This is a genomic window from Bacillus cereus group sp. BceL220, from assembly GCF_051776965.1.
In the GTDB taxonomy this organism is placed as follows: domain Bacteria; phylum Bacillota; class Bacilli; order Bacillales; family Bacillaceae_G; genus Bacillus_A; species Bacillus_A cereus.
This window is the reverse complement of the sequence record NZ_JBPWBC010000024.1, coordinates 1-48,008: the sequence shown is the minus strand read 5'-3', so window position 1 is coordinate 48,008 and position 48,008 is coordinate 1. Positions and strand designations below refer to the sequence as shown.

Genomic DNA, 48,008 nt, shown 5'->3' with positions numbered 1-48,008 from the left:
AGTGATTGCAGAAGCAGAAGAGCAAGAAGAAGTAGAAGTAATTGCAGAAGCAGAAGAGTCAGAAGAAGTGGAAGTGATTGCAGAAGCGGAAGAGTCAGAAGAAGTAGAAGTGATTGCAGAAGCAGAAGAGCAAGAAGAAGTAGAAGTAATTGCAGAAGCAGAAGAGTCAGAAGAAGTGGAAGTGATTGCAGAAGCGGAAGAGTCAGAAGAAGTAGAAGTAGAAGTAGAAGTAGAAGTAATTACAGAAACAGAAGAGCAAGAAGAAGTGGAAGTGATTGCGGAAACAGAAGAGCAAGAAGAAGTGGAAGTAATTGCGGAAACAGAAGAGCAAGAAGAAGTAGAAGTGATCGCAGAAACAAAAGCGCCTGTAGTAGAGACATTTGTAGCACTTGAGGAAATTCAGCAAGAAGATGAAGTAATTGAACAAAACAGTGAATTCATACATGTAGCTGAGGCTGATGAACAGACAAAGAACGATGTTCAAAGCTTTGCGAATGTTTTAATTGCAGAAACAGAAGAAAATAAACGAGTTGTAGAAGAAGCACCGGTCGTAGAAGAGCAATCAGTTGAAGAAGAAGTGCCGGTCGCAGAAGAACAACCCGTTGTAAAAAAAGAAGAACCAAAACGTGAGAAAAAGCGTCATGTACCATTTAATGTTGTTATGTTGAAACAAGATAGAACACGATTAATGGAAAGACATGCAGCTAGAGCAAATGCAATGCAGCCTTCTGCTAATGTACGAGTAGAGAATAAGCCAGTACAACAAGAGGTAGCAGAACCACAAGTGGAAGAACAACCAATGCAGCAGGTGGTAGTAGAATCACAAGTGGAAGAAAGCCCAGTGCAGCAAGTAGTAGCAGAACCACAAGTGGAAGAACAACCAATGCAGCAAGTAGTAGCAGAACCACAAGTGGAAGAAAGCCCAGTGCAGCAAGTAGTAGCAAAGACACAAGTAGAAGAACAACCAATGCAGCAAGTAGTAGCAGAACCACAAGTGGAAGAGCAATCAATGCAGCAGGTGGTAGTAGAATCACAAGTGGAAGAAAGCCCAGTGCAGCAAGTAGTAGCAGAACCACAAGTGGAAGAACAACCAATGCAGCAAGTAGTAGCAGAACCACAAGTGGAAGAGCAACCAATGCAGCAGGTGGTAGTAGAATCACAAGTGGAAGAAAGCCCAGTGCAGCAAGTAGTAGCAGAACCACAAGTGGAAGAACAACCAATGCAACAAGTAGTGGTAGAGCAAGTACAAAAGTCAATTTCAAGTACAGAACCAAAAGAGAAGGCATATGTTGTAAATCAAAGAGAGAACGATATGCGAAATGTATTGCATACACCACCGACGTATACTGTTCCGCCATTAGCGTTGTTGTCAATTCCACAGCAAACAGCGCTAGATAATACAGAATGGTTAGAAGAGCAGAAAGAATTATTAGATACAACGTTTAATAATTTCCATGTTGGAGCACATGTTATTAATGTATCGCAAGGACCAGCAGTAACTCGTTTTGAAGTGCAACCAGACCCAGGCGTGAAAGTAAATAAAATTACAAATTTAAGTGATGATATTAAGTTAAGTTTAGCTGCGAAAGATATTCGTATTGAAGCGCCGATTCCAGGGAAGAGTGCGATTGGGATTGAAGTTCCAAATAAAGAAAGTAAGCCAGTATTTCTTCGTGAAATTTTAAGAAGTCCTGTATTCACAAAGAGTGAATCACCGCTTACTGTTGCGCTTGGACTTGATATTTCAGGGGATCCAATTGTAACGGATATTCGAAAAATGCCGCACGGACTTATTGCGGGTGCAACGGGTTCAGGTAAAAGTGTGTGTATTAACGCAATTTTAACGAGTATTTTATATAAAGCGAAACCACATGAAGTGAAGTTAATGTTAATTGATCCGAAGATGGTTGAGCTTGCACCATACAATTCTGTTCCGCATCTTGTAGCACCTGTTATTACGGATGTAAAAGCAGCAACAGCTGCATTAAAATGGGCAGTTGAGGAAATGGAACGCCGTTATGAATTGTTTGCACACGCAGGTGCTCGTGATTTAACTCGCTACAATACGATTGTAAGTGAGCGAGAAATTCCAGGAGAGACATTACCTTATATCGTTATTGTCATTGACGAGTTAGCTGATTTAATGATGGTAGCACCGGGTGATGTTGAGGAAGCGATTTGTCGTATTGCGCAAAAAGCACGTGCTTGTGGTATTCATTTATTAGTAGCGACGCAGCGTCCATCTGTAGATGTTATTACAGGTTTAATTAAGTCAAATATTCCAACGCGTATTGCGTTTACTGTATCATCTCAAGTTGATTCACGTACGATTATCGATATTGGGGGCGCGGAGAAATTACTTGGCCGTGGTGATATGTTATTTTTAGGGAACGGTACATCTAAGCCAGTTCGTATACAAGGTGTCTATGTATCGGATGATGAGATTGAAAAAACAGTTGATCATGTGAGAAAGCAAATGAAGCCGAATTACTTATTTAAGCAAGAGGATTTATTAGCGAAAACAGAACAGGCTGAGTCGGAAGATGAATTGTTCTTTGATGCATGTCAATTTGTTGTAGAACAAGGGGGAGCGTCCACATCTTCTGTACAGCGAAAATTCCGCATCGGTTATAATCGCGCGGCACGTCTCATTGAAGAGATGGAATCGCAAGGAATTATTTCTGAAGGTAGAGGAACGAAACCGAGAGATGTCCTTATTTCTGAGGATGAATTTGCCGCTATGCAGGAAACAAATGTATAGTAAACGGTTTTGCTGTATACTAAGAGAAAATGTTGGATAGTAAAGTAGGGAGTAAAGCGACATGAAAGAAATTGAATTAAAATTAAAAGGTGAAATAAATAGACTAACAAATAAAACATTTAAATTTGACGAACGTGTTGGAGAAGGTTGGTTCTCTGCCGTTTACTTTTTAAAGACTAGAGAAATCATCGAAGAATTTCGCCCGAAAAGTGTTGTAACGATGCAATTTTTCCAAAAGGAAAATGCAGTTCTTTGCGGAACGGATGAAGTAATTGCATTGCTACAAACATTCGCTAAAAATCCTGAGGAACTTGAGATTAACTCTTTAAAAGATGGCGATAAAATTAGTCCATTTGAAACAGTGTTAACAATTCATGGTCCTTATGAGAATTTCGGATTTTTAGAAGGTGTTATTGATGGGATTTTAGCTCGTCGTACATCGGTTGCAACAAACGTATATAATGTTGTTCAAGCTGCACGTAGTGTAGATAAAGAAAAACCAGTTATTTTCATGGGAGATCGTGACGATCATTATACACAACAAGCTGGTGACGGTTATGCAGCATACATCGGAGGTATGAGCGCACAAGCGACGCATGCGATGAATGAATGGTGGGGCAGAAGTGGTATGGGAACAATGCCTCACGCATTAATTCAAATGTTTAATGGTGATGTTGTAGAAGCGGCAAAAGCATATCATAAGAAATTCCCAGAAGATGAATTAGTTGTACTAATTGATTACAATAATGATGTTATTACAGATGCACTTCGTGTAGCGCGTGAGTTTGGATCAACATTAAAAGGTGTGCGTGTAGATACGTCTCGCACAATGATTGATCAATACTTTATTCGCCACCCAGAAGTACTTGGAACATTCGATCCACGTGGTGTAAACCCATCGCTCGTATTTGCACTTCGCAAGGCGCTTGATGAAGAAGGATTCCAGCATGTAGACATCGTTGTAACTGGTGGATTTGATGAAAAACGTATTCGTGAATTTGAAGCTCAAAAGGTACCTGTTGACATATACGGGGTAGGAAGTAGCTTGTTAAAAATGAATATTGGCTTTACTGGTGATAATGTAGAATTAAATGGGAAACCAGAAGCAAAAGCTGGTCGTAAATATCGTCCAAACCCACGTTTAGAGCGTGTTCAATTAGAAAAAAGAGAAGATATGTAAAAGAGAGAAAAACTGATAGGTGATTGACCCTATCAGTTTTTCTGTTATCATAGTATAGCGGCTTCTTTTTTGCTATAATGGACTTGTTATGGACATATAAAGAAGTACGTACGAGTTTATCCTGATAAGTGAAGGGAAAGAATAACTTCACTACATCAAAAATGTATGATGATTACCAAAATAAGAAAAGATTCATATACTGTCTTATAGATAGGCCGTTGTATTAGTTCGAAATGTTGGAGGTTCTTTAAGATGACAGTTTACCATTTTGTAGGAATTAAAGGAACAGGAATGAGTTCATTAGCGCAAATTCTTCATGATATGAAGCATACTGTTCAAGGGTCTGATTATGAAAAGCGTTTCTTTACACAAACAGCGTTGGAAAAGCGTAGTATCTCGATCCTTCCTTTTGATAAGAATAATGTAGAAGAAGGACAAGTGATTATTGCAGGAAATGCATTTCCTGATACGCATGAAGAAATCGTAGCAGCAAAAGAATTAAACATCCCAGTCCATCGTTACCATCATTTCTTAGGTGACCTGATGAGCCAATACACAAGTGTTGCTGTAACTGGTGCACACGGAAAAACATCAACAACAGGTTTGTTAGCCCATGTAATGCAAGGTGCACACCCGACATCTTACCTTATTGGAGATGGAACAGGGCATGGGGTAGAAAATAGTAAGTATTTTGTATTTGAAGCTTGTGAGTATCGTCGTCATTTCTTGTCTTACAATCCAGACTATGCAATTATGACGAATATTGATTTTGATCATCCAGATTATTTTGCAGACATCAATGATGTATTCAGTGCATTCCAAGAGATGGCATTGCAAGTGAAAAAAGGCATTATTGCATGTGGAGATGATGAAGAACTTCAAAAAATTCAAGCGAAAGTACCTGTTATTTTCTATGGATTTGGAGAAGATAATGATTTCCAAGCACGTAACATTCAAAAGAGAACAGATGGCACGATATTCGATGTATTCGTTCGTAATACGTACTATGACACGTTCAAAATTACAGGATACGGCAACCATAGCGTATTAAATGCATTAGCAGTAATCGCGCTTTGTCATTATGAAAACGTTGATGTAGAAGCAGTAAAACATCAATTAACAACTTTTGAAGGCGTAAAACGTCGCTTTAATGAAAAGCCGATGGGAGAGCAAGTAATCATCGATGACTACGCACACCATCCGACAGAAATTAATGCAACGATTGAAGCTGCTCGTCAAAAACATCCAGAGCGTGAAGTTGTCGCTGTATTCCAGCCACATACATTCTCACGTACAGAAAAGTTCTTAGATGAGTTCGCAGAAAGCTTAAGCAAAGCTGACCAAGTATACTTATGTGATATTTTCGGATCAGCACGTGAAAACAAAGGTGAATTAACAATCGAAGATCTGCAAAAGCGTATTGACGGTGCAGAATTAATTACAGATACAACAACGGATGTATTAAAGAAACATAAAAACGGCGTTCTAATTTTCATGGGCGCAGGTGACATCCAAAAATTCGAAGCAGCTTACGTAAAAGAAGTTCAAGTTGCAGAGAAATAATAGAAAAGACGCATAGCGGTGGCTGTGCGTCTTTTTTGTTGTGTTCAACTTTTATTTATGTATTGACCTAGAGCTAACTCTAGGTTGTAAGATGAAAATGTAAAAACAAGGGGGAGAGAACATGTATAAAATCGGTGAAGTAGCAGAATTAACAGGGATGGGCATTCACACTTTGCGCTACTATGAGAAATTAGGTTTATTACCACCACCAACGCGATATAGTGGTATTCGTCAATATACAGAAGGCGATGTACGTTTATTAAAATTTTTATATTCATTAAAACAAACTGGGATGTCATTAGAAGAGATGGCTGAGTTTGCAAGTGATGGGTGCATTATAGAGGAAATTAGGCAGAAGAAAGAGGAAGTACCAGCGAAAGTAAAAAAGAGAATTTCCATTTTAACAACGCACTTGGAGCGATTAAAAGAACAGCAGGAACAATTGCAAAAAGTTGTTCAGCTAACGGAGGAGAAGTTAGAAATTTATTACGGTTTTCTAGAAGAAAAGGACTTGGAGGCCGGCAATGAAAAATAAAGTATATACGCAGTTATTAGGTTTTGCGATATTTACTGGTGGGACATTTAATGCGTCGAAATATGCGGTGCAGTATTTCGACGTAATTCATATAGCAGCATGGCGTTTTGGGATTGCTGCATTTGTGATGTTATGTTTGTTAAAAATACGAAAAGATTTTGATTTGAAAGTATGGATGCAGAATAGGACCTATTATCTTTTGCTAGGTATTGTTGGTGTATTCGGCTTTAACTTTTTTTTCTTTTTAGGAATGAAATATACAGAAGCTGTTAATGGTGCACTTATTATGGCGACAAATCCTCTCGTTACGACGCTGTTAGCAAGTGTCATTTTACGAGAGAAAATTGTGAAGCGCCAAGCTATTGGAATGTTACTTGCACTAATTGGCGTTGTTTTTGTACTTACACAAGGTTCGTTTACAATACTACAACATTTATCATTTTCAAAAGGGGATTTTTATATTTTATTAGGGAATATTTGCTGGGCGTTATACGGCGTGCTAGGCAGACGGTTTATTAAAACTGGTAATTCAATACAAACGACGACATATACGATGACTATTGGTGCACTTGCCTTTATTATCATATCTTCTACACAAAAAAGTATAGTACCAGTTTTAGAAATTCCTTTGTTGGCATGGGGAGCAATTCTCTTTATGGCAATTGGAATGAGTGTGCTTGGTTACTTATGGTGGAATAATGGAATTGCTCAAATTGGTGCAGCAAGGACATCATTATTTTTTAATCTAGTGCCTGTTGTTACAATACTTATTTCTTTTATTGAAGGATTCAATATAACATCTGCACAATCTGTAGGAATGATATTAGTTATTACGGGAGTATCGTATTCTTCTGGTTTTATACAAAGAAAATCAAAAGAAAGTGTTAATATTTAACTTTTTACACCTAAAAATGTTAGAATAATAAGAAAACTAAAAAGGGGACTAAAAAGCATGTTCACACTCCGAGTAGATGACGAAATCGAACTACAATTACTAGAAAAACATCATAAAGAGGAATTATATCAATTATTAGATCAAAACCGTAATCATTTACGAAAATGGCTCCCTTGGGTAGATGGGACAAAATCTGCTGATGCTTATGATGAGATTTTTCCGATGTGGTTAAAGAAATTTGCAGAGGGAGACGGTTTTGAAAGTGGTATACGTTACAAAGGAAAGCTCGTTGGGATGGTAGGTATTCATCCAGTGAGCTGGGGGAAGAAAGCCGCGAGTCTTGGGTATTACCTTGCAGAAGATACTGGAGGAAAAGGCGTTATGACGCGTAGCGTGAAGGCTGTGCTTCAATATGCATTTGAGTATTTAAAATTAAATAAAATGGAAATCCGATGCGGTGTTGAAAATGTGAAAAGTCGCGCTATTCCAGAGCGTTTAGGGTTTAAGTTAGATGGTATTTTACGAGATGAAGAATGGTTATATGATCATTTCCATGATGTCGCTGTATATAGTTTATTAGCTTCAGAGTGGAAAGAAATTCGATGAACGAGAAAATTCGTATTGTTCCGTATGAAAGTACGTTTCAAGAGGAAGTAGTAGATCTTATCGTTCATATTCAGCAAAAAGAGTATAATGTTCCCATTACGAAAGAAGAGCAACCTGATTTACTTGAAATAGAAACATTCTATCAAAAGGATCACGGAAACTTTTGGGTAGCAATTTATGATGGTAAAGTAGTTGGAACAGTAGCTTTATTAGATATTGAGAATCATCAAGTAGCGCTAAGAAAAATGTTCGTACAAAAAGAGTTTCGTGGAAAAGAATGGGGCGCATCACATATGTTGCTTCAAACAGCAATTTCATGGGCTGAGGATAAAAAATTGAAAGATATTTACTTAGGAACAACAGTAAAATTTTTAGCGGCACATCGTTTTTATGAAAAGAATGGTTTTCAAAGTGTGAGTATAGATCAGTTGCCGAAAAATTTTCCAGTGTTACAGGTAGATAAGAAATTTTATAGGTACATTGTGTAAAAGGTCATTTAGAAATGGCCTTTTTCTATGAACTAAAATGGAAATAGTGGTATAATTTGGATTAGGGGGTGTAGGTATGAACTTTCCAATTCAAAGAAGTAAGTCAGTAGTCATTTTTGTTTGTCTTACGTTAGCTTTTATGTGTATATATCCAATTGTCATGCTTTTCACTAATAAAGCGCATTGGATATCGGCGTTGATTGGGATGGGTTTATGCTTCATTGTAAATGTACCACTTGTTTGGGAAGTATTTATTAAAAAACATAAAGTAGAAAATGGCGTATTAAAGTACGGTGTTTTAAATGACGATATTGTATTGAAAGAGATAAGAATAATTCGTCAAGTTAGGAAATCGCTTGAAATTACGACGAATGCATATAAAGTACATATAATTGCGATGCCGCAAAATATGAATGAATTTTTGGCGCTTATCGAGAAAGAAAATCCGCATGTGAAAATAGAAATGGTAGGTAAGAAATGAAATATGTAAAACCTTTGTTTTGTTTGGAAATTTTGCTTGTGTTTGCTATTTGCACTAGAGTATATATGAAATGGGATCTGCCCTTATATGAACCAATATTAATAGGTACTATCGCAGTGGCGCTTTTATATTATTTTCATTTTCAGCAAACAAAAAGTAAGAACAGTAGATCGATATAGGGTGAGGATAATAAAAAACGCTCGGATATAATTCCGAGCGTTTTTTATTATTTTAAGTTCTCTGGGTTTAAAGCTTCTAGTTCAGGTACAACGAAGCGTCCGTCTTTACGGATTAGTACGTCGTCGAAGTAAATTTCACCGCCGCCGTATTCAGGGCGTTGGATGCATACTAAGTCCCAATGGATGTTTGAGTTGTTACCATTCCATGCATCGTCGTAAGCTTGTCCAGGAGTGAAGTGGAAGCTGCCATCGATTTTTTCATCGAATAGGATGTCTCCCATTGGATGTAAGATGTATGGGTTTACGCCAATTGCGAATTCACCAACGTAGCGTGCGCCTTCGTCTGTATCGAAGATTTTGTTAATGCGTTCTGAATCGTTTGCAGTTGCTTCAACGATTTGGCCGTTCTCGAACTTAAGTTGTACATTTTCAAATGTATAACCGTTGTAAGGAGATGGTGTGTTGTAAGAAACTGTACCGTTAACAGAGTCACGAACTGGTGCAGAGTATACTTCACCATCTGGAATGTTTAAATGACCTGAGCATTTAATTGCTGGAATGTCTTTAATAGAGAATGTTAAGTCAGTTCCAGGACCAGTTAAACGAACTTTATCTGTTTTATTCATTAATGTAACAAGGCTATCCATCGCCTTATCCATTTTACCGTAGTCTAAGTTACATACTTCAAAGTAGAAGTCTTCGAAAGCTTCTGTACTCATTTTAGCAAGCTGTGCCATAGAAGCATTTGGATAGCGAAGAACAACCCAGCGTGTTTTTGGAACGCGAATGTCTCTATGAACTTTTTTGCCAACTGTTTGGCCATGAACTTTCATACGCTCACTTGGAACGTCAGCTTGTTCATTAATATTATCGCCAGAGCGAAGACCGATATAAGCGTCCATGTCTTTCATTACGCTTGCTTCATATGCAGCGATTTGTTCGAAATGTTCTTCAGTAGCACCCATTAATAAAGAGCGATCTACTTGATGATCTTTTAAAGAGACGAATGGGAAACCACCAGCTGCATATGCTTCTTTTACAAGTGCAGTTACAAGTTCTTTTTGTAAGCCAAAGTTTTCAATTAATACTTTTTCACCTTTTTGTAAGCGGATAGAGTAGTTAATTAAATTGTATGCTAACTTTTCAATACGTGGATCTTTCATATGTAAAGCCTCCCTACTAATTATGTATCCTCTCCTATTGTAACCTACTTAGTGGAATTTGTTGAATGATTTATGTTACAGTTAACGAATAAGTATGAAAATTCTAATGATGAGATAGGGATTAGAATGAAACGGAAAATGATTGTATAATAGGGGAAAGTATGAAAAAGATAAAGGAAGTGATGAAATGCAAGTTCTTTTATATGTAAGTGCGGCTATTATCGCGGTTGCTTTCGCAGTATTAGTAGTGTATGTATGCAGAACGTTGTTATCGGTTCAGAAGACGTTAGAAAACGTTGCAAGCACGTTAGAAGGTTTAGAAAAACAAATGCAAGGAATTAGCGTAGAGACAGAGCAATTATTACATAAAACGAATGCGTTAGCTGATGATATTCAACAGAAGTCACAGTCATTAAATAAAGTGGTAGCGGGTGTAGATGGGATTGGAACGACAATCCAATCTTTAAATACGAAGCTTCGTAATGTATCAGACTCTGTAACGGACGAAATTGAAAATAACGCTGATAAAGTAGCGCAAGTTGTACAGTGGAGCAGTGCGGCGATTGAAGTATACAATCATTACCGTGCGTCGAGACAAGAGAAGAAGGTTGAAAAAGAAGAGCGTAAATTAGAAAGAATTGAGAAAAACGCTGAAAAGAAAGAGAAGCGCTCTAGATTTCGTATGAGAGGTGAATCGTGATGAATATGACAAAGCTTGAAACAATTGAAGAGCTTGAAGTCTTAGTAGAAAAGAATGAGCCGTATGTTCTTTTTAAACATAGTACGACATGCCCGATTAGTCACGGTGCATACACAGAATTTCAAGCGTATTGCAGTGAAGAAAGAGAAGTGCCAGCGTATTACTTATACGTACAAGATGCAAGAGATGTGTCAAATCGTGTTGCAGAACAATACAGTATTAGACATGAATCACCGCAAGTATTATACATAAAAGATGGTATGGTAGTATGGAATACATCTCATTGGAATATTAAAAAAGATGCTTTAGAAGAGAATATAAAGTAAAAAGAAGCAAGCTAAAGGTGCTTGCTTCTTTTTTTTGTTTTTGTTGAAATATATTTAATGGTACACTATTAATAGTTCAAACTAAATAACTAGATTGTTGAAAGTAGGTTTTAAGTAATGAAGAAAATGGCATTATCCTTCGCAGTCGTAAGTTTATTACTGGGAGCTTGTAGTAACAATAGTAATACGATTAGTAAGAAGGATGAAGTTATACAAAAAGATACAAAAGAAAAAAGTATGATTCCGAGAACTGCTGTTTCTAAAGATTATTATAGAACTGTTATTCCTTTAAAAGAACAAAAGGTTATTAATACAGCTAATATAAAAACAAATTCTAAATTAGATTTAGCAGAGTATGAAAATGGTTTAATAAATATTGCAACGCAGCAATTTGATACAGAGAGCCACGTACTGCAATTAAATCAGTATATTCCAGAGAAACTAGTTGATGAACTAGTTGCGAAAGTAGAAGCGCCAGTTTTGACGAATATTATAGAACAAGACTATTTCGGAAAACAGAATTCAAATGAATTAAGTTTATCTGGTGTTATGATTGGCTTAGCTATGTCTTCAAGTGTATCGAATGAAGAAGCTATGTCTAAAGGGTCTGAAGTTGCTAAACAACTTATTGAAGCTATTAACAAAAATGATAAATATAACAAATCTCCAATTACGTTTGCTATCTTTAAGCAAGAAAGTACAAGTTCTTTAAAAAATGGTACGTATATTGCTAGTGCTACTGTTCAAAAGAATGATACGAACCTTGGAAATTGGAGTACAATTGATGAAAAGTCGTATTCATATCCTTCTGATGAATTTACACAAGCACATGGAGAAGATAATACAAAAATAACTAACTTTGCTAAGGAAATAAAAGGTTTTTCTACTGGAGATTTTATTCCAGTCAACGCAAAAGTTTCTTATAAGAAAGATCAAATGGATACATTAAATATGAATATTGTTATTAAATATAACGGTAAAACAGAATTAATGGCTCTTACCCAATTGGCTGCGCAAGGTATGTTGGACAAATTGCCTAAAGATGCGAAAGTACAATTACAGATCAAGTCCGAGAGTAAAATTGAGGCCGTTATTATAAAAGAGAAAAACAGTGATAAACCGTTTGTTTCCTTCTTGTAAAAAAGACAGTATGTAAACTGTCTTTTTTTTTATTTTAAATGAAAATATACAATGTTTTTTGATGATAATTCATTGCTGTATATCGTGTGACAATCGTATATGTATCAACTATAATAAGTTATCTTAAAAAAGTAATATATAGGAATTTGAAAAATGTGGCTTTTTTATGGCATCACAACAATTAGGTCATTTACGTTCTGAAATTGATTAACTTAATTTACAAATATTAGAGTTATTAAACGAAAGAGGTCGTCTCGTACAAGAAGTTGGTACTTTAAAAGAAGTATAAGGTGTGAAACGTTTTGATCCTGTACGTGAAAGAAATATGCTGGATTTAATTGTAGAGAATAATAATGGTCCATTTGAAACTTCGACTTTACAATATATTTTCAAACAAATTTTTCAAGTTGGTTTAGAGTTACAAGAAGAGGATCATCGTAAAGCACTACTTGTGTCTTGTAAGAAAAAATAGAAGATACGATTGTTGAAATTAATGCGTGGTGGTGCTTTCAAGCCACATACTTCACCGTATGATTTTCAAGGTCTTGGATTAGCAGGATTACAAATTTTACGCCAAGTAGCAGATAAATATGATTTGGCTGTTATTAGTGAAATTTTAAATCCAAATGATATTGAGATGTCATTAGATTACGTTGATGTTATTCAAATTGGCACTCACAATATGCAAAACTTTGATTTGCTAAGGGCAGCTGGTGCTGTAAATAAACCAGTATTATTAAAACGTGGTCTATCAGCAACGATTGAAGAATTCATTAATGCGGCAGAATATATTATGGCAAAGGGAAATGGGAACATTATTTTATGTGAACGAGGTATTCGCACGTATGAAAGAGTGACGCGTAAGACGCTTGATATTTCCGCTGTACCGATTTTAAAGAAAGGAACACATTTACCTGTTGTTGTCGATGTAACGCATTCTACAGGGCGACGTGACCTTCTCTTATCAACTGCAAAAGCAGCGATGGCAATTGGTGCAGACGCAATTATGGCTGAAGTACATCCAAATCCCGCTGTAGCTTTATCAGATGAGGCGCAGCAAATGAATATTCCGCAGTTCAATGATTTTATGAATGAATTAAAATCATTTGGAAGTAAATTATAAAAGCTTTTAATGAGCTGTTCCAATAAGGCGTTTTGGGGCATCTGTATAGAGACTGTCATTGTCGATTTTTGTTGGTAAGTTGATATATTTAAAAAATCGCTGATATAATTAGAGTTGTGGTAGATATATTTGGAAAATCGCTGATATATTTCGAGTTACGGTTCATATATTCGAAAAATCGTCGATATAAATTTCATTTACTATCGTACTGCTTAAAATAAGATTTCTACTTAGGAAACATCTATTTTTTTACAAAAAATGCTCTTTTTTCATAAAAAATACGAAAATACGAGAAAAGAAGCGAATTTTTTCGAAACTTTTGCGGGAAAATATTGTATGAGCCTGCGTTTTTATCGTATCATTAGTAAAAGGAAGAACTCGGGACGATTGGTGGCATCTGCAAATAGAGTTGATGTCTTTTTTTCATTCAAGTAACCGATACATAAAAATAGATAACAAAAATAGAAGGAGTGTGCGATGAGATGAACGTAACAATCTATGATGTAGCGCGCGAAGCGAACGTTTCAATGGCTACCGTATCACGCGTTGTGAACGGTAACCCAAATGTAAAGCCTACAACAAGAAAGAAAGTATTAGAAGCAATTGATCGTTTAGGGTACCGCCCAAATGCGGTAGCACGTGGACTAGCAAGTAAGAAGACAACTACAGTAGGTGTTATTATTCCTGATATCTCAAATACGTTTTATGCAGAACTTGCACGTGGAATTGAAGATATCGCAACAATGTACAAATATAACATCATTTTAAGTAACTCTGACCAAAACAAAGAGAAAGAGTTCCATTTATTAAATACGATGCTTGGAAAGCAAGTGGACGGAATTGTTTTCATGGGTGAAGATATTACAGACATTCACATTGAAGAATTTAAAAAATCTCCAGTACCAATTGTATTAGCAGCGTCATTCGATGAGCAAAATGAAACGCCATCAGTAAATATTGATTATACACAAGCAGCTTACGATGCAATGAAGCACTTTATTGAGCAAGGACATAAGCGTATCGGTTTCGTCTCTGGTCCATTCATTGATAAAGCGGGAAGCGCGAAAAAGTTACAAGGTTATAAAAAAGCTTTAGAAGAAGAAGGTATTTCATATGATGAAAATCTTGTAATCGATGGAGATTACACATATGACTCAGGTATCGAAGCATTCGAAAAGCTTTGGAGCAATGATGAAAAGCCAACAGCAATCTTCGTATCGTCTGATGAAATGGCACTAGGTGTAATCCACGCAGCACAAGACGCTGGATTAAACGTACCAACTGACGTAGAAGTACTTGGTTTCGATAATACACGCCTTGCATTAATGGTTCGTCCGCAACTTTCAACAGTTGTACAACCGATGTATGATATCGGTGCAGTAGCAATGCGTCTATTAACAAAGTATATGAACAAAGAAAAGGTAGAAGATCACACTGTTATCTTACCTCACCGTATCCAATTTAGAGATTCAACGAAGTAAGTATAAAAAAGCTCACAGCGATTGCTGTGAGCTTTTATTCATATTCAGGATAATATTTTTCAATTACTGTATCTACAGTTTCATTTTTCTTAACGTGTAAAAATCTTGCGTACAATTCTTTTCCAGTTTCAAATGGCGTATCGTCTAATTCAAACACATGTAACACTTTTCGGAACGTCCATGTGATTTGCTCATCATACATATTATCGTATGTGTGCTCCGATTGTATAGCTATATTTTCACCTAGTTCATGAGCTTCTTCTAAACTGTTTGCTTTAACAAGAATAATACTTTCTTCAAAAAGTGTATCGTGATTCTCTTCATAATGCTCATCAATTTTCGTAGGATCAGGCTCACCAGCATGAACAGACTCAAACAATAATTTTACAGCGTACACATTATGCTGCATGTTTCACTTTATAAATAATACTTGCGACAAGCGAAGCAGGTATTGTAAATACGTTACTTTGATAATGGTAATGCACTTGGGATTCTTCATAAGACATGTTGTCATATAGTTCGTTTTGTGAGACATTCATTTTTTTCTGTTTTTCTTTGAGCATTTTAATGTAGTTGTACTGTATTGGGACGAGAATGATGAAATAAGCTAATACGATTAGTGAAATCCAAATCATTATGAACACTCCCTTACAAAGAATATTTGTATATGGTAATTATATCAATTTATATGAAAAATATCCATATTTTCCCAGCGGTCAATTTCTTTTCCAAAATGCAAAAAGTTCTTCAGCGCTTCGTAAATTATGTTCAAGGCATGTTTGGGCAGTGCGTTTTAAAACTTTGTATTAACTGTTCTAATCTAGAAGGATTATATTGTTTCACATGGCCAGTAATAATGGTTTCATCTTTGTCTAAGTCAATTGTAATTTAATCGAATCGCTCTACTTGTTTAAAATATCCTACAATATCATCTTCCAATTGAAATTCTCCCTAGTTTATAGCTTATTTAGAAGATTTCTCTATAAATTGTATGATTCCTTGTTATATGTCACATAAGTGCAAATTTACCTATTATAGGGCAATGTCATGTATAATAGAAAGAAAAGGCTTGTGAGGGGGGAGAAGAGATGATCGTTCTTTGGATAATTACGCTTTGTATGACTGCTATTTTTGCATATATGACGTTAAAACAAAATGGCTTAAAGCGATTTGTTCCAGGAAGTATTCTTGCAGGAATTGCCCTTATCACGTATGTAATTTCTATTTTTATTGAAAGTGTATCAGTAGATATGAGCACAAGTTTAATGTTTATTGGTATTACACTATTTGCAGGTAGCATTATGGTACTTATGGTTGCTGGTATTATTTTATTTATTCATATGAATTCGGAAACGTTATAGCATATAGAAAAGGCATGTCCCGAGGGACATGCCTTTTTATCCGTTCAATTATGCTCTATCTTTAGAAGAGTTTTGCTGTTTTAGTAAGTCGCGAATTTCGCCAAGAAGTTCTTCTTCTTTTGTTGGTTCTGGAAGTTCTTCCTCTTTTTCTTCTTCTCTTTTAGATGTTAGTTTGTTGAAAACTTTAACAAACATAAAGATAGCAGCTGCAATAATTAAGAAATCAAAAATAGTTTGGATGAAGTTACCATACATAATAGATGATTTACCGAATGTAATTTTTAAATCTGTAAAGTCAACGCCACCTAATACCATACCAAGTAATGGTGTGATGATATCTTTTACTAAAGAACTAACGATTTTACCAAATGCAGCACCGATTACAACCCCGACAGCTAAATCGATTACATTACCTTTGAATGCGAATTTTTTAAACTCGTTCCACATGTGTTAATCCCATCCTTTCCACGATTCATTATGAAATTTATAATTCCTATCAACATATTCTATAGAAATTTACGAGAGAAATAAAGAGGAAATGGGAATGAAAGTAAATTCTGAAAAATGTATCCGTTTTAATTTTTGTTTACATCATCTAGTAAAGATTGTAGCATTTGCTGCGTTTTTAATCCTTCTAATCCATCTACAACAGGCTTTGTATCGCCTTGTACACACTCAATAAAATGATGAACAGCATCTTCAAAACCACGTTGTTTTAACGTCGTATCCCATGATGGGGAACCACTTTGTGAAACTGAGTTTTCCTGTTCAATTTCAAATGTATTCATATTTTTTACGCGAATGATTTTCCCTGGCGTTACAAGTTCAATTTGTTCTAAATTTGTACCGGCATGGCGATGCATTGCAGTAGAAAGTAACAGTCCACTTGGAGTTGTATATGTATGATGTCCGTAAAGAAGTTCATTCTTTTCATTGATTTGCATCATATTGTGGACGGCGTTAAGGTCATCATTAGCTAACCAGCGAGCAGTATCTACAATGTGTAAATAATCATCTAACATAGTGAAGTCGTACGTATATGGCCCGACTTTATTTGTACGATGCTTTTCAATTCGAATCCATGAAATATCATTAGCCTGTTCTTTGGCAGCGACATACATAGGAACGAATCTGCGATTAAATCCGACCATTAATTTTCGGTTATACTTCTCGCTCAACTCGACTAGTTGCTCAGCTTGTTCCACTGTAGCTGCTAGCGGCTTATCAACATAAACGTCGATCCCTTTTTTCAGAAGTTCAGAAACGATTTCATAATGTGATGCAGTTGAACTATGCACGAAGATTGCATCGCATTCCGAAGCTAACATTTCAATAGAATGAAAGTCTTGAATCCGGTATTGCTGGCAAACTTGTTTTCTTTTCTCCTCGTTAGGTGTAAACGCCCCTACAAAATTCCAATCTGTTTCTTTTGTAAGTGTTGGAAGATAGGCCTTTTGCGCAATACTTCCAAGTCCAATCATCCCAATTTTAGGTTTGTTCATTTTTATTCCCACCCTATTAATATTAATGTAACGGCTTAAATGTAGCATAGGGTGGGGGAGGAAGGCAAAAATTAGCTTTTTACTTACGTCCTTCTAACAAAATCTTCTCTATCTCTTCAAAGTGATGAGCGCGAGCATGCTCTAACGGGGTAACACCATCATGGTCTGGAATATTTACATCTGCACCGTGCTCAATAAGAAGGCGAATGACTTGTTGCTGTGTTTCGTTTCCGTTATTTAGTACGATGGCTTCCATTAAAGCTGTCCATCCGAGGTTATTTACATGATTTACATCAATATTTGTTCGAGTGAGGAGTTCTTTTATAACTTCAATATAGCCATGTTCTGAGGCTGGGATAAGAGCTGTTCCACCGTAACGATTTGTAATCGTAGGATCTGCACCAGCATCAATTGTTAGCTTTAAAATGTCTAAGTAACCTTCCGCACCGGCGTATAGAAAGGGATTGTTTTTCATGTCATCTTGGATGTTTACGTCAGCACCAGATTCGATAAGCATTTTTGCGGTTTTTACATCATTTTTGTATGTTGCAATCATAAGCGGAGTGCGTCCTTGATTATCCGTCGCATTTATATTTGAGCCTTGTTTTAGTAAAGATATAATAGTATTCGTTTCATTTTTTTCAGTAGCTGCTAGTAGTGCAGTCTCCATGTTTATCATCTCCTTTTTTACTTCTTGTTCTTGCGAGCATCCTTGTAAAAAAATTACGCAACATATCATACTGAATGTTTTTTTGAACATGGAATTTCAACCTCCTAATTTCAACTGTAAAATAGGAACATTAAATTTTTATAAACTGACGCTAAAATTACTATAAAATCGCTTGAGTATTTGAACATATATTTTTATGCTTATGAATATGAAGGATGGGTAAAGTGAGGATGTAAATGATGTCTATTAAAACAAGGTTTTTATTTTCTTATATTGCTGTAATTCTCGTTTCTATTACACTCATATTAGTCGCGGGATTTTTAATTGTTTTTTCGATAACAGGTGACTTGGAAGCAGTGAAAAATTTCTATAAAAGTTCTTACATTCAAAAGCCGCTTACACCAGAAGAAGAGAATGCCTATCTTGAATTAAAATTAGCGGCAAAGCAACATCAATCTCAATTATTAGATGAATCGTTCGTTTCATCAATTGAAAAAGAAGGCGTGAAAATAATTGTAAGAAAGGGAGAAAACATTTCTTATGCTACAAAGGGTTTTGAAAGTTCGACTTTAACAGAAGCCCTTCCGAAATTTGAAGCAGCAAATATTAATAGTCGTGGTACAACGGAACTAGGTGATACATTTTATCGATATGTAAAATTTGATTTTTATTTTGCAGAGAAAGAAGAAGGGAGTATATTTGTACTAAAAAAGCAAAGTTCATTTGTAGATCTTACACAAAAATTATTTCCAATCTTATTCGTATCGCTTTTACTATTAGCTATTTTACTTATTGGGTTATTAAGTTATCTCGTTTCAAGAAGTGTAATAAAACCAATTTTTGTATTGAAAGGCGCAACAGAGAAAATTAAAGAAGGAAATTTAGATTTTCAAATGCCAGTTACATCGCACGATGAAATAGGTCAATTAAATCAAGGATTTGAGGAAATGAGGAAGAAGTTAAAAGAATCGATTGAAGTACAAACGCAGTATGAAGAAAATCGAAAAGAACTTATTTCAAACATATCGCATGATTTAAAAACACCGATTACATCTATTATCGGATATGTAGAAGGAATAAAAGACGGGGTAGCAAATACGCCAGAAAAAATGGATAAGTATTTAACGACAATTCACACGAAGGCAAAACATATGGACACACTCATTGATGAACTCTTTTTGTTTTCGAAGCTCGATTTGAATCGAGTTCCATTCCAATTTGAGACAGTTGAATTAAATACGTTTATGCAAGAATTAATAGAAGAGATGCAGATGGATTTAAGTGAAGAAGGTATAGAAGTTAACTTACAATTACATTCATCGCCATTATATGTAACGGCTGATTGCGAAAAGATAAATAGAGTTATATCAAATTTAATTCATAATAGTGTGAAGTACATGGATAAAGAAGAGAAGAAAATTACTGTAACAGTATCGAGTGATAACAATAAAGTTATTGTGAAAGTGATGGACAATGGATCAGGTATAGAATCTGATACGCTACCGTATATCTTTGAACGTTTTTATCGTGCAGAACAATCGCGAAATTCTAGCACAGGTGGAAGTGGACTTGGTTTAGCAATAGCGAAGCAAATTGTTGAAGAACATGGCGGGGAAATTTGGGCGGAAAGCGAGCTTGGTAAAGGCACAAGCATTTTCTTCTCATTGGAAAAAGTAGAGGAATGTGGTGAGTAAATTGAAAAGAATTTTACTAATAGAAGATGAAGTAAGTATTGCAGAATTACAGCGAGATTATTTAGAAATTAATGATTTCCAAGTTGATGTAGAGCATTCAGGAGAAACAGGTTTACAAATAGCCCTGCAAGAAGAATATGATTTAATTATTTTAGATATTATGCTCCCGAAAATGAACGGATTCGAAATTTGTAAACAAATACGTGCTGTAAAAGATATTCCGATTCTACTTGTTTCAGCAAAAAAAGAAGATATAGATAAAATTCGCGGACTCGGATTAGGAGCGGATGATTATATAACGAAACCGTTTAGCCCAAGCGAATTAGTCGCAAGAGTAAAAGCTCATATTGCTCGTTATGAAAGATTATCAGGAAATGTAAGTAAGCAACGTGATACGTTATATATTCACGGAATTTCTATCGATCAACGAGCGAGGAAAGTTTTTATAAACAATGAAGAAGTGGCATTTACAACGAAGGAATTTGATTTATTAACATTCTTTGTCACACATCCAAACCAAGTATTAAATAAAGAACAGTTATTTGAACGCATTTGGGGATTAGATTCCGCTGGTGATTTAGCCACTGTTGTCGTCCACATTAGAAAGCTACGTGAAAAAATTGAAAGAGATCCTGCCCACCCACAATATATTGAAACAGTATGGGGAGCTGGTTATCGTTTTAATGTGTAGGGAACCTGCCGAGTAATTGGCAGGTTTTTTTGTATGTTATTCGAATGAAAAGGAAGGAATAGGTAATTTATGTTAAAATGTAAAGAGAAACAAAACAGAGGAGAGCATGAGGGGCGTGCTATATGTTGGGGGATATATTAAAAGATAATAAATCAAACAAGGCTTTAAAGATTGGAACTAATATCGTACTTATCTTATTGATTATTGGTGCAATACAAATGTTTTATGATGAAGATTCTACGAATGATCATTTTGGTTGGTTCTTTTTTGCGATCTTTTGGGTAATTAAAAGCATTTCTAGCTCTAAGGTAAGTTTAAAAGATAGAGATAAAAATTCGGTATTACTTGATGTGGGTTTAGTTGTTATTTCTTGTATTTTTTTAGTTGTTTTTAGTGTGAAATATTTCTTTTGAAAAAAGCTCATAGTCTTATAGAGGCTGTGAGCTTTTTGTTCGAAAATTAGCTTGCGACCTTAACATACTATTTTAGAGTTCCTTGTTGCAATGATTTATAAAATGTTTGAGTAGTAGAAGTAAACTGAGTAGCCTCTTCTAAAAAAGGATAATGGTTGCTGTTTTCAAATGGAATGAAGATAGAATTACGTATCCCATCATGCATCTTGATAGAATACTGAATTGGGCACTGTACATCATATCTTCCGCATATAATAAGTGTCTTTGTTTGGATGGAAGGTAAATACTCTCTTAAATCAAATGAAGGATATTCATTGACGAAAGCATTCATCCGGCTAACGGACATTGTTTTTTTGATTGGTTTACAAAAATAAGAGTTGTAGTTTTCTGGTTTATACAATGATAATTTTGTTCTCTTAGTAGATAGTTCTTTCCGTTCTTCACTTGTAAGGTGAGGGCTTTTTAAGTTTTCGATGAGCTCTTGCATATAATGAAATTGTGAATGTTCGGGATGATAAATGCAAAATGGTGTTTCGGTATAGTTACTTGCTGCAGCTCCTACTACGACTAATGATTGTAAGGAATTTGGATATGTAATCGCATATAAAAGGCCAAGCATACCACCTGTTGAATGACCAGCGAAATGCCATGTTGGAAGTTGTAATGCTTCTCGTATTGCTTCTAAGTCGTGGATTGTTTCAATCATGCTTAATTCGTTTTCTGAATGGGCGGTTACAGAGCGACCAGTATCTCGTAAATTAATGAGAAATACACGATGCGTAGCAGTAAAAACATCCGCAAAGTAATCACCAGTTTCATTAAATTGTGAATAGTGATGTGTAATACAAAGCGATTCGCCATCTCCTTTTGTAAAGAGTTCAAATGTACCACGTTTCGTGTGGATCATTTGTCGTTTCCACATAATATCACGACCTTTTCTCATAAAAGTTGGGCCAGGCTGTTATGAAATGAAAATATATCGGCGCATCTCGAAATATATCAGCGATTATTAAAATATATCGACTTACCGACAGAAACCGACAATAAATAAAAGGAGGCTATTCAAAAACGAGCCTCCTTTTCGTTTAGTACAAAGATTTTGTCATATTATTCCGAATAATTTCAAGGGATTTCGCTACAGTTAATGCATTTTTTTCTTCAATTTCTGGTTTACGGGGGATAGGTTTATACATGTTGTCTGGATCTTCCCATGTGAGGGGAAGTTCTGTTTCTGCTTGTCCTTTCCAAGCTTCAATCCATTCTGGAGGGAGATAACCTGAGATGTTTTGGATGTTGTTCATTTCGAGCCAAATGAGCGCCCATGCTCTTGGTACGACGCGCCAATGGTCATAGCCGCCACCGCCGACAGCGATCCAGCGACCGTCGCAATATTCATTAGCAATTTCACGAGCGAGTTTCGGTATTTCGCGGTAAATATTCATGGTCGCACAAAGGTGTGTAAGTGGGTCGTAGTAATGTGCATCAGCACCATTTTGCGTTAAAATAATATCCGGTTTAAAGTATGCTGCAACTTCTTTTACAACAGTTCGATATGATTCTAAGAACGATTCATCTTCTGTAAAAGCATCGAGTGGAACGTTAAAAGAATAACTATAACCATTACCTTGTCCGCGTTCGTTTACAGCGCCAGTTCCAGGGAATAAATAGCGACCAGTTTCATGTAATGAAATGGTGCATACGTTAGGGTCATCATAAAATGACCACTGTACACCATCACCGTGATGAGCGTCTGTATCAATATATAGGACGCGTAAACCGTATTTCTTCTGAATATACTTCATTGCGATAGAACTGTCGTTATAAATACAAAAGCCAGATGCTTTACCACGGAAGCCATGATGTAAGCCGCCTCCTAAGTTAAGCGCGTGTTTTACTTTTCCGGAAAGAACAGCATCGACAGCTGTTAATGTACCACCAACGAGCAATGCGCTTGCTTCGTGCATATTTGGAAACATCGGTGTATCTTCTGTTCCAAGTCCATATGTCATCGCAATTGATTTTTCTAAATTTCCTTCTCCAGCACGTTTTACCGCATTTATGTACTCCTCTGTATGAACGTAGGCAATCTCTTCATCTGTAGCCATCCGTGGTGAGATGATTTGAGAGGGAGAGATGAAACCGCCCTTTTGTAATAAATCATACGTAAGTGTGACGCGCAGTTGGTTAAAAGGATGATTAGGGCTAAATGAATAGCCCCGAAAGTCATCCGAATAAATAAACGCGCTACTCATGCTTGCATCCCCATGATGTTCGGCCATAATACGCGATAGCCTTCTGCTTCAAGTGCATCAATCACTTTTAGAGGATTCATCGTTTGAATGCGGAAAACAAGTACTTTATCATTCTCGTCTTTTGCTGGATAGACGAGAACGCTCACGATATTTATTTGTAAATCACTAAAAATAGCAACGACTTTTCCAAGAATACCAGGTTCGTTTTTTACTTGAATTTCAATTTGTGAACTCGGTTGATGTGCCCCTGTTAATTTCACTAACGTGTGCAGTACTGTAGATTCTGAGATGATACCAACTAACTTACCAGCCTTTGTAACAGGAAGGCAGCCAATTTTATTTTCAAAAAATAAAGTAGCAATTTCCTCAACGAAATCGAGAGGGTGGCAAGTCATTACAGGATGTTTCATAATAAGTTCAAGCGGTTGCTGTAGCATATCGAGTGAAACTTGTTCATCTAGAATAGACGGACTTGCATCTCTTACATCCCGATCAGAAATAATGCCTACGACGTGATTATTTTGATCGACAATTGGAATGTGCCGAATGCCTTTCGTGCGAATCGTTCGGATTGCTGTTTCGATTGTATCGTTTGGATGTAGTGTAACTACATTTTGATTCATAATTTCTTCTACAATCATTCCAGTTGCCCCCTTTATTAATACATAAAACGATTGTGAAAACGTAGACGATCAAAAGCTTGAATAGAATCCGTATCAACGCGTTTACCGATGCGGACCATTAAACAGTTGGCGGGATGTGAACAAATTTCAGGATCGTCTGTAGCCATCCATTGTAACCCGCCGGCATTCATCATCTTTTCCATTACTTTTCGGTATTCCCACACATTCAATCCTGTTTGTTTCAAATCCCAGTGCCAATAATATTCAGTCGTCAATATAATGTAATCTTCCATATAATCGTCCATCATAGAAACCTCTAGTAAGTTCTTTCCGACAGAACTCCCGCGGAAGGCTGGGACTACTTCTATTGCCCCAAGCTCAATTAAGTTTTCCATTTTTCCTTCTGACCATCGTTCAAGTGGATCAGGATATAAATATGTAACATATCCAACAATCATTTGGTCATGTCTAGCGATAATGAGTCGAGCTTCTGGTAATTTAGAAATTTCGACAATTGCTTTATATTGCTGTTCAGCAGGACGAAATGCAACTAAATCTGGATGAAATTCATACATTTCAAGATTATGTGTAGAGACAGGACCTTCAATAATTAAAGTGCCTTTCGCTGTTTTTAAGTTTCTAGCATTGTATATTTTTTTATGAATCAATGTATTGCTCACCACCTTGAGGGTTTGTGAATCTATTAATATCGTACTTTATAATATATGCGATGTGAATCGAATTTTGTCATTAAAAATTTGTCTAAAAATCAACAAATATACTGAAAATTTTAAATAATATCATTATAATAGATAATAGAATACATAGGAGGGGGATGTAAAGTATGAAAGTAGAAACGCTTCCTGTCATTAAAGGAGAAAATAATTTGCCGAATTATGATGAGGCATACGCGAATTTTAACTGGGAAGAGGTTAATAAAAACTTTACTTGGAATGAAACAGGCCGAGTAAATATGGCGTATGAGGCAATTGATAAGCATGCGAAATCCGATCGAAAGAATAAAGTAGCTCTTTATTATCAAGATGGATCGCGAAAAGAGAAATATACGTTTAAGGAAATGAAGGATTTTTCTAATAAAGCAGGGAATGTCCTGAAAAATTATGGCGATGTAGAAAAAGGCGATCGCGTTTTTATTTTTATGCCACGTTCTCCAGAGTTATATTTCGCACTTTTAGGTGCAGTGAAATTAGGAGCAATTGTTGGACCGTTATTTGAAGCATTTATGGAAGGTGCGGTTCGCGATCGTTTAGAAGATAGTGAAGCGAAGGTGTTAATTACAACGCCTGAGTTATTAGAGCGTGTACCATTAAATGATTTACCTGCTTTAAAAACAGTTTTCCTTGTTGGAGATAATGTAGAAGAAGGCGGTAAAACGGTAGCGTTCAATCCTTTATTTGAACAAGCTTCAAAAGAATTACATATTGAATGGTTAGGCCGTGAAGATGGTTTAATTCTTCACTATACGTCTGGTTCTACTGGTAAGCCAAAGGGTGTGCTTCATGCGCAAAATGCAATGGTTCAGCACTATCAAACGGCGAAATGGGTATTAGATTTAAAAGAAGATGACGTATATTGGTGCACAGCTGACCCGGGCTGGGTAACGGGAACTGCTTACGGTATTTTCGCACCGTGGTTAGTTGGAGCGTCAAATGTTATTTTAGGTGGACGCTTTAGTCCAGAAGCTTGGTATGAAGCACTGCAAGATTACGGTGTGACGGTTTGGTACAGCGCACCAACAGCGTTCCGTATGTTAATGGGAGCTGGACAAGACGCAATTAAAAAATACGACTTATCACAAGTTCGTCACGTATTAAGCGTTGGTGAGCCGTTAAATCCAGAAGTAATTCGCTGGGGTATGAATGCATTTGGACTTCGTATTCATGATACGTGGTGGATGACAGAAACAGGCGGACAAGTTATTTGTAACTACCCTTGTATGGAAATTCGCCCAGGCTCAATGGGTAAACCAATTCCAGGTGTGAAAGCAGCGATTGTTGATAATGAAGGAAATGAAGTTCCTCCATACACAATGGGTAACTTAGCAATTGCGAAAGGTTGGCCATCTATGATGCGTGCAATCTGGAATAACCAGAAAAAGTATGAATCTTATTTCATGCCGGGAGATTGGTACGTATCAGGTGACTCTGCCTATATGGATGAAGATGGATACTTCTGGTTCCAAGGACGTATTGACGATGTAATTATGACGTCAGGTGAGCGCGTTGGTCCGTTTGAAGTAGAAAGTAAATTAATCGAGCATGCTGCTGTTGCAGAAGCAGGTGTAATTGGTATTCCTGATCCAGTGCGTGGTGAAATTATTAAAGCATTTATCGCACTTCGAGCAGGATACGAACCATCTGATGAATTAAAAGAAGAAATTCGTCAATTTGTAAAGAAAGGCCTAGCAGCTCATGCAGCGCCAAGGCAAATTGAATTTAGAGATAAATTACCGAAAACGAGAAGTGGTAAAATTATGCGCCGCGTATTAAAAGCGTGGGAATTAAACTTACCAACAGGTGACTTATCAACGATGGAAGATTAAGAGAGGAAGGTCTGAACGAAAAATGTTCAGACCTTTTTTTATGTTATTATTAACTTATATATATAAGTTAAAGGGGGGAGTATGATGAAAACAGAAAAAGAAAAGATGATACTAGGAGAAATGTACATACCGGCTGATCCAGTTTTAGTACAAGAAAGAGAGCAAGCACGTATATTAACGAGAAAATTAAATGATACGCCAGAAGAGCAATTAAAAGAGCGTAGCGAAATCGTAAAAGAATTATTTGGAACGACAGGAGATAATATTCATCTTGAATCTTCTTTTAGATGTGATTACGGTTATAACATTCACGTTGGCGAAAATTTTTACGCGAACTTTGACTGTACAATTTTAGACGTATGCCCGGTAACAATCGGAGTGAACTGTATGTTAGCTCCAGGTGTTCACATTTATACAGCAACACACCCGCTTGATCCAGTAGAGCGCATAAGCGGATCAGAATACGGAAAACCAGTTACAATTGGCGATAACGTATGGATTGGCGGAAGAGCAATTATTAATCCAGGTGTAACAATTGGAGACAATGCGGTGATCGCATCTGGTGCTGTCGTAACGAGAGATGTATCTAATAATGTAGTAGTTGGCGGGAATCCCGCAAAGATTATAAAAAAATTAAAATAATATTTGAACGAAGTGTCTTCCTCGTCTGTATACATTTGTGAAAGAATAGATGAGGGAGGCTTTTTTATGTCTAATAAATTACTTCTTGCTTTTGCTTTAATTGGAATTATAGTTGTATTTTCTTGTGGTCTTTTCTTACCGATACCAATTGGATATAGAGTATCAATGCTTACAGCTGGAGCTATAATGGGTGTTCTGTTTTCAATAATTATTCCATTTGATAGAAAACATATAGTACGGAAAAATGGATATAAAATTGATTTTACAAAAACAAAAGTGTATTTTCGCTGGAATGTATTTGATACTATTTCTGTCTGCCTTGCGTTGTATGCATGCATATGTGTGCAAGCGTTAAATATTTTAGTTGCAATGGGATTTACGATTCAAAACCCATATGTGCAATTTTTTACAAATCAATCACAATTGTGGATTTTTATTGCGATTGCATATTTAATTTCCCGTATTTCATTAACGTTAAAAGGAATAAAGGAGATCAAAAATCATGGCGCAGATTGGGATTGAGGAGGAGCTCATGCTTGCGTATCAAAGTGGAGATAAACAAGCGGGAGAAAGACTATATATTTTAATCAAACCAGCGCTATACAAATTTTTATATCGATTTAACCGAGATGAACAATTAAGTATCGATCTTGTGCAAGATACGTTTTTGACGCTAGAGCGTAAGAAACATATGTATGAAATTGAAAAAGGTAAAATAAAAACGTATTTATTTCAAATTGGTTATCGTCTTATGATTAATAAATTAAATAGGAGAAAAAGGTGGCGTACGCTTTTGCCATTTTTAGTGCCGATTCCGGAAAAAGAATTTTCTCACGAAGATCGGCTCACAGTAAGAGAAGCAATTTTGAAAGTTCCAGAAGAGCAAAGAGCGGTCCTAATCCTTTCTTATTATCATGATATGCAGCAAAAAGAAATTGCAGAAATATTAAACATTCCGATTGGAACAGTGAAATCGAGACTTCATAATGGAATAAAGAAATTGAAACAATTGCTGGAGGTGGATGAAATTGAGCGAAAATCCCTTTAAGAGTGAATATAAGTTAAAGCAACATTTAGATAGTGATCATGTAGAAATACCAGACTTTCCAAAAACGGTAAGTCGATTCGATCGATTAATCGGGTTTCTTGGTTCCCCGGCGAAAGATCCTGTGGAGGCGACCATTGGAAATGATTTATCGGTTGTGTTTCATGTATCGTTGTTAGTTGGGGTTCCAATGCTTTCTCTTATTACGATACTCTTTATGGCGTTGTAAAGGATTGGAAAGAAGAGAAATTCCACCTCTATTTGACACGCCTATATAAATGATGGTATAAAGAAAAGTATATGAATAATTGAGCGTGGAAAGGGAGAAGTAGTGATCATTTCCCTGTTTTAGAGAGCTGATGGTCGGTGGAAATCAGCACATAGATGATCGCGAATTACGCCCCTAGAGCATCTTTTTTCGATTGAATTGTATTCAAAAGGGAAAAGACGGTGCTAAGCCGTTATGTAAATAAGGTGGTAGGCTTTTTTGCCTGCAACTAGGGTGGTAACGCGATAATCAAAATCGTCCCTTATTTGAAGGGGCGATTTTTTTATGTTTTCAACTTTCACGCCAGTAATGAACTTAAAGGAGAGTATGTAGGATATGGGTATTTTACAAGATCTTGAATTTCGCGGTCTAATTAATCAGCAAACAGATGCTGAGGGCCTTGAGCAATTATTAGAAAAAGAAAGCGTTAAATTATACTGTGGTTTCGATCCGACAGCAGATAGCTTACACATTGGTCATATGTTACCAGTATTAATGTTACGTCGTTTCCAATTAGCTGGTCACCAACCAATCGCACTTGTTGGCGGTGGTACTGGTATGATCGGTGATCCAAGTGGTAAAAAAGCAGAGCGTACATTAAATACGAAAGATACAGTTGCTTACTACACAGAAAGCATTAAAAACCAACTTTCAAACTTCTTAGAGTTCGAAAACGTGGACAACCCAGCAACGATGGCTAACAACTATGACTGGCTTGGTAACTTAGATGTAATTTCATTCTTACGCGATATCGGTAAAAACTTCGGTTTAAACTATATGTTAGCAAAAGATACAGTAGCATCTCGTTTAGAAACTGGTATTTCATTCACTGAGTTCAGTTACATGATTTTACAATCATATGACTTCTTAAACTTATACCAACACCATAATTGCCGTCTGCAAATCGGTGGTAGTGACCAATGGGGTAACATTACAGCTGGTCTTGAATTAATCCGTAAATCAGAGGAAGATGCGAAAGCATTCGGTTTAACAATTCCACTTGTTACAAAATCTGACGGTACGAAGTTTGGTAAAACAGAAGGCGGAGCAATTTGGTTAGACCCAGAGAAAACAACTCCTTACGAGTTCTACCAATTCTGGATTAACACAGATGACCGCGACGTTGTTAAATACTTAAAATACTTCACATTCTTATCTCATGAAGAAATTCTTGAGCTTGAAAAGCAAGTAGCTGAAGCACCAGAAAAACGTGCAGCACAAAAAGCATTAGGTTCTGAAATGACAAAACTTGTTCACGGCGAAGAAGCATTAGAGCAAGCAATCAAAATTTCAGCTGCACTATTCAGCGGTTCTGTAGCAGAACTAACTGCAAGCGAAATTGAACAAGGATTCAAAGACGTACCATCTGTAGAACGTACTGCAGAAGATACAGTATTAATCGACTTACTTGTAGAAAGCAAAATCTCTCCATCAAAACGTCAAGCACGTGAAGATGTAACGAACGGCGCAATCTACGTAAACGGTGAGCGTACACAAGCGTTAGACTACGTTGTAACAGAAAACGACCGCATCGAAGGTAAATTTACAATCATTCGCCGCGGTAAGAAGAAATATTTCTTAATTCGTTACTAATTAGGAACGAATGTAAAACAAATAAAACCCCGAATTGTAAACTGAAAAGTTTATGATTCGGGGTTTTTTATGTATGGATTTAAAACGTCGGATCTTTTCTTTTAAATAGAATATAAAGAATTAATATGAACATATAAAGTAAACTCACTAGCATAACGATAAATGCTGTTGGATAAAATTTTGCTGCATATATAAAGAAATCGATTTGATAAATATCTTCGTAATTTGAAACGGTGCCTTTGAAGTAATTCGTAAACTTAGCGCTATATTTCCATTCATCAGGATCATCTATTAAATTACTTCCCTGATACCAATTAATAAGCGCGGAAGTAATAAACAACATACATGCACTGCCTAACTGAACCATTTGGTTTATCGTCAAAATGAATCAACCTCCTGTTTTATGGTTATTATAGCGTGCATTCATATACTTGTAACCGTTTTGTTGTAATCTCCTTTTCGAGTTCATACGGAAATCACATGTAAGCGGTATGATAAATGTATAACAACTAGAAAGGAGTGGTAAAACGAAATGTCACTAGAAGCGCTAATTATTTTTTCTTTGCTAAATGCGGGTCAGCTTGCAGAGAATTCGAAGGTGGATGTACATAAAGAGCAGAAAGATGCTTATGTATATGTTCAGAAAGAGGAAAATAAATAATTTTATTTTATATATAAACGAAAAAAGCCAATCCACAGGATTGGCTTTTTGTCATTAACGAGAGTAGAACTCTACGATTAATGCTTCGTTGATTTCAGCTGGTAACTCAGCACGCTCAGCGTGACGAGTGTAAGTAGCTTCTAATTTGTCAGCATCGAAAGTTAAGTATTCTGGTACGAAGTTGTTAACTTCGATCGCTTCTTTAACAACAACAAGGCTGTTAGATTTTTCGCGAACGCTGATAGTTTGACCAGGTTTTACACGGTAAGATGGGATATCTACGCGAGCGCCATCAACCATGATGTGACCGTGGTTTACTAATTGGCGAGCTGCACGACGAGTGCGAGCTAAGCCCATACGGTAAACTAAGTTGTCAAGACGAGCTTCAAGAAGGATCATGAAGTTTTCGCCGTGCTTACCAGGCATTTTACCTGCTTGGTCAAATGTGCGACGGAATTGACGCTCAGTCATGCCGTACATGTGACGAAGTTTTTGTTTCTCTTGTAATTGTAAACCGTATTCTGAAAGTTTCTTACGTTGGTTAGGACCGTGAGGACCTGGTGCGTAAGGGCGTTTTTCTAATTCTTTTCCTGTGCCGCTTAGAGAGATTCCAAGACGACGAGACAGTTTCCAAGCTGGACCTGTATAACGAGCCATAGTTGACTCCTCCTTTAAAAATGTTTTTATTTACGTAAAATAAAAACAGACGTAATCGATATTTACGGGCATTTTGTTTTCATGTACCTTCGCTCCAGCAGCAGGGAGTTACGAGATACACCTCCGTAGAGGAACAAAATACAAACGATAAACTCACATTACAAGGCTGCCTTTTTATTTTACACAAACGCTATTATATCTTTTACCCAGAGTTTCGTCAAGCGAGTACGTTTTTGTTTTATGCATATAAATTTTGGGAATTAATATAAGAAGGAATTTAAAACAATATAAAAGAAGAGATAGAAACACAAATAAAACGCTTACATAAAATGTAGTAAAAACGTTCATCAGTTTTTTACTGGTGAATATGCGGTAATAAAAACATAAAGGGGATGTTTTTATGAAAAAGAAGCATATGGAGACAGCGTTAATTCATCACGGTTATACACCTGAGGAACATAAAGGAAGTTTAACACCACCTTTATTTCAAACCTCTACGTTTACATTTGAGACTGCGCAGCAAGGAGAGGCGAGTTTTGCGGGAGTGGATCCATCTTATATTTACTCAAGGCTTGGAAATCCGACTGTGAAATTATTTGAAGAACGTATGGCGGTGTTAGAAGGAGGAGAAGAAGCACTTGCCTTCGGATCTGGTATGGCAGCTATTTCAGCAACTTTAATCGGTTTTTTAAAGGCTGGAGATCATATTATTTGTTCAAATGGATTATATGGGTGTACGTACGGTTTTTTAGAAGTGTTAGAAGAAAAATTTATGATTACGCATTCGTTTTGTGAGATGGAGACAGAGGTTGATATTGAAAATAAAATTCGTCCAAATACAAAGCTTATTTTCGTTGAAACACCGATTAATCCGACAATGAAATTAATCGATTTAAAACAAGTTATTCAGGTTGCGAAGCAAAATGGTTTACTTGTCATTGTTGATAATACGTTTTGTTCACCTTATTTACAAAGACCGCTTGAGCTTGGCTGTGACGCTGTTGTGCATAGTGCGACAAAATATATTGGTGGTCATGGCGACGTTGTGGCGGGTGTAACGATTTGTAAAACGAAAGCGTTAGCTGAAAAAATTCGTCCGATGCGAAAAGATATCGGCGGCATTATGGCGCCGTTTGATGCGTGGTTATTATTACGCGGGTTAAAGACGTTAGCGGTAAGAATGGATCGTCATTGTGATAATGCAGAAAAAATTGTATCGTTCTTAAGAAAACATGATGCGGTAGAAAGTGTTTGGTATCCAGAAGGGGAGTTAGCATCTCGTCAAATGAAGCGCGGGGGCGGTGTTATTTCTTTTTCAGTAAAAGGCGGAAAAGAAGAGACGCAAGCATTTATTAATGACCTCCACTTTATTACAATTGCGGTGAGTTTAGGAGATACAGAAACGTTAATTCAGCATCCAGCAACGATGACGCACGCTGCGATTCCAGCTGAACTAAGAAAAGAAATGGGCATTTTCGATAATTTAATACGCTTATCGGTTGGTTTAGAATCTTGGGAGGATATCGTTTCTGATTTAGAGCAAGCATTAAAGAAAATATCTACTGTTAATCAATAAAAAAAGAGTGAGCTATCGGTTTTGTACAGGACGTACTAAATCGATAACTCGCTCTTTTCTTTTTACATATGTTTTAGGAGTGTTTCCACAAACTTTTCTAAATAGCGCTGATCTACTTCATCAAAACGATTTTTTTCAGGACTATCAATGTCAAGTACACCAATGACAGCTCCTTCTTTCACAATCGGTACAACGATTTCTGAATTAGAAGCACTATCGCAAGCGATGTGACCTGGGAATTGGTGAACGTCCGCTACAAGCTGCGTTGTTTTTGTTTCAGCTGCTACGCCGCAAACGCCTCGTCCAAATGGAATGCGTACGCAAGCAGGCATTCCTTGGAACGGTCCAAGGACAAGCTGATTTCCTTCTGTTACATAAAAGCCAACCCAATTAACGCGATCTAAAAATTGGTTTAATAATGCGGACGCATTTGATAAGTTTGCGACTACGTTTGATTCGCCAGTTAATAACGCATCCAGTTGTTTAATTACTGTCTCATATTGCTGCACGCGAGATCCTGCATAACTTTCTTTAGTAAACATGGAAACAGCTCCTTTTTTATCGAGATGTGTAAAATATTAGCAAAATACGATGTATTTCACATGACTTTGTCGATAGAAAATTAAAGGAATTTGTCTTAAAAGTCAAGAAATTTAAACTATAGCTGTTCATTGAGAGGAAGTGAGCGCATGAAGCAGACGAAACAAAAAGTAATTGATGCGGCAATATCGTTGTTTAATACGAAAGGTTATGATGGAACGTCGGTGCGAGACATTGCAAAGCGAGCGGATGTGAATGTAGCGAATATTTCATATTATTTTGCTGGGAAGCAAGGTTTATTAGAACAGCTTATTACTGATTTTTTAGAAGGGTATATTCATGTGATTGAAATTTCGTTTGAACAGAGAGAATATTTGTCGGCTAAAGATGTGATGGTGCAAATGGTGCGTGGGATGTTACGATATCAATTTGAAAATAGAGAACTAACACGTTTCTTCTACCGAGAGCTTTCACTTGATACGACATTAATTCGTGAAGTGATGACCGTTTATTTTTCTAAAGAAAGATATTATATAGAGCAAATTATTAGACAAGGACAAATGAAACAAGAATTTCAGAAAGTATCATTTACAATGTTTATGACGCAATTAAAAGGTATGATAAATATGCCGTTTTTATATCCACAATATATATCAGAAGTACTGCATTCTTTCCCGTCTGAGACATTTTTCATAGAAATGTACACGAAAGAGATTGAGCAATGGATGGAACAAGCATTATGTAAAGCGAATATGTACCATGAATGGCCAAGAGCTGTTCATATGTGAAGAATCCCCACCTAACGAACTGAGGTGGGGATTTTTATGTTTACTTTTCTTTGCCATAAATTGTTACATAATAGCGCGATAATTGTTAATGCAGCTCCAGCGATTTCAATTTTATCGACTGTATAACCTCGAAACATAGAACCGATCAGGGCAAGGATAGGAACTAAATTCATAAATAATATGCCGTTAATAGATGAAATATAGCGATTGCCCATATTCCAGCAAAATACAGCGATAACTCCTGCGATAATCGACATATAAAGGAGCTCAAAACGAACGCTCACAACTGTACGCAGTGAAGGCATAGTAACTATATTTGTGTACGTTAAGAAAGTAACAATAACGATGAGTGAAATTGAGCCAAATAAACAAGTTAATGTCGTATATCGAAGTGGTGACCAAGATTGAAAACGAGCACCCCCGTTTGTATAAATGACCCAGCAAGTAACACCGCATAGCATTAATATATTTGTCGATAAGTGACTTGCAGCTCCAAATAATAAGTGAATATTTCCTTTTGAAATGACAAGCATAACACCGAGTAATGCAACGAACATACAAAGAAATGTGTAGTTTTGAGGGCGACGATTTTTCGTTATCCATTGCAGTGATAAGGCGATTAGAGGCATAAGGGACTGAATCATAGCTGCATGAATTGCTCCAGAAGGCCCGGCAAGTTGTTGTCCGTAGAAAACGAGAAAACCATATCCTGCGAAACCGACTGTCCCGTAAAAGAACAGAGAAAGTGTTCTTTTTTCTAAGCGGAGTGAAGTCTTCCCTTCAGTAATTAATAGCAAAATAAGAAAAATAATAGCTGCTGATCCATAGCGAATCGTTGTGAAGAAGAACGGATCGATAAATTGCAGGGCATTTGCCATTACAGGAAACATAAATCCCCAGGCAGTTACGGCGAGTAAGCATAGAAAGGATCCGAGTAGCATTTGTTTTTTGTTCAAGAGTATCTTTCCCCTTTACATTTCGTTATAGTAAGTTGATGAAATAAGTATAAAGAGTAATTGTTTATAGGAGGAAATATCGATTTCTTATAACGGTTATAACTTTTTGTTAGAGGTGTGTACGATGGATTTGGAGGCAGTACGATCGTTTATCGAAGTGAAGCATACGCGAAGTTTATCAAAGGCAAGTAAGATTTTACATATATCTCAACCAGCGCTTAGTAAGCAAATTCAAAAGTTAGAAGCGGATTTAGGGGTTACTTTACTTAAGCGTTCTGCGCAAGGAGTGGAGTTAACGGAGGCAGGAGAGTTATTTATAAAAAGAATGCTACCGATTTTGGAACAAATAAATGAAGTGAAAACAGAAATGAGGAGGTATCAAGAGAACCGAAAGTTTTCAATTGGTATACTACCGAGTTTAGCAGAGCATTACATATTAGAGTGTAAAGATGTATTAGGTGATGAGTTCGAAGTAGAGTGGCAAATCGGACATACGGAAGTATTAAGAGATTTATTTAAAGCGCGGGAGATTGACGCGATGTTCATCGATTCAGTAGTAGAAGGTGCTACGTATATAAAAGAAGTGCAACAAGAGAAAATTGTTTGTGCCATTTCAAATAATCATCCGTATAAAGAGAAGAAAGTCATTCAAATAGAAGAGCTGCAAAATGAAAAATTAATTGTATATCCAGAAATATGCGATGTAAGGAAAATGATTATGAACATGTTTCATGAGATAGGTGTAAAACCAACTATAGCTGTGGAAACATCTTACGCAGAACCGATGCTTGCAATGGTAAAAGCTGGCCTTGGCATCACGTTACTTCCAGAAAGGGCAGTAGAGCAGTCTGTAAGGCAGGGAAATGTACATGGAATTTCTGTTGAACCACCACTCATGCGGAAAATTTATTTCGTATCTCATACGAAAGATTGTTTGTTATTACAATCATTTGAGGATAGGTAGTGAGGTAGGCGGAATATTGAGAAAGATTACAATCGCATTGAAAGAAACATGAAATTTTAAAAAAAACTAGGTCAAAAACAAGCCATTACATGGTATGATTAGTACATTGTTAGTTGTTAAATATAGGGGAATTCCCTTTTTATACATAATGCCTTCCATTTTATAAACGGAACGGACAAAAAAAGAGATATAACTAGGAGGCTTTTTTGCATGGATTCTATCCTGACGATCGTTATCATTGTAGTAAGCTCTATTCTAGTGCTGCTCATGATAGAGCTTGTGATAAGAAATCGTTCATATAAAGATATTGAAGCACTGGAGCAGTGGAAACAAGAGATAAAAGATAAACCTGTGGCAGATGAACTAAAACGGGTAAAAGATTTAAACATGACGGGTCAAACAGAAGAACTGTTTGGTAAATGGCGTGAAGAATGGGATGAAATTGTATCAACAACCCTTCCGAAAGCTGACAAAGATTTAGCGCAAGCGCGAAAATTCGCCTCGCAATTCTCCTTCCGAAAAGCAAAGCATGCGATGAACGAATCCATAAGTGGTTTAGATGACGCTGATAATCGTATTACAGGTGTTTTAAATGAATTACAGCAATTGTTAGAAAGCCATGAGAAAAATAGCTCGGAAATTGAAGGGTTACGTGATACATATCGTAGTATGAAAAAGAGTGTTCTTGCTCATAGACATATGTATGGAGCAGCAGAGCAGAAAATCGAAGAGATGCTAGACGCTGAATCTAATAAATTTAAAAGCTTTGAAGAAGCAACAGATAATGGTGACTACTTAAAAGCGAGAGAAATTGTTATTAGTTTAGAAGAAGGTTTAGCAAGTTTAGAAATCATTATTCACCAAATTCCAGATTTATTAGTAGAGTGTCAAGCGACGCTACCAGTTCAACTGGAAGATTTATTACAGGGTCATAATGATATGGTAAGACAAGGTTATGTATTAGAGTATTTGGAAATCCCTAAAGAAGTTCGTGATATGACGACACAACTAAACACATGTTTAATGGATATACAGGAGCTTCATATAACAGAAGCGGCTGAAAAAGTGGAAGACTTAAAAACTCGTTTAGATGGTTTCTATGATCAACTTGAGCAAGAGGTGCATGCGAGACATTATGTGGAGCAAAAAACACTTTCTGTTTATGAAGACTTAGAAGAAATACGTATCGAAACGATTGAAACGAAAACAGAAACACAACTTGTGAAACAAAGCTATCAATTGCAAGATAAGGATATTGAATCTCAAAAAGTAATTGAAAAGCAAATGCACATTTTAACGAAACGTTTTGAAATGCTACAATTACGCGTTGCTGAACAAGATATTGCCTTCTCTATTATTCGTGAGGAACTAGAAGAGGTTTATGAGCAATGTGAAACGTTAAAAGTACTTCATGCAGAATATAAAGAAATGCTGCAAACGATGCGTAAAGAAGAATTTGAAGCGCGTGAGAAGTTACAAGAAATGCGAAATACTATTTTCGAAACGAAACGCTTTATGCAAAAGTCGAATTTGCCAGGTCTTCCAGAGAGTATTATGGAAGATTTAAAAAGAGGGCAAATGGCAATGCAAGCTGTATATGAACAATTAGAAGTGAAGCCGTTAAATATGAACGCTGTAAATAGCAGTTTAGAAGAAGCATACACAACTGTGAACGGTGTAGCTGAAATGACAGAAGAATTAATTGGACAAGCGTATTTAGTTGAAAAATTAATTCAATACGGTAACCGTTACCGCAGTCATGATGAAAGCCTTGCAGAAAGCTTAAATTATGCGGAGAAATTATTCCGTGAATATCAATACGATGCAGCTTTAGAACAAGCCGCTTCTGTACTAGAGCAACTTGAACCTGGTGTTGTTCAAAAAATAGCTGAATATGTAGACAATGAACAAACCCTTTAGGGTTCCCGATACTCTGGAATCTTTTTTGATTTTTAACGAAAGAAAAACATGTAAAATCATAGATTTTAGAAAAATAGCTCTCCATCTAGCTGGTGGAGAGCTATTTTTTTCATATTTTGACAAGCTGCTGTGGGATAAGCACATTTGAACAGACTTCAGCCCTCAAAATCGGACATATAGATAGTCATGTAATTCTTTGGTATCCGCACAGTTCGCTCATGCAGAGCAACAAGGGATTAAAAGAGGAATGGAAGAAGGGAAAATACAACTTATTCGTGGTATGTACAAAAATGAATGCCAATAAAAAATATTGCAAGTGTTACAAAGTTACGTATTGAATAAACGTAAGAAAATTTGTAAACATAAATAAAATAATATAATATCTGTATATGCAAGTGTTATTTGTTAATATCTACCATAATTTTCAGGTGGATATCTCCAACCTAAGCCAATAACCAGTGTTTCCATTTGCGTAGTTATTAACCTTCGTGATGTTTCTGAAACAAGAAGTATTTCATACTACAGGAATCTTATGGAATCAGCAATAACAACAGATACTAAGTGCTGATATAGAAATTCCGAAGTTATGTAACAATGGCATAATAAACAAATTAAAATTTAAAAAGATTCGTTGGTTATTATTACTCCCAGTAAATGAGGGTGAACATTTAACTCAAACTTTGGAGGGCATTGGTATGAATTAAGATTCTGATAAATATGAATAGCATATCGAAATACCCTTGTTGGATACCTGCGCCTTCTCGTGCAGGTATTTTTGTGCTAGTTTCTATCTAGCAAATACATTGTTTTCACTCCTGTCTGATGACCCGCATCCAATAAATACATATTATTAAACTTGAAAAAATCTAAAGTATGAACAATCGATTACTTAGGATACAGGAAATCGACGTTTTTCTTTATCGAAATTGGTTAGTGGGGTTTTGTCGATATCCTTGTACCTCTTATAAGTTATGGTTCTACAAATATTAAGTGTTAAAAGCCTTGATAATAAGGGATAATAAAAATGATTTATTATTCAGAAATATCGTAATTTATTGAATTGTTATTTTTTGTATGTTAACATAATTAAGAGGGATCTGCACGACTTACAATTTAACAGGAATAATTTTTATACACCAAAGGAAATAGGGATATCTATATATATGAACGGTCCCCTTTGATGTATACTTAAATATTTCATTTGGCTACTGTGACTGGAGGGAGAGATATGGAAGGATTAGCTTTACAAATTAAAAATACTCAGATTAATTTTGGAAGTAAAGAGATATTTAATATAAAAGAACTAACAGCTTATCAAAATGATAGAATTGGTATCGTCGGGAAAAATGGCCAGGGAAAAACAACCTTATTAAATGTAATTGCAGGTTTGATTGATCCTGATAATGGCGAAGTTGACCGATTTGTTGATTTCAATTATTTTGAACAAATAGCGGAAGTAAAAGAAGAAATAAATGCTGGCGATCTAAATCCCCAATTACTTAGCCGCTTGAACATACCGAAAAATAGTGTGGCGACACTTAGTGGAGGAGAGCAGTCGAAATTTCGTTTGGTACAGTTGCTTTCTAATTATAAATTGGGGTTACTTTTAGATGAACCAACCACTCACATAGATAAAAAAAGCATCAATATTATGATAGAAGAGTTAAAGTATTACTATGGAACTTTAATATTTGTGAGTCATGATCGTTATTTTATAAACTCTATAGCTACTAAAATATGGGAAGTTGACAATGGAATAATTCGAGAATTCAGTGGAAACTACGATGATTATATTGAACAAAAAGAACATGAGAAATTAGAGTTACAAAGAAAATATCAAAAGGTCACAAAAGAAAAAGAAAGATTAGAGATAGCGGTAGAATCTAAAAGAAATCAGGCAAGAAAAATTTCTAATGTTAGTGAAAAAAACAAACAAAAAAATATTAAACCTAATCGATTAGCTTCTTCAAAACAAAAAGACACTGTTCAAAAGAGTATGTTGAAGACTGTTAAATCAATAGAAAAAAGAATTGATATGTTAGATGAAGTTCATATTAAGAAAGACTCCAAACCAATTTCTTTTCCAATGGTAAAAGGACTTGAAATACACAATCGTTTCCCAATAATGGGCCATAACATTGCTATTACTATCAATGATAATGTTCTTCTTTCTGGATTGAATTTCCAATTCCCTCTTGGAAAGAAGATTGCTATAGTCGGAGACAATGGAACGGGAAAAACAACTTTATTAAATTATATTATTAATAACCAAGAAGGCATAACACTTTCTTCTAAAATTGTATTTAGTACGTATAAGCAAATGGATTATAAACTTTTTGGTAATATAAGTGTATTAGAATACCTTATGAAAATGAGTGAGTATAAAGAAAGTCTTATTCGTGCAATACTTAGTAATTTAGGTTTTGAAGAAACTGAAATCAGAAAACCAATAAGCTCGTTAAGTGGTGGAGAAGCAACCAGAATTTCAATGGCCTGTCTTTTTGCAAAACCGTCTAATGTTCTTATTTTAGACGAACCAACAAATTTTATAGATTTGGCTACAATTGAAGCCTTAGAAAAGTTTTTGAATGGATATAGAGGAACAGTTCTTTTTACTTCTCATGATCACTTTTTTGTAGAAAGAGTCGCTGATCAGATTTGGGAAATGAAAGATAAAACTTTACATCTTATAAAAGAAAAAAAGTAGATAGAAGTTATCAAAAAAGCGTTTCATTAAAGAGATATAAAACTTTAGTGAAACGCTTTTTTCTTAAATTTTATTTCTTATTATTAATTTAAAATAAGATTGTCACTATTGTATTTATTCAGAGCAACCTTTTGTTTCAGAACTCTCCAAACCATATTTCCAACCAGCTCTTCTTCCTCTGATTTAATGCCAAAGAGTCTTATACATGTTATATGTATTAAACTTCGAATAATATTAAAATCGAATAGGTTTTCTTGTTTTAATTTGTTAAAGTAGTTGGATAATTCATATTCCCAAAAAGTAAGTTGATCTTTATTGAATACAATATAGTTAGCAGTTAAATTATAATCTGAAGATGCAGCTAAATCACTATACGTCAAATATTTTTTCCTATTATCTCGATAATTTTTTGCAAAGTCCTTATTAGAGTATCCGTCGTCCATAATTAGGAATTGCTGATAAACTTCTTTAGTATGAATAGATAAGATCTTGAAAATTAGATATATTGCATGGTCAACCTTATCTAGTTTCTCGTTTTCTAAACAGGAGTGTAACAAATCAAGAATAAGGGAGCTATCAGCACAGAAAAAGTCTTCAGCACTAGATATAGTAGATAATCCCCCATATCTTTCGTACTCTGGCTCATACTTTCCAGGACTATAGTCTATGATATCGCCTTTGATGACTCCCTTTGCTAAGTAGTCATCAATCAAGTCATTTTCATACTTAGAACTTGGAGAAAGCCTCACCCTTATGTGATGCCGGTCATCAAAATAACGAATAAAAAAGAATTTACTCACTACTCCATTATCTTTTAATTTATTTATAAATTCGAATAAAAAAGCACCTAAAAAATCGTCATGATGTTCGTGTGGTAAGTATATATTAAAATGATTCCACTTAACTTTTCTTTTTAGATTTAATTCTTCTTTGCTATGATACGGAGATTGAAGGTTTAATTTCTTAGGGTTAATCTTTTGAGATACAAAATTGAAAACAAACTCAGATATATAGTGATTTCCTTCAGAGTCAATTGTGGCTGAGTTTGAAAAATCCATTGATTCTGCTTCAAGGTACATATCCAAATGAGTATCTTTTTTATAAATATCCCATAAAATATCCAAATCATCTTCACAATTAGTATCAATTAATAATCTTAAATCATTAGTTCTAATGAAAAAGGAATCGGGTATCTCATAAATTTTTTTCATATCGTCAAACTTACTGAAAAATTCATCTTTTTGAAGTCCATCTTCCAAATAATTTTTGATCAACCAAGATTGAGGAAATAATTCAAGGCCTTTAAAGTGAACCCTTGGGAAGTAAATGAAGTCTTTTCTTAATTTTTGAATATCAAAAATTAAGGACATTAAATTTGAATAATAATTACTGCTCCAGAATAACAAGTCATTTAAGACATGTGGTGAAAAGTGTTCTATGTTGGATACATTATATTGTTCAAATTTAACAATTTTTTCATTTCCATTCAAACATGAAAAAAATGTTAGTTTATTATCTTGAACTCCTATAAACAAATTTTCTAATGATAGGGATTTATGATTTTCAGCAGTTCCAAATTGAAGATTAAAATTCCCTTCATAACAATCATTCATAATGTTATAGTAATGATGTTCTTTCGGCATATATTTAACGGTAATAATCTCTGTATTAGCTTCTAAATGTTTATTCCTTTCAATATCTTTCACCATTGTAAAATATTCAGGGTTTATATAAGAAAAGCGACCTTCTAAACGACCAAGACCATTGTTACCACCATATGGAGTGAGAGAAAAACTAGTTTTGTCATTTTCTACCCCTAAATGAAAACAAGTTTGAATTGTAGGAGGCATTTCGCCTTCTATCTTCATTTTTTTGAAACACAGTTTGGATATGTCTATCTCTATTGAGTTTAACTTGCTTGCTGTAGAAATAAAGGCTAATAATTGTGTTCTAATTTTGCTCTCCAAATTAGAGGTTTTGCTTTCTAGTGAACGATTATTTTCTCTGACTAATTGATAGTTTTTATAGAATTCGGGAAACTTTACCTTTGCATTTCCATACTTCTCTTTGAAAAAATGTACATCAGCTTGATACCTCTCACTTAATGGCACTCTTATAGCATAAGAGGAAAGAAAATTTATTAAGGGTAAGACTGATTCCTCGATCATTTTCTTATCTAAATCAAGATTAACTACATTTGTTTCGCTATCATAACGAAGATAATGTTTACTAACAATTATCGAAGATAACAATTCTTCCAATTCATTTACAGTATCTAGGTTGAAATCATTTACTGGACAATTTAACCTCTTTATCATATTTTTTGCTTTACTTATTGTATCCTCTGGAAAACTATAGTTTTTCTTTTTAAGGTACCGAATGAGAAGTTCAAAATTCTGAACAAAAGTTAAATTATCAATATCAGTAATTAAATAGCCCCCTTTTACCAACTGCTTCACTACACTTAATAAAATATGATTTGGTAGAGGGATGTTGTTATTTTTCTCCAGTTTTTCTGAAAGTTCTTCAAGGGTTAAGAAGTTTTTCGAATTATCTCGAATGCATTCAATAAGATTATTCACATGAATTTTATTACTACTGAACTTTTTCTTATCATCTGGTGTCCAAGTGTTATATATATAATTAGAGTTTTGATATATAACATTATTATTCCAGCACACCGCTAGTTTATCTAAATTTTCACTTTTCGTATTTGAAATAAACTTATGAATCCATTCTGAATCAATACTTGTATACACTTTGTAATCGTTCTGAATAATCATTTGGTTTTTCGGGTTACTTACTTCAGACATCTCGCATAATTTTACCGAAGAAAACAAACCAAAAGGCGTAGCTCTATATCTAGATCTATTTATGTATTTCCTTTTCGCTATTGTAGCTTTCTGAAGGTTTTCGTTTCTTTGCAGTTGGTCGTATAAACTTCTGGAACCAGTAAAAAGTTTTTTGTCAAGCCAACTATCGTGAATTGATTTGCTAGTTGGCTGATTTACTGTTCTAACTTTTGTGTAAGGTATCATTTTATACATTATATATTCCCCCAAAGAATTAGTTTATAACATTAAATGGATTATAGGTTAACTCTCATAAACGTAATTTCCTTTTTCTACATCACTATGCTCAAGTATGTAATCCAACATACGAGTAAACATAATCTCGTGTTCATCTGCTTCGATATGTCCAACAAACTCAATTGTTTTTATTATTTCTGAAATGTTTTTTCGATTGTTGTTAATATTTATTTCATAGAATCCTTTGAATATTTTAGATAGTGTTTTTTCGAAGAAGTCACTATCATTTAGCTCTATCGTTCCTAGTAAATCAACCCATTTGTTGGTGTAAAAAGAATTTTTTTGTTCAAATGATAAAATTAGGGCATTTACCACAAGTCTAAAGCTCTCATTCCCATAAGGTCTAACTTGACTATATTTCTTGAAGTTTTGAATACAACGCACAAGAAGAGCATCAATTAACTCTAATGAAAATACATACATGCTATTTGTAAATAGAACAAGCTCATAGTGAGTCCAAAACTCAGTATTAACCAAATATTTAAATAATTCACTATTTTCTCCGTTTACATCTTTCCCCACCAATCTACAAATTCTAAAGTTTAGAAGTTCCGTCAAATGTTCTTTTTTTACACCAGTAAAATCTGCCTCTAATTTACTTCTCAAAGAGCGTATTCCTTGAAGGTCTTGTACCCTGTATGCTCGTGATAATTCTTTTAAAAATGAAACTATCTTATCGCTAGCATAGTTGTTATGAATTAGAAAAAACTCATCAGGGGAAATCTGCAACCTATCCATAAATAAAGATAGATTCAGAATACTAGTGTCAGATTGTCCGATAGCAAATCGATGATAAGCTGCTCTAGATACAATACCGTCACAAAGATCCTTTATTTTAATCTTTTTACCTTCTCTTATCTTCTCAATTGTAGGGCCAAACAAGTAATTACCTCCCAAAATGTGTATATTTATATACATTTTACCTTTAAATCAATTCGATTGTCTATCATCAACCTTATAAACAATTTGTTAATTCAAAATAATTCAAAAATTAAATCTGTAAAGAGATAAAAAAAGGGGGATTCAAAATGGGAGGATGGATTGATATTTTATAAGTTATTATAATTTTCAATTTATAGATATGGATAAGTGAGTAGTTATTGTGAATTTTACATAAACAAATGCTTCCGGAGACATAAATATATACATCTCACCACTAAATCAAGATCTATTCGCTATCATCAATCTTGTGAGTGAACTTGTTTTTCGGAAAAAACTAAATATAAATAAGTGAAAGTAAAAAAGGGGGATTCAAAATGGGAGGATGGATTGATGTTTTATATTTTTTACAATATACAATTTATTAATATGGATAAGTGGGTAGTTATTGCGAATTTCATATAAAAATATATAAATAAACACTTCCTTACATGTATATATTTGTATACATCTTGCCGCTAAATCAAGATTTATCCTCTATCATTAATCTTGTAAGCAAACTTGTTTTTCGAGAAAATCTAAACAAAAAGCAAGTGGAAGTAGTAAAAGGAGGATTCAAAACGAATAGATGGATTGATGTTTTAGGTTTTATTGCTACTCTCTTTATTTAAACAAGAATAAAATGGGAGGATTATTATATATATGAAGAATTCTATGATTTTTGGTATTAAGAATAAAAATACCTTTCTGTTGATTTTAATTCTAGTTGTTTCAACGCTTATTGGAACAGTTATTCAATTCGTTAAAGGAGATTTATTTCAAGGAGCACTTGATCATAATTTAAGTAATGTATATAAATATATTTTGGTATTCGGATTATTAATAATGATAGAAGTACTTTTTTACTTTTTTGAATGGGTGTACGAAAATTACTTAATTAGAAATACTTTTGCAAACCAAAAAAGTCTTATTATTAAGAATGTACTTAAAACTAAAGACTTCACAAATATAAAAAAGACAAAAGAAAATAGTTTAAACACGTTAACTAATGTGGTTGACAGCTTAGAGTTTCTATATTACAGAAGTTTTTTTGATGCTATTTACTTATCACTGAGAATAGTATTCGTTACAACATCCTTATTAATTATAAATGTCTATATTGGTTTGGTTGTAATTGCATTCATGTTTTTACCATTATTATTAACTAGAGTATTTAAAGATAAGTTGGCTAATCTGGAGAAAAAATTCCTAAATCAAAAGGGCGATAACCTGAATTTTTTTAAAAACCTACTAGACAATCTAAAGTACGTAAGAGTTTTAAATGCGGATGTTATTTTTCTTAATAAATCAAAAAGAATAATTAATAAAGAAAGGGAGGCTGGGTTAACAACTGAGAATTATAAAGTAACATTAAATGCCCTATATTCGTTACTATCATATGTATCGCATTTCATAATACTGGCTATTTCTACTTTATTAATTATAAAGGGGCATATTACTCCTGGTGTTACTATTACCCTTCTAGGACTGGTAGAGCAATTAAGTATGCCGATTCTATCACTTTCGAGAAGTATTAACAATATAAACAGTACGAAGGAATTGAGAGAGGAAATCAGTTCGATCCTTTGCTCAGAAGTGGATGAAAGAGAAACAATCATTGATTATCAAAATTCAATTTCTACTAAGAAAATATCTTTAAAATTCGATAATACTATTTTCAATTACAAGGATATAGCTTTCCTAAAAAATAAAACACATATCATTACGGGGCAAAGTGGCTTAGGGAAATCTATATTCTTAGAATCAATACTTGGTTTGTTAAAGAATAAAAATGCTGGAGAAATCTGTTATGACCATGACAACCTTAAGATTAATAGTAATCCATTTGAGGACATTATGTATGTTATGACTGACAATAATCTTTTTGATGAATCGCCTATATTTAATATCTTGTTAAGAAATGAATATAGCAAAGAAGAATTCATTTACATGAAGAGGTTTTTATCTGAAGAGAAACTTTTAAGTGAGGATGTAACAAAACTTTCTAGTGGCGAAAAAAGAAGATTGCTTATATTGAGGGGATTAATGTCAAATAGATCAACTTTGATATTTGATGAACCTACATCTAATTTGGATCGCCTTAATAGTCAGATATATTGGGATGAGCTTTTAAATATTAAAGATAAAACTATCATAGTTATTTCTCATAATACGCCTAAAGATATATACGATAGATTTGATATTAAATATGATTTTACAAATTATGTATCTAAGGAGTCTGTCAGTCATGTCTAAAGTGATAACTATAGAAAGAGATACTTTAGAAAAATTCCTTGAAAAATTCGGTATATTCGTTAGTAAAAGTAATTCTAAAATTTATATTATAGACATTTATCCACCATTACCAAAAGAGATACAATCCAATGTCATCGTTAAAGTTAACGGTAAACCACCGGATGTTATTAGTAGTTGGTTAGTCGGTGATAATCTGGTTGAATTCAACAACGGTAGCCAGTGGATACTAACTTTGGAAGACTTAGATTGGAATAAGATAGTTTACAAAAACTTTGCAAGTAATAATTATTTTTTTATACAATGCATCAGTTTTGATATCATTCCAGAAATTGATGAAACTATTTATGAGAAAAATGTAGTTGTAGATTTAAGAATCAATTTTGGTGGAGAACTACATAAAATGATTGATTTCTATAATTGGTTTAATAATATATGCAATAAATATTCTATTAATCATAAATATATACTTGTTTCAAACTCAACTTGCAGCTCTGCAGAGTTATTCACCGATAGATTTAAAAGCGATGAGGATACAACAATTATTGGTAGTAAGACCTACGGGAAGAAGTATATCTATAAACAAATCACCAATCCTAATACAAAAGTTCTTATTCCTATATCGAAAATAGAAACTGAATTTGACATTGATATTAATTTTGATTTCGATTATTACTATCCTATCAAAAGCATATCCAATTTTCGACACTACAAGCCTCCTGAAATATTGATGCTTTAGTTATGAATTGGAACGCCTAAAGGAGGTGAAATACATGAAAAAATGGATCAATCCAAAAATGGACTCTCTATCTATCACGAAGTTTGATAATAAGATTGTGTCAATTGAATCTTCATTATATGCAAGCAGTGGTCACCGTGGAGAGCTTACAAGACCCTAGTTCTTGGTAAGAAATATAACCTGAAAAAAAACCTTAAAGGGAGGTGAAATACATGAAAAAATGGATCAATCCAAAAATGGACTCTCTATCTATCACGAAGTTTGATAATAAGATTGTGTCAATTGAATCTTCATTATATGCA

Annotated in this window: 48 protein-coding genes, 3 pseudogenes and 1 other annotated feature; of the genes and pseudogenes, 35 read left to right on the top strand and 16 right to left on the bottom strand. The window is 35.0% G+C overall.

The window, feature by feature from the left end:
- From ACS2FK_RS28850 to ACS2FK_RS28810, 9 genes are all read left to right on the top strand, one after another.
- On the top strand, window positions 1-2,761 hold a 2,761-nt coding region (locus ACS2FK_RS28850), incomplete at its 5' end, for a DNA translocase FtsK (RefSeq protein WP_438899934.1).
- Between the two features lie 61 nt (window positions 2,762-2,822).
- Window positions 2,823-3,941, top strand: a complete 1,119-nt coding sequence (locus tag ACS2FK_RS28845; protein WP_000658372.1) for a nicotinate phosphoribosyltransferase — start codon at window positions 2,823-2,825, stop codon at window positions 3,939-3,941.
- Window positions 3,942-4,193: 252 nt separating this feature from the next.
- Window positions 4,194-5,504 (top strand): UDP-N-acetylmuramate--L-alanine ligase, encoded by a 1,311-nt coding sequence (gene murC / locus ACS2FK_RS28840; RefSeq protein ID WP_000219469.1) that lies wholly within the window; start codon window positions 4,194-4,196, stop codon window positions 5,502-5,504.
- Between the two features lie 121 nt (window positions 5,505-5,625).
- On the top strand, window positions 5,626-6,039 hold the full coding sequence (locus ACS2FK_RS28835) for a MerR family transcriptional regulator (protein WP_000276605.1): 414 nt from the start codon (window positions 5,626-5,628) through the stop codon (window positions 6,037-6,039).
- The gene (locus tag ACS2FK_RS28830; protein WP_063548792.1) at window positions 6,029-6,934 is read left to right on the top strand and encodes a DMT family transporter; all 906 of its coding nucleotides are present in this window, start codon (window positions 6,029-6,031) and stop codon (window positions 6,932-6,934) included. Before ACS2FK_RS28835 ends, ACS2FK_RS28830 begins: the two co-directional genes overlap by 11 nt.
- 57 nt (window positions 6,935-6,991) lie before the next feature.
- The gene (locus ACS2FK_RS28825) at window positions 6,992-7,540 is read left to right on the top strand and encodes a GNAT family N-acetyltransferase (RefSeq protein ID WP_000494680.1); all 549 of its coding nucleotides are present in this window, start codon (window positions 6,992-6,994) and stop codon (window positions 7,538-7,540) included.
- A complete protein-coding gene (locus ACS2FK_RS28820) occupies window positions 7,537-8,028 on the top strand; it encodes a GNAT family N-acetyltransferase (protein WP_001003161.1) in 492 nt (163 codons plus the stop codon). The genes ACS2FK_RS28825 and ACS2FK_RS28820 overlap by 4 nt, the downstream gene beginning before the upstream one ends.
- Window positions 8,029-8,104: 76 nt before the next feature.
- Entirely contained in the window at window positions 8,105-8,509 is a 405-nt protein-coding gene (locus tag ACS2FK_RS28815; protein ID WP_063548790.1) for a PH domain-containing protein, read from the top strand.
- Entirely contained in the window at window positions 8,506-8,688 is a 183-nt protein-coding gene (locus ACS2FK_RS28810) for a hypothetical protein (protein WP_023523191.1), read from the top strand. The genes ACS2FK_RS28815 and ACS2FK_RS28810 overlap by 4 nt, the downstream gene beginning before the upstream one ends.
- Before the next feature lie 47 nt (window positions 8,689-8,735).
- Here ACS2FK_RS28810 and ACS2FK_RS28805 read toward each other — a convergent pair whose 3' ends face one another.
- Window positions 8,736-9,851: an aminopeptidase gene (locus ACS2FK_RS28805; protein WP_000654729.1), complete on the bottom strand. Its 1,116-nt coding sequence runs from the start codon at window positions 9,849-9,851 to the stop codon at window positions 8,736-8,738.
- 187 nt (window positions 9,852-10,038) lie between these two features.
- Between ACS2FK_RS28805 and ACS2FK_RS28800 the strand changes: the two genes are divergently transcribed.
- The 5 genes and pseudogenes from ACS2FK_RS28800 to ccpA all read left to right on the top strand — a co-directional run bounded on the left by ACS2FK_RS28800 (window position 10,039) and on the right by ccpA (window position 14,621).
- Window positions 10,039-10,551: a DUF948 domain-containing protein gene (locus ACS2FK_RS28800; protein ID WP_001197721.1), complete on the top strand. Its 513-nt coding sequence runs from the start codon at window positions 10,039-10,041 to the stop codon at window positions 10,549-10,551.
- Window positions 10,551-10,877, top strand: coding sequence for a bacillithiol system redox-active protein YtxJ (gene ytxJ, locus ACS2FK_RS28795; RefSeq protein WP_001057469.1), 327 nt, complete (start codon window positions 10,551-10,553; stop codon window positions 10,875-10,877). Before ACS2FK_RS28800 ends, ytxJ begins: the two co-directional genes overlap by 1 nt.
- Before the next feature lie 117 nt (window positions 10,878-10,994).
- Window positions 10,995-12,017 carry a CamS family sex pheromone protein gene (locus ACS2FK_RS28790; protein WP_000738029.1) on the top strand — a complete coding sequence of 341 codons (1,023 nt, stop codon included), beginning with the start codon at window positions 10,995-10,997 and terminating at the stop codon, window positions 12,015-12,017.
- A 223-nt stretch (window positions 12,018-12,240) separates the two neighbouring features.
- Window positions 12,241-13,140, top strand: a pseudogene (locus ACS2FK_RS28785) (bifunctional 3-deoxy-7-phosphoheptulonate synthase/chorismate mutase).
- A 482-nt stretch (window positions 13,141-13,622) separates the two neighbouring features.
- The gene (gene ccpA, locus ACS2FK_RS28780; RefSeq protein WP_001103303.1) at window positions 13,623-14,621 is read left to right on the top strand and encodes a catabolite control protein A; all 999 of its coding nucleotides are present in this window, start codon (window positions 13,623-13,625) and stop codon (window positions 14,619-14,621) included.
- A gap of 34 nt (window positions 14,622-14,655) precedes the next feature.
- On the opposite strand, the gene ACS2FK_RS28775 is transcribed toward ccpA, so the two are convergent.
- A complete protein-coding gene (locus ACS2FK_RS28775) occupies window positions 14,656-15,018 on the bottom strand; it encodes a DUF4288 domain-containing protein (RefSeq protein ID WP_003271799.1) in 363 nt (120 codons plus the stop codon).
- A 1-nt stretch (window position 15,019) separates the two neighbouring features.
- A complete protein-coding gene (locus tag ACS2FK_RS28770) occupies window positions 15,020-15,256 on the bottom strand; it encodes a DUF3949 domain-containing protein (RefSeq protein WP_000637899.1) in 237 nt (78 codons plus the stop codon).
- A 453-nt stretch (window positions 15,257-15,709) separates the two neighbouring features.
- On the opposite strand from ACS2FK_RS28770, the gene ACS2FK_RS28765 reads away from it, so the two are divergent.
- Window positions 15,710-15,982 carry a DUF3917 domain-containing protein gene (locus ACS2FK_RS28765; RefSeq protein ID WP_000636589.1) on the top strand — a complete coding sequence of 91 codons (273 nt, stop codon included), beginning with the start codon at window positions 15,710-15,712 and terminating at the stop codon, window positions 15,980-15,982.
- Between the two features lie 48 nt (window positions 15,983-16,030).
- On the opposite strand, the gene mscL is transcribed toward ACS2FK_RS28765, so the two are convergent.
- The 3 genes from mscL to ACS2FK_RS28750 form a co-directional block, all read right to left on the bottom strand.
- On the bottom strand, window positions 16,031-16,429 hold the full coding sequence (gene mscL / locus ACS2FK_RS28760; RefSeq protein WP_000267003.1) for a large-conductance mechanosensitive channel protein MscL: 399 nt from the start codon (window positions 16,427-16,429) through the stop codon (window positions 16,031-16,033).
- Between the two features lie 128 nt (window positions 16,430-16,557).
- Window positions 16,558-17,484: a Gfo/Idh/MocA family protein gene (locus tag ACS2FK_RS28755; protein WP_063548786.1), complete on the bottom strand. Its 927-nt coding sequence runs from the start codon at window positions 17,482-17,484 to the stop codon at window positions 16,558-16,560.
- Between the two features lie 79 nt (window positions 17,485-17,563).
- Window positions 17,564-18,244, bottom strand: coding sequence for an ankyrin repeat domain-containing protein (locus ACS2FK_RS28750; protein WP_063548784.1), 681 nt, complete (start codon window positions 18,242-18,244; stop codon window positions 17,564-17,566).
- A gap of 149 nt (window positions 18,245-18,393) precedes the next feature.
- On the opposite strand from ACS2FK_RS28750, the gene ACS2FK_RS28745 reads away from it, so the two are divergent.
- The 3 genes from ACS2FK_RS28745 (at window position 18,394) to ACS2FK_RS28735 (ending at window position 20,952) form a co-directional block, all read left to right on the top strand.
- Window positions 18,394-19,848, top strand: a complete 1,455-nt coding sequence (locus ACS2FK_RS28745; RefSeq protein WP_000023857.1) for a HAMP domain-containing sensor histidine kinase — start codon at window positions 18,394-18,396, stop codon at window positions 19,846-19,848.
- A 1-nt stretch (window position 19,849) separates the two neighbouring features.
- The gene (locus ACS2FK_RS28740) at window positions 19,850-20,539 is read left to right on the top strand and encodes a response regulator transcription factor (protein ID WP_003271808.1); all 690 of its coding nucleotides are present in this window, start codon (window positions 19,850-19,852) and stop codon (window positions 20,537-20,539) included.
- A gap of 122 nt (window positions 20,540-20,661) precedes the next feature.
- Window positions 20,662-20,952 (top strand): hypothetical protein, encoded by a 291-nt coding sequence (locus ACS2FK_RS28735; RefSeq protein ID WP_063548782.1) that lies wholly within the window; start codon window positions 20,662-20,664, stop codon window positions 20,950-20,952.
- A 67-nt stretch (window positions 20,953-21,019) separates the two neighbouring features.
- On the opposite strand, the gene ACS2FK_RS28730 is transcribed toward ACS2FK_RS28735, so the two are convergent.
- The 4 genes from ACS2FK_RS28730 to acuA form a co-directional block, all read right to left on the bottom strand.
- Window positions 21,020-21,895 carry an alpha/beta fold hydrolase gene (locus ACS2FK_RS28730; RefSeq protein WP_003271811.1) on the bottom strand — a complete coding sequence of 292 codons (876 nt, stop codon included), beginning with the start codon at window positions 21,893-21,895 and terminating at the stop codon, window positions 21,020-21,022.
- Window positions 21,896-22,037: 142 nt separating this feature from the next.
- On the bottom strand, window positions 22,038-23,204 hold the full coding sequence (acuC, locus tag ACS2FK_RS28725) for an acetoin utilization protein AcuC (protein ID WP_080469885.1): 1,167 nt from the start codon (window positions 23,202-23,204) through the stop codon (window positions 22,038-22,040).
- Entirely contained in the window at window positions 23,201-23,845 is a 645-nt protein-coding gene (locus tag ACS2FK_RS28720) for an acetoin utilization AcuB family protein (RefSeq protein ID WP_000634583.1), read from the bottom strand. The genes acuC and ACS2FK_RS28720 overlap by 4 nt, the downstream gene beginning before the upstream one ends.
- A gap of 17 nt (window positions 23,846-23,862) precedes the next feature.
- Window positions 23,863-24,495 (bottom strand): acetoin utilization protein acetyltransferase AcuA, encoded by a 633-nt coding sequence (gene acuA / locus ACS2FK_RS28715; protein WP_000581393.1) that lies wholly within the window; start codon window positions 24,493-24,495, stop codon window positions 23,863-23,865.
- Between the two features lie 176 nt (window positions 24,496-24,671).
- Between acuA and acsA the strand changes: the two genes are divergently transcribed.
- From acsA to tyrS, 6 genes are all read left to right on the top strand, one after another.
- The gene (acsA, locus tag ACS2FK_RS28710) at window positions 24,672-26,390 is read left to right on the top strand and encodes an acetate--CoA ligase (protein WP_063548778.1); all 1,719 of its coding nucleotides are present in this window, start codon (window positions 24,672-24,674) and stop codon (window positions 26,388-26,390) included.
- Window positions 26,391-26,471: 81 nt separating this feature from the next.
- The gene (locus ACS2FK_RS28705; protein ID WP_003271816.1) at window positions 26,472-27,032 is read left to right on the top strand and encodes a maltose acetyltransferase domain-containing protein; all 561 of its coding nucleotides are present in this window, start codon (window positions 26,472-26,474) and stop codon (window positions 27,030-27,032) included.
- A 66-nt stretch (window positions 27,033-27,098) separates the two neighbouring features.
- A complete protein-coding gene (locus ACS2FK_RS28700; protein ID WP_000066427.1) occupies window positions 27,099-27,554 on the top strand; it encodes a hypothetical protein in 456 nt (151 codons plus the stop codon).
- Window positions 27,535-28,080, top strand: coding sequence for an RNA polymerase sigma factor (locus tag ACS2FK_RS28695; RefSeq protein WP_000057196.1), 546 nt, complete (start codon window positions 27,535-27,537; stop codon window positions 28,078-28,080). The genes ACS2FK_RS28700 and ACS2FK_RS28695 overlap by 20 nt, the downstream gene beginning before the upstream one ends.
- A complete protein-coding gene (locus tag ACS2FK_RS28690) occupies window positions 28,061-28,306 on the top strand; it encodes a hypothetical protein (RefSeq protein ID WP_001293786.1) in 246 nt (81 codons plus the stop codon). The genes ACS2FK_RS28695 and ACS2FK_RS28690 overlap by 20 nt, the downstream gene beginning before the upstream one ends.
- 77 nt (window positions 28,307-28,383) lie before the next feature.
- Window positions 28,384-28,611, top strand: a binding site (T-box leader).
- Window positions 28,612-28,681: 70 nt separating this feature from the next.
- Window positions 28,682-29,938 carry a tyrosine--tRNA ligase gene (gene tyrS, locus ACS2FK_RS28685; protein WP_000512081.1) on the top strand — a complete coding sequence of 419 codons (1,257 nt, stop codon included), beginning with the start codon at window positions 28,682-28,684 and terminating at the stop codon, window positions 29,936-29,938.
- Window positions 29,939-30,017: 79 nt separating this feature from the next.
- On the opposite strand, the gene ACS2FK_RS28680 is transcribed toward tyrS, so the two are convergent.
- Window positions 30,018-30,320 carry a YjdJ family protein gene (locus ACS2FK_RS28680; RefSeq protein WP_023523185.1) on the bottom strand — a complete coding sequence of 101 codons (303 nt, stop codon included), beginning with the start codon at window positions 30,318-30,320 and terminating at the stop codon, window positions 30,018-30,020.
- Between the two features lie 150 nt (window positions 30,321-30,470).
- Between ACS2FK_RS28680 and ACS2FK_RS28675 the strand changes: the two genes are divergently transcribed.
- On the top strand, window positions 30,471-30,599 hold the full coding sequence (locus ACS2FK_RS28675) for a hypothetical protein (RefSeq protein ID WP_000050944.1): 129 nt from the start codon (window positions 30,471-30,473) through the stop codon (window positions 30,597-30,599).
- Window positions 30,600-30,653: 54 nt separating this feature from the next.
- Here the strand turns inward: ACS2FK_RS28675 and rpsD are convergent, their stop codons facing one another.
- The gene (rpsD, locus tag ACS2FK_RS28670; RefSeq protein WP_000135315.1) at window positions 30,654-31,256 is read right to left on the bottom strand and encodes a 30S ribosomal protein S4; all 603 of its coding nucleotides are present in this window, start codon (window positions 31,254-31,256) and stop codon (window positions 30,654-30,656) included.
- Window positions 31,257-31,656: 400 nt separating this feature from the next.
- Here rpsD and megL point away from each other — a divergent pair, with 400 nt between their 5' ends.
- Window positions 31,657-32,832, top strand: a complete 1,176-nt coding sequence (gene megL / locus ACS2FK_RS28665; RefSeq protein ID WP_063548776.1) for a methionine gamma-lyase — start codon at window positions 31,657-31,659, stop codon at window positions 32,830-32,832.
- A 62-nt stretch (window positions 32,833-32,894) separates the two neighbouring features.
- Here megL and ACS2FK_RS28660 read toward each other — a convergent pair whose 3' ends face one another.
- Window positions 32,895-33,374: a GAF domain-containing protein gene (locus ACS2FK_RS28660; protein WP_000494340.1), complete on the bottom strand. Its 480-nt coding sequence runs from the start codon at window positions 33,372-33,374 to the stop codon at window positions 32,895-32,897.
- 147 nt (window positions 33,375-33,521) lie between these two features.
- Here ACS2FK_RS28660 and refZ point away from each other — a divergent pair, with 147 nt between their 5' ends.
- Window positions 33,522-34,160, top strand: coding sequence for a forespore capture DNA-binding protein RefZ (gene refZ / locus ACS2FK_RS28655; protein WP_000814914.1), 639 nt, complete (start codon window positions 33,522-33,524; stop codon window positions 34,158-34,160).
- Between the two features lie 11 nt (window positions 34,161-34,171).
- Here refZ and ACS2FK_RS28650 read toward each other — a convergent pair whose 3' ends face one another.
- Window positions 34,172-35,116 (bottom strand): DMT family transporter, encoded by a 945-nt coding sequence (locus tag ACS2FK_RS28650; RefSeq protein WP_063548774.1) that lies wholly within the window; start codon window positions 35,114-35,116, stop codon window positions 34,172-34,174.
- A 124-nt stretch (window positions 35,117-35,240) separates the two neighbouring features.
- On the opposite strand from ACS2FK_RS28650, the gene ACS2FK_RS28645 reads away from it, so the two are divergent.
- The 5 genes and pseudogenes from ACS2FK_RS28645 (at window position 35,241) to abc-f (ending at window position 40,707) form a co-directional block, all read left to right on the top strand.
- Window positions 35,241-36,080 (top strand): LysR family transcriptional regulator, encoded by an 840-nt coding sequence (locus ACS2FK_RS28645; protein WP_023523182.1) that lies wholly within the window; start codon window positions 35,241-35,243, stop codon window positions 36,078-36,080.
- Between the two features lie 210 nt (window positions 36,081-36,290).
- On the top strand, window positions 36,291-38,000 hold the full coding sequence (ezrA, locus tag ACS2FK_RS28640) for a septation ring formation regulator EzrA (RefSeq protein WP_023523181.1): 1,710 nt from the start codon (window positions 36,291-36,293) through the stop codon (window positions 37,998-38,000).
- A gap of 202 nt (window positions 38,001-38,202) precedes the next feature.
- Window positions 38,203-38,342, top strand: a pseudogene (locus ACS2FK_RS28635) (Rpn family recombination-promoting nuclease/putative transposase); the annotation flags it as partial.
- Between the two features lie 134 nt (window positions 38,343-38,476).
- Window positions 38,477-38,701, top strand: a pseudogene (locus ACS2FK_RS28630) (Rpn family recombination-promoting nuclease/putative transposase); the annotation flags it as partial.
- 527 nt (window positions 38,702-39,228) lie between these two features.
- Window positions 39,229-40,707 (top strand): ribosomal protection-like ABC-F family protein, encoded by a 1,479-nt coding sequence (gene abc-f / locus ACS2FK_RS28625; protein ID WP_023523179.1) that lies wholly within the window; start codon window positions 39,229-39,231, stop codon window positions 40,705-40,707.
- An 83-nt stretch (window positions 40,708-40,790) separates the two neighbouring features.
- Here the strand turns inward: abc-f and ACS2FK_RS28620 are convergent, their stop codons facing one another.
- The gene (locus ACS2FK_RS28620) at window positions 40,791-43,754 is read right to left on the bottom strand and encodes a lantibiotic dehydratase (RefSeq protein ID WP_063548772.1); all 2,964 of its coding nucleotides are present in this window, start codon (window positions 43,752-43,754) and stop codon (window positions 40,791-40,793) included.
- A gap of 48 nt (window positions 43,755-43,802) precedes the next feature.
- Window positions 43,803-44,678 carry a transcriptional regulator gene (locus ACS2FK_RS28615; protein ID WP_023523175.1) on the bottom strand — a complete coding sequence of 292 codons (876 nt, stop codon included), beginning with the start codon at window positions 44,676-44,678 and terminating at the stop codon, window positions 43,803-43,805.
- A 699-nt stretch (window positions 44,679-45,377) separates the two neighbouring features.
- Here ACS2FK_RS28615 and ACS2FK_RS28610 point away from each other — a divergent pair.
- The 3 genes from ACS2FK_RS28610 to ACS2FK_RS28600 are packed head-to-tail and all read left to right on the top strand — an operon-like array spanning window position 45,378 to window position 47,866.
- The gene (locus ACS2FK_RS28610; protein WP_063548770.1) at window positions 45,378-46,970 is read left to right on the top strand and encodes an ABC transporter transmembrane domain-containing protein; all 1,593 of its coding nucleotides are present in this window, start codon (window positions 45,378-45,380) and stop codon (window positions 46,968-46,970) included.
- A complete protein-coding gene (locus tag ACS2FK_RS28605; RefSeq protein ID WP_023523173.1) occupies window positions 46,963-47,706 on the top strand; it encodes a S41 family peptidase in 744 nt (247 codons plus the stop codon). The genes ACS2FK_RS28610 and ACS2FK_RS28605 overlap by 8 nt, the downstream gene beginning before the upstream one ends.
- A gap of 34 nt (window positions 47,707-47,740) precedes the next feature.
- Entirely contained in the window at window positions 47,741-47,866 is a 126-nt protein-coding gene (locus tag ACS2FK_RS28600) for a hypothetical protein (protein ID WP_255264700.1), read from the top strand.
- The last annotated feature ends 142 nt before the right edge of the window (window positions 47,867-48,008 follow it).

What these genes read in the sequence shown, in the direction of transcription:
- ACS2FK_RS28845 (WP_000658372.1), top strand. Translation starts at nt 2,823, where the DNA reads ATGAAAGAAATTGAATTAAAATTAAAAGGTGAAATAAATAGACTAACA.
- murC (WP_000219469.1), top strand. Translation starts at nt 4,194, where the DNA reads ATGACAGTTTACCATTTTGTAGGAATTAAAGGAACAGGAATGAGTTCA.
- ACS2FK_RS28835 (WP_000276605.1), top strand. Translation starts at nt 5,626, where the DNA reads ATGTATAAAATCGGTGAAGTAGCAGAATTAACAGGGATGGGCATTCAC.
- ACS2FK_RS28830 (WP_063548792.1), top strand. Translation starts at nt 6,029, where the DNA reads ATGAAAAATAAAGTATATACGCAGTTATTAGGTTTTGCGATATTTACT.
- ACS2FK_RS28825 (WP_000494680.1), top strand. Translation starts at nt 6,992, where the DNA reads ATGTTCACACTCCGAGTAGATGACGAAATCGAACTACAATTACTAGAA.
- ACS2FK_RS28820 (WP_001003161.1), top strand. Translation starts at nt 7,537, where the DNA reads ATGAACGAGAAAATTCGTATTGTTCCGTATGAAAGTACGTTTCAAGAG.
- ACS2FK_RS28815 (WP_063548790.1), top strand. Translation starts at nt 8,105, where the DNA reads ATGAACTTTCCAATTCAAAGAAGTAAGTCAGTAGTCATTTTTGTTTGT.
- ACS2FK_RS28810 (WP_023523191.1), top strand. Translation starts at nt 8,506, where the DNA reads ATGAAATATGTAAAACCTTTGTTTTGTTTGGAAATTTTGCTTGTGTTT.
- ACS2FK_RS28805 (WP_000654729.1), bottom strand. Translation starts at nt 9,851, where the DNA reads ATGAAAGATCCACGTATTGAAAAGTTAGCATACAATTTAATTAACTAC.
- ACS2FK_RS28800 (WP_001197721.1), top strand. Translation starts at nt 10,039, where the DNA reads ATGCAAGTTCTTTTATATGTAAGTGCGGCTATTATCGCGGTTGCTTTC.
- ytxJ (WP_001057469.1), top strand. Translation starts at nt 10,551, where the DNA reads ATGAATATGACAAAGCTTGAAACAATTGAAGAGCTTGAAGTCTTAGTA.
- ACS2FK_RS28790 (WP_000738029.1), top strand. Translation starts at nt 10,995, where the DNA reads ATGAAGAAAATGGCATTATCCTTCGCAGTCGTAAGTTTATTACTGGGA.
- ccpA (WP_001103303.1), top strand. Translation starts at nt 13,623, where the DNA reads ATGAACGTAACAATCTATGATGTAGCGCGCGAAGCGAACGTTTCAATG.
- ACS2FK_RS28770 (WP_000637899.1), bottom strand. Translation starts at nt 15,256, where the DNA reads ATGATTTGGATTTCACTAATCGTATTAGCTTATTTCATCATTCTCGTC.
- ACS2FK_RS28765 (WP_000636589.1), top strand. Translation starts at nt 15,710, where the DNA reads ATGATCGTTCTTTGGATAATTACGCTTTGTATGACTGCTATTTTTGCA.
- mscL (WP_000267003.1), bottom strand. Translation starts at nt 16,429, where the DNA reads ATGTGGAACGAGTTTAAAAAATTCGCATTCAAAGGTAATGTAATCGAT.
- ACS2FK_RS28755 (WP_063548786.1), bottom strand. Translation starts at nt 17,484, where the DNA reads ATGAACAAACCTAAAATTGGGATGATTGGACTTGGAAGTATTGCGCAA.
- ACS2FK_RS28750 (WP_063548784.1), bottom strand. Translation starts at nt 18,244, where the DNA reads ATGTTCAAAAAAACATTCAGTATGATATGTTGCGTAATTTTTTTACAA.
- ACS2FK_RS28745 (WP_000023857.1), top strand. Translation starts at nt 18,394, where the DNA reads ATGTCTATTAAAACAAGGTTTTTATTTTCTTATATTGCTGTAATTCTC.
- ACS2FK_RS28735 (WP_063548782.1), top strand. Translation starts at nt 20,662, where the DNA reads ATGTTGGGGGATATATTAAAAGATAATAAATCAAACAAGGCTTTAAAG.
- ACS2FK_RS28730 (WP_003271811.1), bottom strand. Translation starts at nt 21,895, where the DNA reads ATGAGAAAAGGTCGTGATATTATGTGGAAACGACAAATGATCCACACG.
- acuC (WP_080469885.1), bottom strand. Translation starts at nt 23,204, where the DNA reads ATGAGTAGCGCGTTTATTTATTCGGATGACTTTCGGGGCTATTCATTT.
- ACS2FK_RS28720 (WP_000634583.1), bottom strand. Translation starts at nt 23,845, where the DNA reads ATGATTGTAGAAGAAATTATGAATCAAAATGTAGTTACACTACATCCA.
- acsA (WP_063548778.1), top strand. Translation starts at nt 24,672, where the DNA reads ATGAAAGTAGAAACGCTTCCTGTCATTAAAGGAGAAAATAATTTGCCG.
- ACS2FK_RS28705 (WP_003271816.1), top strand. Translation starts at nt 26,472, where the DNA reads ATGATGAAAACAGAAAAAGAAAAGATGATACTAGGAGAAATGTACATA.
- ACS2FK_RS28700 (WP_000066427.1), top strand. Translation starts at nt 27,099, where the DNA reads ATGTCTAATAAATTACTTCTTGCTTTTGCTTTAATTGGAATTATAGTT.
- ACS2FK_RS28695 (WP_000057196.1), top strand. Translation starts at nt 27,535, where the DNA reads ATGGCGCAGATTGGGATTGAGGAGGAGCTCATGCTTGCGTATCAAAGT.
- tyrS (WP_000512081.1), top strand. Translation starts at nt 28,682, where the DNA reads ATGGGTATTTTACAAGATCTTGAATTTCGCGGTCTAATTAATCAGCAA.
- ACS2FK_RS28675 (WP_000050944.1), top strand. Translation starts at nt 30,471, where the DNA reads ATGTCACTAGAAGCGCTAATTATTTTTTCTTTGCTAAATGCGGGTCAG.
- rpsD (WP_000135315.1), bottom strand. Translation starts at nt 31,256, where the DNA reads ATGGCTCGTTATACAGGTCCAGCTTGGAAACTGTCTCGTCGTCTTGGA.
- megL (WP_063548776.1), top strand. Translation starts at nt 31,657, where the DNA reads ATGAAAAAGAAGCATATGGAGACAGCGTTAATTCATCACGGTTATACA.
- ACS2FK_RS28660 (WP_000494340.1), bottom strand. Translation starts at nt 33,374, where the DNA reads ATGTTTACTAAAGAAAGTTATGCAGGATCTCGCGTGCAGCAATATGAG.
- refZ (WP_000814914.1), top strand. Translation starts at nt 33,522, where the DNA reads ATGAAGCAGACGAAACAAAAAGTAATTGATGCGGCAATATCGTTGTTT.
- ACS2FK_RS28645 (WP_023523182.1), top strand. Translation starts at nt 35,241, where the DNA reads ATGGATTTGGAGGCAGTACGATCGTTTATCGAAGTGAAGCATACGCGA.
- ezrA (WP_023523181.1), top strand. Translation starts at nt 36,291, where the DNA reads ATGGATTCTATCCTGACGATCGTTATCATTGTAGTAAGCTCTATTCTA.
- abc-f (WP_023523179.1), top strand. Translation starts at nt 39,229, where the DNA reads ATGGAAGGATTAGCTTTACAAATTAAAAATACTCAGATTAATTTTGGA.
- ACS2FK_RS28620 (WP_063548772.1), bottom strand. Translation starts at nt 43,754, where the DNA reads ATGTATAAAATGATACCTTACACAAAAGTTAGAACAGTAAATCAGCCA.
- ACS2FK_RS28610 (WP_063548770.1), top strand. Translation starts at nt 45,378, where the DNA reads ATGAAGAATTCTATGATTTTTGGTATTAAGAATAAAAATACCTTTCTG.
- ACS2FK_RS28605 (WP_023523173.1), top strand. Translation starts at nt 46,963, where the DNA reads ATGTCTAAAGTGATAACTATAGAAAGAGATACTTTAGAAAAATTCCTT.
- ACS2FK_RS28600 (WP_255264700.1), top strand. Translation starts at nt 47,741, where the DNA reads ATGAAAAAATGGATCAATCCAAAAATGGACTCTCTATCTATCACGAAG.